The sequence below is a fragment of the Ruegeria sp. AD11(2025) genome (genome assembly GCF_056542405.1).
In genome coordinates, this window is the sequence record NZ_JBQFZU010000032.1 from 1 (window position 1) to 44,913 (window position 44,913).

35 protein-coding genes and 4 pseudogenes are annotated in these 44,913 nt (G+C 56.0%); 22 read left to right on the forward strand and 17 right to left on the reverse strand.

Translation table 11 applies throughout. The annotated features are described in order from the left end of the window. From ACR1XY_RS20845 to ACR1XY_RS20870, 6 genes and pseudogenes are all read left to right on the forward strand, one after another. Positions 1 to 604 (forward strand): annotated as a pseudogene (locus ACR1XY_RS20845) (integrase core domain-containing protein); the annotation flags it as partial. A gap of 536 nt (positions 605 to 1,140) precedes the next feature. Next, positions 1,141 to 1,668, forward strand: a complete 528-nt coding sequence (locus ACR1XY_RS20850; protein ID WP_480596065.1) for a hypothetical protein — start codon at positions 1,141 to 1,143, stop codon at positions 1,666 to 1,668. After that, on the forward strand, positions 1,638 to 2,759 hold the full coding sequence (locus ACR1XY_RS20855; protein ID WP_480596068.1) for an aminoglycoside phosphotransferase family protein: 1,122 nt from the start codon (positions 1,638 to 1,640) through the stop codon (positions 2,757 to 2,759). The genes ACR1XY_RS20850 and ACR1XY_RS20855 overlap by 31 nt, the downstream gene beginning before the upstream one ends. A gap of 416 nt (positions 2,760 to 3,175) precedes the next feature. Further along, positions 3,176 to 5,104, forward strand: a complete 1,929-nt coding sequence (locus ACR1XY_RS20860) for a lanthionine synthetase LanC family protein (protein ID WP_480596071.1) — start codon at positions 3,176 to 3,178, stop codon at positions 5,102 to 5,104. 524 nt (positions 5,105 to 5,628) lie between these two features. Then, a pseudogene (locus ACR1XY_RS20865) lies at positions 5,629 to 6,094 on the forward strand (IS5 family transposase); the annotation flags it as partial. Between the two features lie 19 nt (positions 6,095 to 6,113). Next, positions 6,114 to 6,323 carry a hypothetical protein gene (locus ACR1XY_RS20870; protein ID WP_480596075.1) on the forward strand — a complete coding sequence of 70 codons (210 nt, stop codon included), beginning with the start codon at positions 6,114 to 6,116 and terminating at the stop codon, positions 6,321 to 6,323. An 87-nt stretch (positions 6,324 to 6,410) separates the two neighbouring features. Here the strand turns inward: ACR1XY_RS20870 and ACR1XY_RS20875 are convergent, their stop codons facing one another. The 6 genes from ACR1XY_RS20875 to ACR1XY_RS20900 form a co-directional block, all read right to left on the reverse strand. Then, on the reverse strand, positions 6,411 to 8,831 hold the full coding sequence (locus ACR1XY_RS20875; RefSeq protein ID WP_480596079.1) for a GcvT family protein: 2,421 nt from the start codon (positions 8,829 to 8,831) through the stop codon (positions 6,411 to 6,413). Positions 8,832 to 8,996: 165 nt separating this feature from the next. Further along, positions 8,997 to 9,236 (reverse strand): hypothetical protein, encoded by a 240-nt coding sequence (locus tag ACR1XY_RS20880; RefSeq protein WP_480596082.1) that lies wholly within the window; start codon positions 9,234 to 9,236, stop codon positions 8,997 to 8,999. Continuing rightward, entirely contained in the window at positions 9,218 to 9,364 is a 147-nt protein-coding gene (locus ACR1XY_RS20885; protein ID WP_480596149.1) for a hypothetical protein, read from the reverse strand. The genes ACR1XY_RS20880 and ACR1XY_RS20885 overlap by 19 nt, the downstream gene beginning before the upstream one ends. Continuing rightward, positions 9,306 to 10,463 (reverse strand): aldehyde dehydrogenase family protein, encoded by a 1,158-nt coding sequence (locus ACR1XY_RS20890; protein WP_480596087.1) that lies wholly within the window; start codon positions 10,461 to 10,463, stop codon positions 9,306 to 9,308. Before ACR1XY_RS20890 ends, ACR1XY_RS20885 begins: the two co-directional genes overlap by 59 nt. Beyond that, complete coding sequence (locus ACR1XY_RS20895) at positions 10,460 to 11,617, reverse strand: aromatic ring-hydroxylating oxygenase subunit alpha (RefSeq protein WP_480596090.1); 1,158 nt, start codon at positions 11,615 to 11,617, stop codon at positions 10,460 to 10,462. Before ACR1XY_RS20895 ends, ACR1XY_RS20890 begins: the two co-directional genes overlap by 4 nt. Positions 11,618 to 11,719: 102 nt before the next feature. After that, positions 11,720 to 12,625: a LysR substrate-binding domain-containing protein gene (locus ACR1XY_RS20900; protein WP_480596094.1), complete on the reverse strand. Its 906-nt coding sequence runs from the start codon at positions 12,623 to 12,625 to the stop codon at positions 11,720 to 11,722. Positions 12,626 to 12,812: 187 nt separating this feature from the next. Here ACR1XY_RS20900 and ACR1XY_RS20905 point away from each other — a divergent pair, with 187 nt between their 5' ends. Next, positions 12,813 to 13,757, forward strand: coding sequence for a PDR/VanB family oxidoreductase (locus ACR1XY_RS20905; protein ID WP_480596096.1), 945 nt, complete (start codon positions 12,813 to 12,815; stop codon positions 13,755 to 13,757). Between the two features lie 48 nt (positions 13,758 to 13,805). After that, positions 13,806 to 14,493, forward strand: a pseudogene (locus ACR1XY_RS20910) (IS6 family transposase). 122 nt (positions 14,494 to 14,615) lie between these two features. Here ACR1XY_RS20910 and ACR1XY_RS20915 read toward each other — a convergent pair. Genes ACR1XY_RS20915 through ACR1XY_RS20925 form a run of 3 tightly spaced genes read right to left on the reverse strand, consistent with a single transcriptional unit; the run spans position 14,616 to position 19,301 of the window. Continuing rightward, positions 14,616 to 17,720 carry an efflux RND transporter permease subunit gene (locus ACR1XY_RS20915; protein WP_480596098.1) on the reverse strand — a complete coding sequence of 1,035 codons (3,105 nt, stop codon included), beginning with the start codon at positions 17,718 to 17,720 and terminating at the stop codon, positions 14,616 to 14,618. A 56-nt stretch (positions 17,721 to 17,776) separates the two neighbouring features. Further along, positions 17,777 to 18,910, reverse strand: a complete 1,134-nt coding sequence (locus ACR1XY_RS20920) for an efflux RND transporter periplasmic adaptor subunit (RefSeq protein WP_480596100.1) — start codon at positions 18,908 to 18,910, stop codon at positions 17,777 to 17,779. Further along, a complete protein-coding gene (locus tag ACR1XY_RS20925) occupies positions 18,819 to 19,301 on the reverse strand; it encodes a calcium-binding protein (protein WP_480596102.1) in 483 nt (160 codons plus the stop codon). The genes ACR1XY_RS20920 and ACR1XY_RS20925 overlap by 92 nt, the downstream gene beginning before the upstream one ends. Before the next feature lie 364 nt (positions 19,302 to 19,665). On the opposite strand from ACR1XY_RS20925, the pseudogene ACR1XY_RS20930 reads away from it, so the two are divergent. Further along, a pseudogene (locus tag ACR1XY_RS20930) lies at positions 19,666 to 20,134 on the forward strand (DDE-type integrase/transposase/recombinase); the annotation flags it as partial. 106 nt (positions 20,135 to 20,240) lie between these two features. Here the strand turns inward: ACR1XY_RS20930 and ACR1XY_RS20935 are convergent. Then, the gene (locus tag ACR1XY_RS20935; RefSeq protein WP_480596105.1) at positions 20,241 to 20,810 is read right to left on the reverse strand and encodes a DJ-1/PfpI family protein; all 570 of its coding nucleotides are present in this window, start codon (positions 20,808 to 20,810) and stop codon (positions 20,241 to 20,243) included. 211 nt (positions 20,811 to 21,021) lie between these two features. On the opposite strand from ACR1XY_RS20935, the gene ACR1XY_RS20940 reads away from it, so the two are divergent. The 3 genes from ACR1XY_RS20940 (at position 21,022) to ACR1XY_RS20950 (ending at position 23,843) form a co-directional block, all read left to right on the forward strand. Continuing rightward, the gene (locus ACR1XY_RS20940; RefSeq protein WP_480596107.1) at positions 21,022 to 21,384 is read left to right on the forward strand and encodes an antibiotic biosynthesis monooxygenase; all 363 of its coding nucleotides are present in this window, start codon (positions 21,022 to 21,024) and stop codon (positions 21,382 to 21,384) included. A gap of 308 nt (positions 21,385 to 21,692) precedes the next feature. After that, positions 21,693 to 22,223: a gluconate 2-dehydrogenase subunit 3 family protein gene (locus tag ACR1XY_RS20945; RefSeq protein WP_480596108.1), complete on the forward strand. Its 531-nt coding sequence runs from the start codon at positions 21,693 to 21,695 to the stop codon at positions 22,221 to 22,223. 42 nt (positions 22,224 to 22,265) lie between these two features. Next, complete coding sequence (locus tag ACR1XY_RS20950) at positions 22,266 to 23,843, forward strand: GMC oxidoreductase (protein WP_480596110.1); 1,578 nt, start codon at positions 22,266 to 22,268, stop codon at positions 23,841 to 23,843. 585 nt (positions 23,844 to 24,428) lie between these two features. Here the strand turns inward: ACR1XY_RS20950 and ACR1XY_RS20955 are convergent. Then, a complete protein-coding gene (locus tag ACR1XY_RS20955; RefSeq protein ID WP_480596112.1) occupies positions 24,429 to 25,067 on the reverse strand; it encodes a TetR family transcriptional regulator C-terminal domain-containing protein in 639 nt (212 codons plus the stop codon). Positions 25,068 to 25,256: 189 nt separating this feature from the next. Here ACR1XY_RS20955 and ACR1XY_RS20960 point away from each other — a divergent pair, with 189 nt between their 5' ends. From ACR1XY_RS20960 to ACR1XY_RS20990, 7 genes are all read left to right on the forward strand, one after another. Then, positions 25,257 to 26,120, forward strand: coding sequence for an ABC transporter permease (locus tag ACR1XY_RS20960; RefSeq protein ID WP_480596115.1), 864 nt, complete (start codon positions 25,257 to 25,259; stop codon positions 26,118 to 26,120). After that, positions 26,117 to 26,911, forward strand: a complete 795-nt coding sequence (locus ACR1XY_RS20965) for an ABC transporter permease (RefSeq protein ID WP_480596117.1) — start codon at positions 26,117 to 26,119, stop codon at positions 26,909 to 26,911. The genes ACR1XY_RS20960 and ACR1XY_RS20965 overlap by 4 nt, the downstream gene beginning before the upstream one ends. A gap of 20 nt (positions 26,912 to 26,931) precedes the next feature. Next, a complete protein-coding gene (locus ACR1XY_RS20970) occupies positions 26,932 to 28,047 on the forward strand; it encodes an ABC transporter ATP-binding protein (RefSeq protein ID WP_480596119.1) in 1,116 nt (371 codons plus the stop codon). After that, positions 28,044 to 29,099: an extracellular solute-binding protein gene (locus ACR1XY_RS20975; RefSeq protein WP_480596121.1), complete on the forward strand. Its 1,056-nt coding sequence runs from the start codon at positions 28,044 to 28,046 to the stop codon at positions 29,097 to 29,099. The genes ACR1XY_RS20970 and ACR1XY_RS20975 overlap by 4 nt, the downstream gene beginning before the upstream one ends. Before the next feature lie 93 nt (positions 29,100 to 29,192). Next, entirely contained in the window at positions 29,193 to 31,259 is a 2,067-nt protein-coding gene (locus tag ACR1XY_RS20980; RefSeq protein WP_480596123.1) for an oxidoreductase, read from the forward strand. 8 nt (positions 31,260 to 31,267) lie between these two features. Then, positions 31,268 to 32,467, forward strand: a complete 1,200-nt coding sequence (locus ACR1XY_RS20985; protein WP_480596125.1) for an aromatic ring-hydroxylating oxygenase subunit alpha — start codon at positions 31,268 to 31,270, stop codon at positions 32,465 to 32,467. 26 nt (positions 32,468 to 32,493) lie between these two features. Further along, positions 32,494 to 34,062, forward strand: coding sequence for a trimethylamine methyltransferase family protein (locus ACR1XY_RS20990; protein WP_480596128.1), 1,569 nt, complete (start codon positions 32,494 to 32,496; stop codon positions 34,060 to 34,062). A gap of 62 nt (positions 34,063 to 34,124) precedes the next feature. Here the strand turns inward: ACR1XY_RS20990 and ACR1XY_RS20995 are convergent, their stop codons facing one another. After that, positions 34,125 to 34,331, reverse strand: a complete 207-nt coding sequence (locus ACR1XY_RS20995) for a hypothetical protein (protein ID WP_480596130.1) — start codon at positions 34,329 to 34,331, stop codon at positions 34,125 to 34,127. Between the two features lie 491 nt (positions 34,332 to 34,822). Between ACR1XY_RS20995 and ACR1XY_RS21000 the strand changes: the two genes are divergently transcribed. Further along, positions 34,823 to 35,323 carry a TetR family transcriptional regulator C-terminal domain-containing protein gene (locus tag ACR1XY_RS21000; RefSeq protein ID WP_480596133.1) on the forward strand — a complete coding sequence of 167 codons (501 nt, stop codon included), beginning with the start codon at positions 34,823 to 34,825 and terminating at the stop codon, positions 35,321 to 35,323. Between the two features lie 204 nt (positions 35,324 to 35,527). Here ACR1XY_RS21000 and ACR1XY_RS21005 read toward each other — a convergent pair whose 3' ends face one another. From ACR1XY_RS21005 to ACR1XY_RS21020, 4 genes are all read right to left on the reverse strand, one after another. After that, positions 35,528 to 35,842 (reverse strand): carboxymuconolactone decarboxylase family protein, encoded by a 315-nt coding sequence (locus ACR1XY_RS21005; protein WP_480596135.1) that lies wholly within the window; start codon positions 35,840 to 35,842, stop codon positions 35,528 to 35,530. Between the two features lie 18 nt (positions 35,843 to 35,860). Continuing rightward, complete coding sequence (locus ACR1XY_RS21010; RefSeq protein ID WP_480596137.1) at positions 35,861 to 36,295, reverse strand: pseudoazurin; 435 nt, start codon at positions 36,293 to 36,295, stop codon at positions 35,861 to 35,863. 30 nt (positions 36,296 to 36,325) lie between these two features. Next, a complete protein-coding gene (gene moaA / locus ACR1XY_RS21015; protein ID WP_480596139.1) occupies positions 36,326 to 37,435 on the reverse strand; it encodes a GTP 3',8-cyclase MoaA in 1,110 nt (369 codons plus the stop codon). A gap of 81 nt (positions 37,436 to 37,516) precedes the next feature. Continuing rightward, positions 37,517 to 40,186, reverse strand: coding sequence for a molybdopterin-dependent oxidoreductase (locus ACR1XY_RS21020; protein ID WP_480596141.1), 2,670 nt, complete (start codon positions 40,184 to 40,186; stop codon positions 37,517 to 37,519). A 114-nt stretch (positions 40,187 to 40,300) separates the two neighbouring features. Here ACR1XY_RS21020 and ACR1XY_RS21025 point away from each other — a divergent pair, with 114 nt between their 5' ends. Further along, positions 40,301 to 41,005: a response regulator gene (locus ACR1XY_RS21025; protein ID WP_480596143.1), complete on the forward strand. Its 705-nt coding sequence runs from the start codon at positions 40,301 to 40,303 to the stop codon at positions 41,003 to 41,005. Here ACR1XY_RS21025 and ACR1XY_RS21030 read toward each other — a convergent pair. Continuing rightward, positions 40,978 to 43,758: an ATP-binding protein gene (locus ACR1XY_RS21030; RefSeq protein WP_480596145.1), complete on the reverse strand. Its 2,781-nt coding sequence runs from the start codon at positions 43,756 to 43,758 to the stop codon at positions 40,978 to 40,980. The genes ACR1XY_RS21025 and ACR1XY_RS21030 overlap by 28 nt on opposite strands. Between ACR1XY_RS21030 and torT the strand changes: the two genes are divergently transcribed. Then, complete coding sequence (torT, locus tag ACR1XY_RS21035; protein WP_480596147.1) at positions 43,736 to 44,737, forward strand: TMAO reductase system periplasmic protein TorT; 1,002 nt, start codon at positions 43,736 to 43,738, stop codon at positions 44,735 to 44,737. The genes ACR1XY_RS21030 and torT overlap by 23 nt on opposite strands. The last annotated feature ends 176 nt before the right edge of the window (positions 44,738 to 44,913 follow it).

The window sequence follows — 44,913 nt, forward strand, 5'->3', positions numbered from 1 at the left end:
CTGCGCTGCCGAGAGGGGCTGAAAGTGCAATGAAACAACCGAGGAAAGGTCGGCGTTCGCAGGCTCACCTAAATGACGGATCGTGTATCCGGCTTCGTCCAGGGCATCGCAACCATGTCTGAAGCTACGATTTCGTCCATTGCCGAACCAATGAAGGCAAAGCCTTCCATCCCCTGAACATCCTTGATGAACACAGTCGGGAATGCTTGGCGATCAGGGCGAAACAGAAGCTGAACTCAACCGACGTGATCGACGTCCTGACAGACCTGTTCATACTTCGCGGCGCACCCAGTTTATCCGATCTGACAATGGGCCGGAATTTGTCGCCCAGGCTGTCCCAGACTGGATCGCCGCCGTTGGCGCCAAGACAACTTACGTTGAACCTGGAAGCCCGTGGGAGAACGGATACGGCGAAAGCGTCAATGGCAGCTTCAGGGACGAGCTGCTCAACGGTGAGGTCTTCCACAGCCCAAGCGAGGCTCAAATCCTGATCGAACAATGTAGGAGACTCTAAAATACAAAACGCCCACAAAGTTTACTGGGTTATCGCCCACCAGCCGCCGAAACCATCACACCGATGGATCACAGGCCAACCATGCACTAACTTCCAACTTGGACCAGTCAGATGAGGCCGCTCACTCTGATCACTGTAGTGTGGCCCGTCAATCCGCCATTCGCTGCGACAGCAAAATAGGAGGCTGGACAATCTCACAGATCGCGCACAGAAATGGACCAACGCGGCTTAGATCTCAACGGAAGAACCCGGCAAACAACTTCCGTTGGGTATGACGAAGGCGATGTCTCGTTGCTTGAAATCCTGCTGTGGATCAGCCCTTCTCACTAGAGTTTTTGTTACGAGCCTCGAACCAAATCGGTTCCAACAATACCGGATAGCCTCATGGATTTCTTCGGCGACGCGGTAATCTGATTTGAGATCGATGTCCCTGGACGGTGTTCTCTATCGGCGCGTTTCCGCCGGGCGTCGGCGCTATGAAGCCGTTGTGACCTGATTTGTGCTATGATTAATGGATCCCCGTCGAGTTTCAGTGAAGGGGATCGTGATTTGATTTTCTGGAGAACCTTAGGCTTAGGTTTTCACTTTTCTAAGTATTTGAACTGGAGACGCGAAGGAAAATTGTTATGGCTGCCCCAAAAAAAATTGACGTGGACGAAATCACAAAACTCGTCATTTCTGATCCAGAGAATGTGCCTGGAACGCGAATGGTTGCAGGCTGGCTAGGAAAGGGAATAAAGGGTCGGAACTGGAGGTTGTATCAGGATCCAACTTTTACCTCTTACCTTGAAATCAACGAAGATGACATAATTCTAAGCAAAAAGATCGACGAGCGTATCGCGCCTCTTGGCGGGAGTATCCTCTGGGTGAAGAGCGAGGCCAAACTGCCGCACACTCGGCTCACTCCGTCCCAAGCGCAGACCGGCTTTCTCAGCGGTCAGATTTCTCGTGATCATATGGGACGAGTGGCGTCGAGCTTCACCATCGGAGGAGATGGTGGCACGGCCATCCATCCCACAATCATAATAACCATTCTTACGATTACTATAACAAATACGATTATTGTGATCGTTTCGACGGCTACCGACAATGCATGCCCGAATCCAAACAATAGCCAAGGCCTGTGCCCAACGAACTTGTCGGCCTGCTGCTAGTGCTATCTCCGGAATGCGTGATCCCTTACCTTCTCGAAAGAGGGATTTTGACAAATGAGCAGATCGTCCATGACGATCTGGCAGTGTTGGACATATCACGACGCAACTCGAATTTCGCCCTTTCTCTCGGAACCGGGCGGGGCTTTTTCCTGAAGCAGGGCAAGCGAATGGATAGGTTCAGTACAGTCATGGCCGAGGCGCGCTTCTACGACTGGCTTGGCGCAGGCGGCGGCAAAACCCGAGTTTCTGATAAGGTGCCCAATTGCCATTTCTACGATGAGTTCAACGATATTCTGGTATTGGAATTCTTCGAAGATGCAGAATCACTCGCCGCATTTCAAACTTCCAGGCGCCGTCGTTTCCCACTCTGGATCGCACGGTTTGTCGCGTCAGTTCTGGCGGACCTGCATGCATCTACTGTGCCGGAAAGTGATCGAACGGATCCGCCTTGGGTGTTTTCTCTGACACAGCCGCGGCTGGATATGTACTCGCAAATTTGCTCCGCAAACCTCGAGCTTCTTACTATCCTGCAACAATACGATGTTTTTGCGGACAGCTTTCGCGAAATGTTGTCGTCATGGCGCGCAGATAGCCCGATCCACGGCGATCTGAAATGGGACAACTTCATAGTCCTGAAGAATGAGTCTGGCTCAGCCCATCAGCTAAGAATGATCGACTGGGAGACGTTCCAGGCCGGCGATCCCTTTTGGGATGTCGCATCTATAGTTGCCGAGCACCTGCGTTTTTGGCTCAACTCCATTCCGGTTGCCGGAGAGGCGCCAACAGAAGAACTGCTTGCCAGCGCGCGTTTTCCACTGGAGGCGCTGCAGCCATCCATGTCAGCCTTTTGTGCGGCGTATTTGCACCGAAGTCGCCGCTGGATCGTCGATGCTTCGGCAGCGCGGATAAAAATCGTACGCTATGCAGCAGCAATCCTGGTTCAGTTCGCCTACGAGCAGCTCCAAGGTCAGTCGCAAATCAGTTCGAACATCATTTGCTTTCTGCAGCTTTCGCAAAACATGCTCGAACGTCCGGAGGAAGCAGCCGTCCACATCCTAAATCTGCAAGTTGACCAAAGTGTAGTCGCATGAGCCTTCATCGACAGCAGCTCAACGACTTGCTTGCGGCGCTTCGGATCAACGCGAACTACAGGTACAGTTGGTTCGGGCGTCGATCTCCTGGTTTACCCAAGCACCTCCGAGAGACAGTGGGGGCGGACACTCTCAGATCGTTTTTGGTCAGTTCGGTCCAGCACCGCCTCTACTCAGATTTCTATATACGTGGTCATGCAGCGCCAACATCGACAAGGCATGGCGGCAGCTTGGACGTTGGATTGACCGAATTCGTAAAGAGTCTGTCGCAGGCCAATCAAGGAATCGGCTGCTGGCGAGGGGGGTGGCAAACAGAGCGCCAAACAGATGACCTAAGTCTTGTCAGGCGAAATGGGCTGTCGATATGGGCGCCAGCATCGTCATGCAGGTCGAATGGCGACAGCGAAGAGACCCGAGTGTTGTTCCCGAAAGAGTATTTCGGCATTTCGCCGGGGTTCTACTTGGCTTCAGGTGATCTTGAACCGAGGGAGGGCACTAAATTGCTGCGTTGCTACTGGAATGTTGCGCAGTCGGGTGCCGCTGCTCTGATGGCTGGCGTAACTGGTATACTCAATGATGCCGGTATCGCGTTCCAGTTAAAGGTTGCAAACAACGCAGAAGGGTATGACCGATGCGATAGTGCCGTTCTGTATCTTGAGAGTGCAACAGCTGCGGATGCAATCGACCGTCTGACTTCGGTTTACTTGGATTTGATGCCACATCTTTACGGGCCGGTACCCGCAATGACATTAGCCATCGGTCGAGGCGTATCGCTGGCAGAGGATCCCGGTGGAGGCGAGAGTTTCGGCCTTCACCGTTGCAAGTTGATAGCCGAAGCATTGGTGACCGCACATGAGGCCGGTATCACGAGCAAGTCCGGCCGTTTGGACAAGATCGTTTCGCGGTTCGACGATGCTGGATTGAGGCTTAGCAACCCCTATTTGGGCGCTGATTCACCGGGTGTGCCGAACCCCGGTTGGCTGGTCGAGTCGAGCCCACTCACTCGGTCTCGTACCAATGGAGCCCGATCGCCGGGCTGTGCCGACTGGATGCTGTTGGCCGAGCGCGTTTCCGCAATGCTCACTGCAACCAAGCATTGCCACGGGGAACGCTGTACTTGGACAGGATACGAAGCTGCCAACTCATCGATGCATGGTAGTGATGGAAAGGGTCGGGTACTGCGCACCCTTGGACCCAATCTCTATTCAGGGACCTCGGGCATAGCGTGGTTTCTATCGGAGTTTGCCGCACTTTCTGGGGATAAATTGGCCGCTGATACAGCGCGCGCGGCTTCGCACCAGACGCTTGCCCGGATCAATTCCATAGAGGGAACTGAACGTCTTGGCCTGTTTTCGGGGTTTGCCGGGATCATATTGGCCTGTCTGCGCATCGGCACCTTGCTTGAGGAACAGCACCTGCGCAAGCACGCAGTCCAACTGGCGGAAGAACTTGCACACATTCCCGTCGAAGGCGGCGAAGCTGATGTGATGTCCGGCGTCGCGGGAACGATTATAGGTTTGTTGTCCGTTGCAGCGCTGGGTTCCCGTCCAACTCTGCTGGCAGGCGCGACCAATTTTGGTCGGCACTTGATCTCACAGGCGCAGGCCGGCCGCGATGGACTGTTCTGGACATCGAAGGCCGACCCGGAGGAGTTACCACTGACCGGCCTGTCGCACGGTTCCTCCGGAATAGCTCTGGCGCTTTTAAGAGTGTTCGCAGCGACGGGAATCGATGAATTTAGAAAGGCAGGCATCGACGCGCTCCGTTTTGAGCAAGCCCACTTTGACCGGGCTAAGCTCAACTGGCCGGATTATCGGGGGATTTCCCGTCGTCGTTCGCCAACGGGTGTTCCCCACGCCTTTTCGTGTTTTTGGTGCCACGGAGCACCCGGAATTGCGCTCGCTCGTGTCGAGGCGCAGGAGATAACGGGCAATGCCATCTACGGCAAGCACGCTGCTGCGGCGTTTGAAACGATCCGCGTTTCAGTCTTGGAAATGCTTGCGCGAGGAACGCAGGCGGATACTTCATTGTGTCATGGCATTTGCGGTAACGTTGATATCTTGATGTCGCTGTCAGCAAGATTGGGAATAGTACTGCCGGAGAGTGACGACATCTTGCGTCGTACTCATCTAGTCTTGTCAAAGCACTTGGACGCTGCGGAGAAAGGGAAGCCTACTAACGGCATTACCTCTATGGGTCCTGGATTAATGCTAGGATTGACCGGAATCGGCGTTTTTGCGCTTCGTCGAATGACGCACACCGTGCCTGATATTTTGGGCCTCGGCCGATTCAATACCAAGCATCCGATATTTGTGGTCGGCCCTGAGCTGCCTTTGGCTGAGTGAGCAGGCGCTGCGATGCAACTTCCCCGGACCGGCACATTCAGTGCGCTTGAAAAAAACCGAGAATGTTGATCTCACGGTTGTCGCACAAAGCGTATTTGTGCAATTGCAGATATTTCTGACGCAGCATTCTTTTGCATCGTTTCTACGCCAAATCATACCGTCACGCCCTTCAGCCTTTGGAGTGACTGCACACGCGAAACGGCTTCCTGAGAGGCAAGGCACCACCTTCTCCCAATTAGGATTTGACAAGCAGGCAATATCAAACAGTTTCTAGTCGATGAACATTTTTGGCCGAATGTGTCAAAGAGATTGGGTTAGAGAAACCCAATGATTAGTCCAAGTTTTGAAATTTTACTATTTTCGAAGTTAATATGCTCTTCTTAAAACCCCGTGCCGTACTCCTCTTTCTGAAACCTACCATCCATCATTAGCCGCTAAAAAATGGAAACTAGGATGTGGACCCATTAAAATGGTTGCCGTGATCTCGACTGCGTGAGTCACGCCCTGAATTTCAGGGGTGTGCACTGAGCCATCTATTCTGTCTGACTGACGAACAAATGTGGCGTCTTCAGCCTTACTTTCCGAAGAGCCATGCAAGCCAAGGGTTAACGACCAGCGTGCTTTGAGCGGGATTATCTTCATAAACCGCAATGGGTTGCGGTGTCCGAAGCACCTCGCGAATATGGACCGCCAAAGACGCTGTACAACCGATGGAAGCGGTGGAGCAACATGGGTGTGTTCGCTCGGATCATGGAAGGATTGGCTGCTGAAGATACGGATCACAAGACGATCATGATCGACGCAACATACCTCAAAGTGCACCGCACTGCCTCAAGTCTGCGGTCGAAAAAGGTGATGCGTGGCAGTCTGATCGGTAGGACCAAGGGTGGAATGAACGCAAAGCTTCACGCCATTACCGACAGCGTTGGCCGCCCAATTCGGTTCTTCATCTCCGCCGGCCAAGTTGGCGATTGTGCTGGGGCCAGGGCATCAGAAACGGCTATCCGCTGTGCTCGATCGGATGCTGGCCTTTGAAGTGGTCACGGACCGCAAGATCACAAAGCCAGACCCGCAGAGCAACGCTGCCATTTTCGCGGCCACGCGTGAAAGCGCGATCATCCTATCGAAATCGGATGCCTGTCAATGCCGCTTGCGTATGGTGCGACGGATGCGCCTGTCGACGGAAGATGTCGATAGCGTGGTAGACGAGCTGGATTAGGCGTTCAATCGCGCCTCAGAAAAAGGCTCTACGTACTAATAAAACGCGCCAGCCGATCCGGCTGGTGCGTTCTTCATTAGGATTGGGTTAGCCCCGCAGCACTTTACCCGCTGCATCAAAGGGCGGCTCGTGCAGGATAACCGCCTTGTGTGGGCGCCCGAGTACCATGACCACAACCTCATCTCCTGGCTGAGCATTTTTGACGAACCCCAAGGCCAGCGACATGCCGACAGTATAGCCATATGTGCCAGAGGTCACACGCCCTATGCCTTCGCCGTCCTTGAAGATTGGCTCGCCACCGGTTGCATCGGCGTTGGAGGCGGTCACGCCGGCCTCGTCCAGACGCAAAAGAACCAATTGTTCACGCGCCAAGTTTTCCAGAACCTTCTGCGCGGCGTCTTTATTCAGAAAATCCTTGTCGAACTTGCACAAACGGTCCAAGCCGACTTCGTGTGGCCAGTATTCCGGACTGTATTCGCGGCTCCACGAACCATAGCCCTTTTCCACGCGCATAGACATCAGCGCGCGGCTGCCGACGGGGCCCGCTCCGAACTCTTTGCCCGCCTCGATCAGCGCATCATACAGGCGCGCCTGGTTTTCGGTCGGGCAGTGCAGTTCCCACCCCAGATCGCCGGTGAAGGACACGCGCAGCGCCAGAACCTCAACACCCGCCAGTTCGATCATGGCCGAGCGCATGAACGGGAAATCCTCGGTTGCCAGCGATGCGTCGGTCAGCTGTTGCAGGATTTTGCGCGATTTGGGACCGGCGACGTTGAACCCGCACATGGCTTCGGTCATGCTTTCGAAAGTTGTGCCTTCGGGCAGAGGAACCTGTTTGAAGAACCGCTTGTGATAGCGTTCGGCCATGCCCGAGCCGATGATCCAGAACTCATCCTCGGCCAAGCGGGTGACGGTGAAGTCACCTGCGATACCACCACGTTTCGAGATCAGCGGGGTCAAGCAGGAACGACCCACCGCCCTGGGCATGTTGTTGGCGAAGACGGCGTTCAGCCAGTCTGCGGCACCCGGGCCCTTGCAGCTATATTTGGCAAAGTTCGAGATATCGATGATGCCGGCGCGGTCGCGCAGCATCCTGCATTCCTCGCCCACAGGTCCCCACCAGTTCTGACGGGTAAAGCCGTTGGTGTCCACAATGCCGGGATTGTCTGCAAACCACAGCGGATGTTCCCAGCCGACGTTCTGCCCAAAGACGGCACCCATCGCTTTTTGGGTCTCGTAGATCGGGCGCACACGGGCCGGACGGCCTGCGCTGCGCTCTTCGTTCGGAAAATGGATGGCAAAGCGGTGTGCGTATTGATCCTGTACTTTGGCCTTGGTGAATTCTTTTGTGGCCCAGCGGTCAAACCGCGCCATGTCCCAGGCGAACATGTCGTATTCGGTTTCGCCCTCGATGATCCACTGCGCTGCCATCAGACCCATGCCACCGGACTGTGAGAAGCCTGGGATGATGCCGTTACAGCAGAAATAGCCGTCAACTTCAGGGACCGGTCCCATCAGAACATTGGAATCTGGTGACCAAATCATCGGGCCGTTGATAACTCGCTTGATCCCGGCCTTTCCCACAGTGGGTAGGCGCTCGATGGCATTCATCATATTTTTTTCGATGCGCTCCAGATCGTCGGGGAACAGGTCATGGGCAAAGTCCAGCGGCGTTCCGTCCTCGGCCCAAAACTTCATGTCCTTCTCATAAGCACCGACCAGCAGGCCGTTGCCTTCCTGACGCAGATAGTATTCACCATCGCGATCCGAGACCGAGGGCAGGCGGGTGCCGTGGGCCTGAACGTCCGACATCGCTTCGGTCACGAAGTACTGGTGCTCGGTCGGCTGCAGCGGCAGATCGATCCCGGCAAGTTTCGCAACTTCACGGCCCCACAGGCCAGCAGCGTTCACCACCCACGGTGTTTTGATGTCGCCTTTGGGGGTTTTGACGATCCAGAGGCCGTCGTCCTGCTGTTCGGTTGCGGTGACAGGGGTAAAGCGGTGAATTTCGGCACCACGCTGGCGCGCGCCGACGGCATAGGCGTTGGTCACGCCCGACGGGTCGACATTGCCGCCATCGGGTTCGAACATCACGCAACGAATGCCATCGTAATTGACCAGTGGGTTCAGGCGCTGCGCCTCTTCGATGCTGATCTCATAGAAGTTCATGCCATAAAGCTTGGCCTTGGCCGCCTGCAGCTTCAGCTGATGCTCACGCTCTTCGGTCTGGGCCAGGTACAGTGAGCCGGGCTGGAACACGCCGCAGCTTTGACCTGTCTCTTCCTCCAGCGCCTTATACAGGTTCATCGTATAATGCTGGATACGGCTGATATTGGTGCTGTCATGCAGCCCGTGGATGTTCGCCGCCGCGTGCCAGGTTGAGCCTGAGGTCAACTCATCCCGTTCAAGCAGAACCACATCCGACCACCCCAACTTGGTCAAGTGATATAGAATTGAGCACCCGATTACACCGCCACCGATGACCACGGCCTGAGCTTCTGTTCGCATTTTGTTATCTCGCGCGTTTTGTGTCGTGGGTTTCTTTCACGATCCGGGCGTCATCGGCAATGTCCACAAAATTCAAGGTGGGGTGAGGTTGGTTAAACTCATGGATCGGGGAAATCAAAACGAAAGCAATTCGTCAGAGTGCGGGTGCACGACGCTGCGACCTTCTCAAAACTCCAGACGATGCGCACGACCGCGTGCAACGAGTTTTTGATTCAATTCATCCGCCTCGGGAGCGCCGTATTCAAGCGCAAAGACGAAGGCATGGGTCAGGTAGAAACAGGCCGCATCGTGGTCCTGCCGCAGCTCAGCTTGATTTGCCGCTTCTTGGTACAGGTGGATCAGCGCGGGCACATCATAGTCCGCATGTGCCCGCAGCAATTGTATATCTAGCTCGTCCAGATCCATGGTCTGCCTTTCAGTGAAATCGCAATGTTTTTGGTGCGGACGTAGTTATAAAGTGCCTCAAGCCCTTTTTCACGCCCGAAGCCCGAATTGCCCACACCCCCGAACCGGGTCGAGATGCCAACTGCGATACAATCTTTGACAAAGACCTGACTGGCCCGCAGCTTGCTTGCCACCCGACAGATTGCGGGCAAAAATGCCTGCGACCAGCCCGTACCCGGTGCCGTTGGCCGTGGTGAAAGCCTCGGCCTCGGTCTCGATGGGGGTAAAGCAGCTGACGGGGCCAGGATCTCTTCTTGCACCACTCCGCTGGAGGGGTCGACTTCGGCTAGATTGATTGGAGCCATGATGTAGCCGTTGCGATTCAGACGCGCGCCACCCGCTGCGAAGCGGACACCGACCTGACGGACGGTGGATGCTATTTCCGACGCTTAAGCCATTGACCAGGTCTGCGGCGCGCTCGATCGACACGTCATAGATAGAGCGATGCGCCATCCCCCGGGCCATGGCCGAGCAGACCAGACCGGCATTATAATAGATACCGCTTTGCAGGCTAGAAATCAGCGTGCCCAAATTAGCTTCGTCCAGGGCGACAGCGGTGGATTTGCCACCCAGCTCCATCAGTGACGGGATCACGTTATTGGCCGCCGACCGCTGGATGTGCTGACCCGTGGAATCCACGGCGGTAGAACGACCTGATCTACCTGGGAACTCGCCACCAGCTTTTTGTCCAGTTCCCAGCGGATGCCATTTAGGTCCGACACAGTGCCTGCGGGCACCTCTGCACGCTCCAGTGCCACGCTCGGCGTGGCCAGACCGATCGGATTCAGTTCCGGCAATTTTGGTGATGGTCGAATTGCCCGCCGCCTTTGATAGTGCCGACGACCGGCCCGCAATGGACACCGGGAAGCTCCACGGCACGATCTGTGCCGACACCCCGTAGGGTTCGAAAAATGTATTGTCGGTATAGTTTGGACCCAAGGGGATCGATTTGCCTTCGATCTTTTCGGTCACGCCGCCGTAGTATTCGAAGTACTGTGTTGCTACGGAGAATTCATACCGCGCTGCTTCCAGCGTTGGGGCCAGGGTGTCCTCGCTCGCCTGCGCGAAACCCGCCACATGATCCTGATTGCCGGAATATTCAATTGCAATGGCAGCGTCCTTTTCGCATTCAACACACGATCCGGCCAGATAGTTTCTGGCCAGGCCGTCGTTCAGAAAGCCGCTCATGCTCCGGCGCGGCCTTTTTCGACCTGAGTCGCCACCCAGTGGTGGAAGCAGTGGGTCGGACCGTCCATGGCAGGAGAGAAGCGGCCACCGTCGAATAGAACGCCGTGACGGCCCTTTTGCATTCCCTCAACAACGAACACGTCTTCCTGGAACACGGTGTTCCACAGCGCCGAGTTCTTGGCCCGCAGTGCCTCGTGCTGGGGCGCGTCTTCTGGTTTCTGAGCATAATAGAGCTCTATATGCTCGATGGTCTTTTCCTGTGTTACCGGCTCGAGGATAAAGGCAAAGCCGTGGTCGCGCTGAACACCCAGCATGACGTTCGGATAGACGACGATGTATTCCGCGCCTTCCCTCCACTTTTCGCTGAGACCTTGGAAATCGTTTAGTTTCTCACCATCCTGACCTTCGAACTGGCGATACACATAGGTGCCCTGACCAGAGTATTTGCCCAACTCGTTGATGTTGTAGTGATCTTCCAGACGGGAATAGCTGTTCAGACCGGGGTGAACCCACGGCAGATGGTAGCTTTCACAAAAGTTCTCAACAGCCAGTTTCCAATTCGCGTCCAGTTCCAGATGCACCGAGGCACCGGCACCGCCATGATGCATCGGTTGTTCGAACTCTTTCCAGCGCTCCATCAACTCGCCGTGAACCTCTTCGAACTCGGGCGCGTTACCGTCTACATTTACGAAAATTACGTCGCGCCAGACGTATGACCGAATGCGCATTAGGCCCAGTTCAGCAAAATCCAGATCTTCGTGGGTGTTCTGGCCGGGGCCGCCTACATGGGGCGCTGTGCGCAGCTCGCCATTAAGGCCATAGCACCAGCTGTGATAAGGGCAGCGGATTGCGCCTCGGATTTTCTGAGGCTTGTCGACCAAGATCATACCACGGTGACGGCAGGTGTTCTGGAACACGCCGATCTCACCATTGCGGTCGCGGACCATCAGGATGGGCATTCCCAGGAAGTCGACCGGTTTCGCGTCGCCTGCCTCGGGGATGTCCTTGCCAAAACCGATACCGGACCAGTTGGCAAACAAGACCGACTCCCGTTCTTCGGCAAAAACGGCGGGGTCGATATAGTGCTCGTTCGGCAGTCCCTTGGCTGTGTTTACCGGGGTTAGAACGGACGAAAGCGATGCATGCTTGTTCATCGGTCACTCCTGAGTGTGTCTGTAGCTTTGGATTTCTTCCCCATTGGCAGCGCAACAGGTCCGTCTTCAATACCAAAAAACCTAACCGATACGTGAGGCTGGCTAAACCGATCCGCCTTGAACTTCGTCTAGCAGCCAGTTCTTTAGGGCCAGTGCACCCTCGGGAAGTTGTTCATCCTCGCGCCCCACCAGATAGAAATTGTTTGGGGCCGGAATACTGAACTTCTCAAGCGCCACTAACTTTCCCGAGCTGAGCATCGGTTGAATCAGTCGCTTCCACCCCAGCGCGAGGCCAGCCCCTTTGCGCGCCACTTGCAGGGCCAGCGCGTAACTGTTGACCCGCGATTGCGCCGGTATGTTGCCGGTAAACCCAAGTTCGTGAAACCATTCCGGCCAGGTGGTCCAGGTATTGTCCCTGGTTTCCAGATGGATCAGGCGGTGCTCTGTCAGGTCGCTGAGACTGGCGCCCTTCAACTTAGCGGCCAATTCGGGGCTGCACACCGGTGTCAGGGTATCGCGATAGAGTTTTGTGTGCGGCAATGAGGAATTTGGATCCTGCCCGTAGCGGATAAAGAAATCCAGGTCGGGGCGGTCGGCAAAGGACGTGTCCTGCGCCATCTGATTCACTTTCACGTGCGGATGTTCCTGCCAGAACCGGATAACGGACGGGGATAGCCACAAAGCGGCAACTGCGGTGCTCGACCCCACGGTGGCGTGGTTTTCGGAATCACCACTGCGGACTTGTTCCAGAACCTTTGACACCTTGAGGAAAGATGTGCCCAGAACCTCATAGAGAGCCGCGCCATCTTCGGTAAGTTCAACACCTCTATGCTTGCGTATGAACAAACGCGCGCTCAGGTCGGTCTCCAGCGCCTTGATCTGATGGCTCACGGCGCCTGGGGTGACGGATAACTCGCTTGCAGCGTCCTTAAAACTCAGATGACGTGCCGCCGCTTCAAAGGCGGACAGCGTGGCAAGAGGGGGCAGGTTGTAATGGCGTCGTGACATCGGGGCTACGTTGCGTTGAAGTTTAGCTTGAGCTCGTTTCAACCGAATATGAGAAATTTTGCAATTGAAAACTATGTTTTTTTCTGCAGCTTTGGCACGGCCCGTTTTCACGCCCAGAATTACCAGGCGCCGAACACGAGTTTGGATACCTGCAGGGCATACCGACAAACACGTGATGGAAAACCAGATGAACACACAAGTCGCTCGCCTTGTCCGAAAAACTGAACTGAGCCCGGATACATCAGATTTCTGCTTCGAAATCCTTGGAGGTCGGTTCACTGGCCTTGAGCCCGGCGCCCATGTGGATGTTCACCTGAGCGATGATCTGGTGCGCCAATACTCATTATGGAGTTGGAGCCAGGACGGGCGCATGATCAACGTTGCCGTAAAACGCGAGGATGATGGTCGCGGCGGCTCGCGGGCCATGCACGACATGGAAGAGGGTACCGAGATTGCCGTAGGCGGTCCTCGCAATCATTTCCCACTGGAAAGCCATGATCGCCACGTCACTCTGATCGCTGGCGGGATCGGGGCAACCCCGCTGGTGGCAATGGCGCGCGAATTATTGAACCGGGGGCAGGATTTTCGGGTCTACTACCTTGTACGCTCTCGGGACTACGCCGCAATGGACAATCAGTTCCGCGCGCTGGGTCTGGATGAATGGTATCACCTGCATTGCGACGATACCGATGGTCCGTTCGATCTGGCGCTGGTGATGCAATCCATGCCGATGGGTGCTGATGTCTATACCTGCGGCCCCGAGCCGATGCTGAACGCCGTGTTGGAGTCTGGCACCGCCCTGCGCGGTGGTGCGATCCACTTCGAACGGTTCGCTGCCGTTTCGGATATCGATCACGCGCCCAATGACAGTTTTGAGATCGAGGTTCAGTCCACTGGGGTTGTCTACACGGTGTCACAGGACGAAACGATCCTCGAAGTACTCAAAGCCAACGGTGTCCATGTGGATTTCGGCTGCTCCGAAGGACTCTGCGGGTCGTGCATGGTCGATGTTGTTGAAGGTGAAGTGGATCATCGCGATGACATTCTGACCCCTGAGGAGCAGTCTACGAACAGCTATCTCTGCACCTGTGTATCAAGGGCAAAATCCGACCGTCTGGTATTGGCGCTGTAGCGGCATTGCCAAGTTGCTCCCTGCTGTAGACTGGACTAACCGATGCGGATGAAGAGACCGACGATCATGCCTCGCCTGAAAGGCTTTAGTTTTCGTCGCGAAATCATCGCCTATGCGGTTTGGGCGTATCACCGATTTGCACTCAGAACGGTTGGAGTCGAGGATCTGCTCGCCGAGCGCAGCGTGACCGTTAGTCGGGAAAGTGTCCGGCATTGGATCAACCGTGTTGGCCGCCGTTTCGCCGATTGCATCAGGTGCGACAGGCCTGCGGCTGCTGACAAGTGGCATCTGGACAAGGTTGTCATCTCGATGGGCGGTGAAAGATTTTGAATCTGGTGGGCGGTTGATGCCAATGGCAACGTGCTCGATATCCTGGTGCAGAGGCAATGTAATGTGAAAGCCGCCTGACGTTTTTGAAACGACTGATCGACCGGTTCGGCGATCCGTGTGTCATCGTCACCGACAAACTGCGCAGTTACGTCAAGCCGATCAAAGAACTATGTCCGGGCGCCGACCATCGGCGCACACGGGATCAAACACTCGGGCTGAAGGATCGCGCCGGCCGGCGCAAAAACGCAAAAAGCTGATGGACCGCTTCAAATCTCCGAGACATGCTCAAAGGTACCATTCCGCTCACGACCAGAGGAACACCATGTTCCGCCCCCGCCGCTATCGCCTTTCCGCCAACTCGTACCGCCACGCCGGATCGGGTGCCCACGATCTTTGGAATGGCTAACCCTCGAGTTGACCACCTGACTGCGCCGTCTACGGCACTTTTCAACCGCCGCCAAATAACTTGGCAATGCTTCCCTGACAGTCGTGGCTGATTGGCGCTGCCCAAAAAACTGGGTAGGTTTTTCATTCGGTGGCGACACGTCTGGCCACGCGGTAGATCATCACGAAGAAGACCGGCACAAAGACCACGCCCAGCACGGTGGCCGAGATAACGCCGCCCATCACACCCGATCCCATTGCCGTTCGTCCCCCGGCGCCCGCGCCCGAAGACAGGACCAACGGCAGAACACCCAGAGAGAACGCCATCGAGGTCATCAGAATGGGCCTGAACCGCTGATGCGCTGCGTCCTTGACGGCTTGCAACAAGGGTTCTCCGGCTACGACCTTGTCGCGGGCGAACTCGACGATCAGGATCGCGTTCTTACCGGTCAGACCAATCACCGTCAGCAGCGCGACCTGGAAATAAACGCCGTTTTCGAACCCACCCAGCCAGGCGCCGACCAGCGATCCGGTCACGCCGATCGGCATGGCCAGCATCACGGCAAAAGGAATGGTCCAGCTTTCGTAGAGCGCCGCAAGACACAGGAAGACGGCGGCAAGTGACAGGGCATAGAGCATCCCTGCCTGATCCCCGGACTCCCGCTCCTCCAATGACAGGCCCGTCCAAGCGATCTGGTAGCCTGGCGGCAATTGCTGCGCCAGCGCCTCGATCTCGGCCATGGCTTCACCGGTGGTGAACCCTGGCGCAGGGCTGCCCTGCAACTGAATGGCCGAAACACCATTATAGCGGTACAGACCCTGCGGACCGAATTGCCAGTTCGCGGAAGAAAAGTTGGACAGCGGCACAAGACCACCTGAATCATTGCGGACCCGCCAGGCCTCGATATCTTCGGGGACCATGCGATAGGGTGCATCCCCCTGAACATAGACGCGTTTGATCCGGCCCCGGTCCAGAAAGTCGTTCACATAGCGCCCAGCCCAGGCCACCGATAAAAGCTCGCCCACTTCCTGCGCAGAGAGGCCCATTGCACCTGCGGCGCGCCAGTCCAGATTGATGTTGAACTGGGCGGCGTCCTCAAGCCCGTTGGGACGAATCGAGGCGATTTTCTCACTTTGCCCCGCAAGGCCCATCAGTTGATTTCTCGCCTGTACCAGCTCTTCATGGCTTTGGCCGTCACGGGCCTGCAAATAAAAGTCAAAGCCGCTGACGTTACCAAGTTCGATCACCGCAGGGGGAACAATGGGGAACACAAACGCTTCCTGAATTTGCGAGAATGCTCCAAAGGCCCGACCCGCAATGGCTTGAGCGCTTCGATCAGGGGTATTTCGTTCGTCCCAATCCTTCAGGCTGATGAACGCAATACCCATGTTTTGGCCCTGCCCGGCGAAGCTGAAGCCACGCACGGTAAAGACAGAAACGACGTTTTCAGTCTCATTCTCCAAATAATACTGCTCAATTTGTTCTAGCACGCCCTCAGTCGCCTCAGCGGTAGAGCCCGTCGGCCCCTGGACCAGAGTGAAAAGGATACCCTGATCCTCTTCGGGCAAAAACCCGGTCGGCGTGCGGGCAAACAGAAATACCATGGCGGCACCGATCAGCAGATAGATAAGCCCCACACGCAGCGGACGTCGGATCGAGAATCCGACCAGTGACGAATAGCTTTCTGTCAACCGGTCGAACCCGCGGTTGAACCATCCAAACAGGCCGCGATCGCGTTTGTCATGGTCGGGTTTGCGCAAAAGCGTCGCGCACAGGGCGGGTGTCAAGGTCAGCGCAACCACAACTGACAGCATCATGGCCGAGACGATGGTGATCGAGAATTGCTGGTAAATTACCCCGGTGGAGCCACCGAAGAACGCCATCGGGATGAACACTGCCGACAGCACCAAGGCGATGCCGACCAATGCACCGGTAATCTGACCCATGGATTTCTTGGTGGCCTCGTAGGGGGAAAGTCCCTCTTCCTCCATGATCCGTTCGACGTTTTCGACCACGACGATGGCGTCATCCACCAGCAGACCGATGGCCAGAACCATTGCAAGCATGGTCAGTGTGTTGATCGTGAACCCAAAGATCGAGATGATCGCGAATGTCCCCAACAACACGACCGGCACAGCGAGGGTCGGAATAATCGTTGCGCGCAAGCTCTGCAGAAATAGGAACATGACGAGGAAGACCAGAACGATCGCCTCGATCAGCGTGTGGACGACTTCTTCAATCGAGATCTCGACAAAGGGGGTGGTGTCGTAAGGTACGACATATTCTACGCCGTCCGGGAAAAAAGCGGAGACTTCGTCCAGCTTGTGCTTCACGCGCTCGGCTGTATCGAGTGCGTTGGCACCCGAGGCTAGCCGGATCGCCATACCCGCGGTGGGCTTGCCGTTGAACCAGGCGGATGTGGTATAGCTTTCGGCTCCTATCTCCACCCGCGCCACATCACGCAGCAGAACAAGCCCGCCGTCGGTTTCTGCGCGCACCACGATCTGTTCAAAGTCTTCCGGCGTCGACAGCAGCGACTGCGCTGTGATCGTGGCGTTAAGGGCTTGCCCCTCGACCGCAGGCAAAGCGCCGAAGGACCCCGCCGAGACCTGAGCGTTTTCTTCCGAAACGGCCTGTACGATATCCGTGGGCGTCAGCTCAAATGCGGCCAGTTGTTCTGGGTTCAGCCAGATCCGCATCGCATATTGCGCGCCAAAGACCTGAACGTTGCCGACACCCTCCAGGCGGCTGAATTCATCGACCATGTTCGATACCATGTAGTCTGACAAATCCACAGCATCGAGGCGATCGTCGGTCGAAACAAGCGCCGCCACCAGAAGGAACCCGCCCGAGGATTTTTCGACGACAACACCCTGACGTTGAACGATTTCCGGCAGCAGCGGCGTCGCCTGACTCAGCTTGTTCTGAACCTGCACCTGCGCAATGTCCGGGTCGGTTCCGGTTTCAAAGGTCAGCGTCACCGTGGAAGACCCGGTCGATGTAGAAGACGAGCTGATGTATCGTAGCCCGTCGAGCCCGGTCATCTGTTCCTCGATCACCTGAGTTACGGTATTGTTTACGGTCTGGGCCGAGGCGCCGGAGTAGGAGGCGCTAACCTCGACTGTGGGTGGCGCGATTTGCGGATATTGTGCCACCGGCAAGTTGAAGACAGCCAAAGTGCCGATGCCCATCAGCAGGATGGAAATGACCCATGCAAATACAGGTCGGTCGATAAAGAAACGTGCCATGGGGAACTTTCACATCTGGTTGCGGGAGGCTGAGCGCTGCAGTCCATCAGCGCGGTTCAGGACTCCGGTTCCTCGGTTGGCGCAACCGTCGCGCCGACCCCTATCTTTTGCAGCCCCGCAACGATCAGGCGGTCGCCGGCTTCAAGTCCGTCCGTCACGATCCATTTGTTGCCCTCGGTGCCCCGGACCGTAAGGATCCGTTCGATGACGGTGTTGTTGTCGTCTACCACCATCGCCGTCGGCTGACCGCGCCGGTTGCGCGCGACGCCCTGCTGCGGTGCAAGCACTGCGCCCCGCAAAACTTCGACCGGCAGATGCGCGGTGACATACATGCCCGGCAGGACAATCTGGTTGGGGTTCGGGAATTCAATCCGAAGTACCGAAACACCAGTCTGCGGGTCCACTTGCGGCTCTGCCGCAAGGACCGTACCGGTCTGATCAAAGGTCGATCCATCCGCCAACGACACCGTCACCGTCGGGTCAATCATCTGCAACGCTGCCGTCTGCGATGCAACGGCCCGATTGAAACGCAACACATCCTGAGTGGAAACGGCAACGTCCACATAGACACGATCGATCTGCCGGATCACGGCCAGCGGTTCAGCCTGTTGTGCGGTCACCAGCGCGCCTTGCGTGGCCAGCGCACGGCCTACGCGGCCTGAAAGGGGCGCGCGGATCGTTGTGTGTTGCAGGTCGATCTTTGCGGTTTGCAGCTGCGCCTGTGCCACCAGCAACGCGGCCTTGGCCGCGTCGCGCTCTGCCACGGCACTGTCAACCGCCTGTTGGCTGGCCACGTTGCGCAGCAACAACTCGGCCACGCGCTTTTCTTCCTTTTCAGCAGCGGTCAACCGAGCCTCGGCCTGAGCAACGCTTGCGGTGGCCTGCTGGACCTGTGCGTCATAGACGTCGTCGTCGATGCGATACATCGCATCACCTTCCTGAACGGTACTGCCTTCCTGAAACAGACGCTCGACAACGATCCCGGACACCTGTGGCCTGACCTCTGCCACACCCAACGCGGCAACGCGGCCCGGCAATTCCGAAAACAGGGTCACGTCCTGTGCTTCCAGCGTTATAACGGTCACCGGCACAGGATTGTTAGATTGCGCAGTGGCCAATGATGCCAAACCGGAAAGCAATGCAGTCAATGACATAAGCAGGAAGGCTCGGGTTCTGAGCATTTTTCGCATCTCCGTTCGGTGTTGTTATCCAAAAAAATGGTCGTGATATGAGCGGCGTCTGGGGCTGTGCCGCGTGTAGGCAATTGTTCCAGCTAGGCGGCACAGATTGGAAATCCATCAGGTGGAATTCTGCAACGCACTTCCTTCCCATAAATTCCTTACTGAGAAAGGCAATAAACTTTTTATCCTCGGCTCGTCCACTTCCCGCCTTCACATGCCACTGTGCATATTCGAACACGTTGTCGCTTCGCCCGCCGGAAGACCTATTTTTCCCGGCGCCATCTGCAATCAAGTCCTTTCCGCTCCCACCTTTCAACAGGTCGTTGCCGCTGCCGCCCGATATCCGACCATCGCCCCGGTCGCCTTTGACAAAATCGTTGCCCTCGCGGCCCGGGATCATGCCCTTGTCGCGCGTGCCGGTCAGGGCATCCGAGCCAAAGGTACCGATCTCGCCGTTGCCGTTTAGAACGCCCAGTTACCCAAGCAGGAAATTGGCATAGTCGAACCCGTTATTGGGCTGACGTCCGGTGAAGATTTCCGGGTTCAGCAATGGGTTGAAGCCAAGGCCTGTTGCCCCGGTCACCAACCCTGTCAGTCCGACGCCATCCGTGCAGTTGTTCCCTGATTAGACGACTCCGTCGGTTTGGAATTTGCTTACTAATCTCTCCTCCAGTTTCCGCAGGGGGTTACTGTCGAAGCCAAGCGGATGACCTGGTTGGCATTGCCAAGTTGTTTCCCGCCGTGGACCGGACTAACCGATGTGGATGAAGAGATCGACGACCATGCCTCGCCTGAAAGGCTTCCGCTTTCGTCGCGAAATCATGGCCTGTACGGTTTGGGCGTATCACCGGTATGCAGTCAGCACGGCTGACGTTGAGGATCTGTTCGCTTGGCGTGGCGTGACCGTCAGTCGGGAAAGTGTACGGCATTGGATCAAACTTATTGGTCGCCAGTCGTTTTCTCAAACAACTGACCGATCGGTTCGGCGAACCGCGTGTCATCGTCACCGACAATCTGCGTAGCTACGTCAAGCCAATCAGAGAACTATGTCCGGGCGCCGACCACCGGGCGCACACGGGGTTGAACAATCGGGCTGAAGGATCGCACCGGCCGGCGAAAAAACCCAAAAAGCTGATGGGTCGCTTCAAATCTCCGGGACATGCCCAAAGGTACCTTTCCGCTCACGACCAAGGGAACATCATGTTCCGGCCCCCCCGCTTTCGCCTGTCTGCCGTCGCTCTCGCCGCAGTTGTCATTTTTTGGCTATGAAACAAGAACGAGTCCTGACCCTAGGCCTCGTTGAGGCCGCTATCGATACTATTGTTGCGACTGCGTGCATTCAATTGTGCTCAGCCGTAATCAATTCGATAAACTGAGAAACGGTTTCTTGTGGAACACCGGCTGCTTCAAAGATCGCGGCAGCAAAACTCACAGGCGCTGTTCCAGAAGCGGTAATAAGTCGATCTGCTGAGACCGCCGAAGCACTTTGAACGTAGTGCGATACGCCATCATATCCCTCGGCATTCTTGACTAAAAACTCGGTATCGTTTGAAGTATGCGGCTTCTCGTTCAGCAATCCAGATCTGGCCAGGGCTAGGGTGCCACCACAAATCCCCCCTATTGGAACGCCTTTTTCATTTTGAGCCACAAGCATGTCCGAAATGTCCGGCGCGGTATCAGAATCCCACACGGTGCCACCAATAACTGCCACTACATCCGGTTGCCAATCGACCAGATCGCTCAATCCTTTGGAGACAACAACTGTCAATCCGCCCATCGAGATCAATTGCCCTGGAGTAGGAGAGAAGTACATCACATTGAGCCCATAAAATGAACCGCCGATACCACCTATCAAGGCGTACTCCCAGTCAGCGAACTCGTCTGTAAGTATCAGCGCAACTTTCACCATTTTGCTGTGCCCCTTAGAATCGCAGGAAGGAACGTATAGGGAACACTATGGACATGCAACGTAGCTGAGTCATCAAACATCCACATCCTTCGGTCCTGTGACCTAAGCAATCTTACCGGGTCAGCCTTCAAGCAGTTTTGTTTTTGAAGGCAGGTCGGACTCCGCCTATTCTGACGACGGATGATTTAAACTGGTTTTTGGAGGAAGTATTATGTCCGTTCCACAGATTGTTACCGTCGTTGGCTGTTTTTCCGTATCCGCAGCGAATGCGGAGGCATTTCGAAAAAACTGTGCGGAAATGATAGAACTGCGCAGTCAGGAACCTGGCCATGTGGCGTCGGCCTACAGTTTTGGCAAGGATGGGACGGCCGCTTCACGCGAAGATTACGAGAGCGCTGACGCAGTGATCCGCCATATGGAATTGGGCACACACATCTTTGAAAGGACACAAGCCTTGGTCGAGATAACCGGGGTAGAGTTGCATGGTCCTAGGGCTGAGCTTGAAAAACTGCGCGATTTGTTCAGCGAGATGTCTCCGAGATTCTATGAGACCGAGTTTGGGTTTCGGCGGTAGACGGGTTTGACTGTTTGATTGATGCCAAGGCCGTAATGCTTAGCCCATCATCGTGAGGGCCGTGTTTTCAGGCCCAAAGAAGACGTGGACGCCTGCTCCCTTTTTGTGGGTGCGACCCTTTGATCCTGCACCTGTGTTAGGGGAAACCAATCCGATGCTGCTTGAGTTGCTGGTTCACGGCAGTCCAGTTTTTTCAGTTTCAACACCGGCAAAGCTTTGGAATTTGACAAAAACCGCACGACTGCGACAATGGAAAGCCCCACTTGCGATAGGCGGGAACGGATCAAATGATGGGAAGACGCCGTTTTTTGACTCGTATTCTTCCAACCACATTCGGGACAAGCATCTGGATGCGCAGCCTGTCCAAAAATGCGGAGGCAAAAACCGTCGAACGTGAGAACAACAAAGTACTAACGGTAAAGGAAATGGAGATTCTGGCTGCCTGGTGTTCAACTATCGTGCCGGGTGCAGGAGACGCCGGGGTGGCAAAGTTTGTCGATCAAAGCCTTGCAGGAGATCGGGCTTCGTCGCTACTGCTCTTGCGGTACCTCAATGCCAGCGACATGGCGGGGTTTTACCGTCTGGGTCTCGCCGGAATCGAGCAGGAATGTACCCACCGGTTTAACCTGCCATTTGTCCAAATAACCAAGAGTCAGAAGATGGAATTGGTTGAGGCGGCCGTAACCTCGGATATGCAGATCTGGACCGACCCGGATCCGAATTTCTTCTATTTCATTTCACGAAGTGACGCGGTGGATGTGGTTTATGGCACGCAGGCGGGGTTTTCGGATCTGAACATCCCCTATCTGGCGCATATTCAGCCACCGCGACCCTGGTAACGAATTGACCGCATATGTGCTAAACCAAAACGCGGGGAACCAATGGCGAAAGCGGCACATGACAAAGTTGAAGTCGTAATTGTCGGTTCTGGCATCGCTGGCAGCACGATGGCAGCCGAATTGGGTGAGGCGGGGTTTGATGTACTGGTGCTTGAGGCCGGACCAGAGCGCTATCTGTCTGAAATGGTCAGCTCGCAAATCTGGTCGCGGAGGCTCAGATGGGCCGGGCCGGAAGTTCTGGAAACAGGTGACCTTGTGGGGGCGGCGAATTTTGCCATGGGTTGGGGGACCGGTGGCGCGGGCCTGCATTGGTACGCGAATTGGTACCGGCTGCATCCGGACGACTTTCACGTCAAATCTATGTACGGACGAAGTCTGGACTGGCCCATAGGATATGATGATCTGAAACCATGGTATGACCATGCGCAGTCCTATTTCGGGGTATCAGGAGACGACGATCCGCATGCGCCATCAGCGGCGCCTTATCCCATGCCGGCCATTTCCTTATCCAAACAGTCGCAGGCAATCAAACCAGGTTTTGATGCAGAAGGTTTGAGGCTGACGACAAACACTTTGGCGGTGAATTCCGTCCCGTATGCCGGGAGAGCGGGTTGCCTGCTTGACGGCTGGTGCGATGCTGGGTGTCCGATTGGAGCATTGGCGAACCCATTGGTGTTGCAATGGCCACGGGCGCGAGAGGCTGGGGTTAAACTGCGCCACAATGCCTACGTGGCACGGGTTGAAACAGACCCTTCAGGATCGAAGGCAACCGGTGTTGTATATCTTGATGAGCAGGGCCGTGAAAACCTGCAACCCGCCGACATTGTCATCTCGGCCTGTCATACAATCTGGAATGCACGGCTGCTGCTGTTGTCTTCCAGTGACAAGCATCCCGATGGGCTTGGCAATGGAAGCAAGACACTGGGGCGATATTTCATGTCCCACGCCCTCACGACCATCCACGGGCTGTTTAACCAGGAAACAGAACCGCATTTGGGTGTATCTGGCGCCAATTCACTCTGCTTGGAAGGCTATGACGACAAACAACCAGCACAAGATGCCTTCGGTAGCCGCGCTTGGCTGGTAGGACAGGCGGCAAAACCAAACGATCTGTTGGGGACTGCTCTGGCAAAACCGGAATTGTTTGGCGCGGCTCTGGATGCATATTTGCGTCAGGCCAGTTTGCACTACGGAAACATGGCCGTGCTTTGCGAGGAGGATGGCATTCCGGAAAACTGCATCAAACTCGACGCATCAAAACATGATCGTTATGGATTGCCGCAAGCGCAAGTGAGTAATTCGCTTCCGCGGGCGAATGCGTCCAGATCAGAGCTAGCCAAAGAGGAGGGCCTGCGCATTTTCAAGGCCGCAGGGGCCCGTGACGCCTGGGCAGGGCCGCGAAACCCAATGCACATGATGGGTGGTACAATCATGGGCGATGACTCGTCAGCGTCGGTAACGAACTCCTTCGGACAGGCGCATGAAGTCGATAATCTGTTTGTCGCTGGCGCAAGCCTGTTTCCCACACCCGGCGCGGTCAACCCTACCGCTACTCTGGCCGCATTGGTGTTCCGCACAGCAGATTACATTCGCACCCATCGATCAGAACTGCTGCCCTAAAGGGAGCTGCGAGGGGGCGACCGCCCCTGCCTTCGGAGGTGTCGGGCAGTGATTGAAACCAGCGGTTTAGCACACTGTCTGGTGACCAGAACGCTGTCGAGCTTACGGTTGTCGCGCAAACTATTGGAGCGGCCAGAGGCAGGGATATGCTGGACACACTTATCCCAAGTTTTCAGCGAATTGACGAAACCCAGAGGTTTACGGCAAATCGAGTTGGCCCTTGCGGATCATTCTGGCGACTTCGATCAGCACTAATCTCTTCCAAGTCACGATAAGGCACAGTGTACCGCAAAAAGAAGTATTCAGCGTACCAAACCGCTTCCTTGAGGAAGTGGCAGCCCTTCAATGAGGCCATTCGGAAACCTGTTCGCGATGGATTTGAAGGTAGCAACTACCGAACACACATTCTCGTCAATCAAAGCCAAATGTTTGCGACACATCCGGTTTTTTTCGCGCAACGCGGGTAGGGGCTTTGCAATACGAAAAAATTTGGGGTTGTGAAAATGTTGCGTCGCGAATTCATAGAGAGGACAGCGAGGGCGTCAACACCTTCAGAACCTCACTGGCGAACTATCGCAAATTTCATCAACAAAGCAGTGCGCCGCTGAGGTCGAAGTGTTTGGGAAACATTGCACGTAAAAACCGAAAAACAATTCTCATTGCCTCGTTGCGATCAAAGGAATCCGGGTGGAGTAGATAATCGGTCCACATACCTTCTAGCATTGCTAGTGTGCCGTGCGTGGCGTCCCGTGCAACCTGATTGGGGTGTTCATTTCCGGCTTCTTTCGCAATTCGCAAGAATGCGTTGAAGATCAGGTTCCGAAGTTTTGCATCGCGTGTATCTGAAAAGGCCGCAATCGCCGCTCTGTTTCTGGCTTCACCTCGAAATGCGTACCAGATTGAAACATTCTTCTTGTTGAGGATGGCTTCACTCAAATCACCCCGAACAATCATCTCAATATGTTCTTGACCAGTTTGCCCGGTCGTTTCCAACATGGCATGGATGCCATCGTAGTATTGCTCGGACGAGTAGCGGGCCGCCTCGTCCACCAGATTGTCCTTGCCGCCGAAATGAAGGTGAATCATCCCGCGGGACAAGTCGGCACGTTGAATGATCTCGCTGACTGACGTCTCAGAAATTCCCTTTTCTGCAACCGAGTCGAGGACTGCCTCGATTAGAGACAGGCGGTTTCGTTCTCGTATCTGTTGGCGTCTTCCAGTCATTTGATCAGGCGGTTCAGTTTGTTTTCAAGCTCTTGCGGTGCCTTCTAGCGGCGTTTGTGGAATTGGCCAGCCCCGTTGTGGAATTATCAGTTGACACAGCTAGCCCGAAAATTCCAGAATTAAATGGACGATTGTCCATTTTGTGATGGGAATCGTCTCGCCATTGAAAGCAATGTTCAGCAGGGAAGCATGGCCGGAGTCATTAGAAGTGAAGCGGGCAAAGGCCTGGCATTGAGCGCCCCTGCGACGCTCTATGTTGGCCTGCTTGTGGCCGTGCCTCTTTGCATTCTTGTCGCCTACAGCTTTTGGACTCAGACCTATGTCGAGATTGACCGCACGCCGACATGGGCGAATTACCAAGAGGCGTTCACCGATCCCTTGGTCCGACACCTGATGATCCGTTCAGTTGCAATTGCCGGGGCGGTGACATTGGTAACGGTCTGTCTGGCCTATCCGATTGCCTACTTCATCGCATTTCGGACGCAAAAAAAGACCCTCTGGCTATTGCTGATCACTATTCCCTTTTGGAGCAGCTACCTGCTGCGTGTGTTCAGCTGGAAGCTGATCCTTGGATTCAATGGGGTGATGAACTCCGCTTTGATCTCATTGGGGCTGATACAGGAGCCGCTGACTTTCCTGCTCTACAACGAGTTCGCCGTTGTTCTCACGCTTGCGCATGCCTGGGCGCCATTTGCGATATTGCCGATTTATGTGTCGCTGCAGAAAATCGACCGCAGCCTGTTAGAGGCCGCAACCGACCTTGGATGTAGCAAGTTGGAGAGATTTGTCCGCGTGACTTTGCCCCTGACTGTGCCGGGGATCATCGCCGCCTGTCTGATCATTTTCATCCCAACCGTTGGCGACTACGTCACTCCGGCATTGGTCGGTGGGTCACAGGGCAAAATGGTGGCCAATCTAATCCAGGTGCAGTTTGGCGCCGCCAATAATTGGCCATTGGGTGCAACCCTGTCTCTGCTTGCTATGCTTTCGGTCGGTTGCGTCGCAATCCTGTTCGTGCTGGTTGTCACCGCACTGGGGCGGAGGATCAGATGACCAAAGCTATTCGTATCCCCTGGTTGCTTGTCTATGCAGTCGCCTACCTTGTGTTTCTTTATCTGCCAGTGCTGCTGTTGCCGCTGTTTTCCTTCAATGACGGAACCATCGTGGCTTTCCCGCTTAAGGGTTTTACGTTGAAATGGTACGCGCAATTGGGTCAGCAGGATACGTTGCTTCAGGCGATGGTGAACTCGCTGATCGTCGGCAGTGTGACCGCCCTGATGGCGACGTCTCTGGGTCTGTTCGCCGCGCGCGCCTATGTTCGGTACCGTTTCAAGGGGCGGGAGTTTTCCGAAGGCTTGGTCATGCTCCCGCTGGTGGTACCCGGCATCATTGTCGCTAGTTCGATGCTGGTACTGTTTATTAGCGTCGGGCTGAAACCTTCGCTGACAACCGTGATCCTTGGGCATGTGTTCGTGGCCTTGCCCTTCGCGGTATCGATCATGAAGTCCGCCTTTGACGATTTCGACCAATCGTTGGAGGAGGCCGCCTTTGACCTCGGCGAAAGCGTTGTGGGAACATTTAGGCGTGTCACTCTGCCAATCGTTGCACCGGGCATTGTCGCGAGCCTTTTGGTCACGTTCACCGTGTCCTTCGACGAGTTCGTTCTAGCCTTCTTCCTGTCCGGAAACAGCCCGACACTGCCGGTCTATATCTGGAGTCAGATCCGCTTCCCGGCAAAACTCCCCAACACACTGGCACTTGGCTCGTTACTTTTGCTTTCGTCCGTTCTGCTGCTGCTGATTGCCGAATACTTCCGCCGCCGTTCCACCCAATCTTCTGATTGAAGCCAAAGGAAACAAACAAGATGAGCGAACAGAACATCATCGAGATTCAGGGCGTGGAAAAACGTTTTGGAACCTTTGTGGCTGTATCCGATCTGAACCTCACCTTGAAAGAGGGTGAGTTCTTTTCGCTGCTCGGACCTTCGGGCTGCGGAAAGACAACCGCTTTGCGCATCATCGCGGGATTTCAGGATCACGAAGAGGGCGAGATCCGGATAGATGGTCGGACGATGGGTGAGGTGCCTGCCAACAAGCGGCCTACGAACATGGTGTTCCAAAGCTATGCGATCTTTCCGCACCTGAATGTGGGTGACAATGTCGGGTTCGGCTTGCGAAAGACAAAGCTCACGCGAAGTGAAATCAAGGAACGCGTTGCCGAGGCGCTTGAGATGGTTGAGCTCGGAGGCTTGCAGGATCGCAAGGCCAATGAGTTGTCGGGCGGACAACGGCAACGTGTGGCGCTCGCCCGTGCGCTGGTCATGCGGCCCAAAGTGTTGCTGCTGGATGAACCATTGTCCGCGCTGGACAAAAACCTGCGCGAAGCGATGCAATTGGAAATGCGCCGCTTGCAACAAAAGCTTGGAATTACGTTCGTAATGGTCACGCATGACCAGTACGAAGCGATGACCATGTCCGACCGGATAGGAGTCATGTTCGCTGGGCAGCTCAAGCAGGTCGACAAGCCCGAGGTTTTGTATTCCCAGCCGTGCAACCGGGAAGTGGCCTCTTTCATCGGTGGAATGAACTTCCTGGATGCCGAGGTAACGGCTGAAAGCTCTGAATCGCTGGAGGTTAACGTTCAGGGATTTGGGCAGATGACAATCGGGGTGAACCCAAACGTTCAGGTGCATGACAAAGACCTGCTGGTCGGCGTTCGGCCCGAGCAATTGGAAATCAGTGCAAAAAGGCCAGATGGATACGACGCTCTTGTTCAGGGCGAGGTGTCGGACGTCGCCTTCTATGGTGAGAGCGTCCACTATTATGTGCGTGTCGATGGTCTAAAGGACAGCATCGCCGTTGCAGTGCCGAACTACTTTCACACGGTCGATCACAGCCGCGGCGACACTGTTTGGCTTGGTGTTCAAAGCGCCTCGGTAATTGATCTAGGCAAACGTGACTCTTTGGGAGGAGACAAATGAATAAAGCAGCATCACTTGCGGCAGCAGTAGTTGCCACCTTTGCCGCCGGACAAGCGCAAGCCAACGCGGCAGATTTGACCGTTTTTGACTGGTCTGGATATGAAGATCAGGGCTTTTACGGCGATTACGTCGAAAAGTACGGCGGCGCGCCGAGCTATACCTATTTCGGCAGCGTGGAGGAGGCGTTCACCAAGCTTCAATCCGGGTTTGAGGCAGATCTGGCCCATCCCTGTACGGACGCCCTGAGAAAATGGGTTGCGGCGGACATGCTTAAGCCCATTGATACCAGCAAGCTGGAGAACTGGGACAAACTGATGCCCAAGATCAAAGAGGTCGATGGCATCACGATCGATGGACAGACCTATATGGTGCCTTTCGAATGGGGCAATACCGGCCTGATCTATCGCACCGATATGGTTTCGGCGGACGATGTTTCGCTGCAATTGCTTGCAGATCCTGCGTATCAGGGCAAAGTTGCGGTTCCGGATGCGGCATCCAGTGCTTTTGCCATGGCCGCGCTGGCGACCGGTGCCTCAAGCTATACTGATATGAGCGACGAGGAATTCCAGAAAGCGGCGGATTACCTGCGCGCAATTCACCCGAATGTTCGCTTTTACTGGTCTGACGCAGGTCAGCTCGATCAGGCGATTGCCAGCGGTGAGGTGACGCTGGGCTGGGGCTGGAACCAATCGGAGCTAAACCTGATCTGGAACGAAACTCCGGCAGTTATGATGCGGGATGTGGACAAGGGCATCGCCACCTGGGTCTGCGGTTATGTGCATCTGAAGTCCGCCAAACAATCGGATGAGCAGGTCTATGACATGCTCAACGCGCTCAGCTCTGCCGCAAGCGGTAAGTACATCATCGAAAGCTGGGGGTACGCCCATGCCAACGAGGACGCTTTCGCACAGGCCGACCCGGCTCTGATCGATACCTACGGGTTCTCGGACGTGGACAGCTTCTTTGAGGGCAGCTTGTTCTTCGATGCGGTCAACCCGGAACTGGAAGCAAAGATGTTGAAAGAGTTTGAGCGCATCAAGGCGGGTTTTTAGAGCCACCTAACAACACAGTCGGGATTGGTGGGACCTAAGCAAACCTGCCAATCCTACGGAACCAATTCCAATTTTTCTGGAGGAAGCGCGGCAATGTCAGGCGCTGACGGATATTCTGTTCTCTTTGAGCCGGTTCAGATCGGGCCCGTGACGGCCCGCAACCGTTTCTATCAAGTGCCCCATTGCAACGGCATGGGGCATCTTCGACCGCAGGCCGAGGCGGCCATGCGGGCGATGAAGGCCGAGGGTGGTTGGGCCGTTGTGTCCAACCAAGAGACCGAAATTCACCCTACTTCAGATTTGTCCCCATATGCGGAAAACCGACTATGGGACGAACGGGATATTCCAGCGCTGTGCCTGATGACCGAAGCTGTCCATGCCAAGGGTTCGCTTGCGGCCATAGAACTAGCGCATAACGGTCACCATGCGCAGAACCACCTGAGCCGTGCGCCCTTGCTGGGCCCGTCAGAACTTGCCCTGCAAACCGCGTATCCCAAACAGGCTCGGGCAATGGACAAGGCGGACATCCGAGAGTTTCGCAAGTGGCACCGCGCGGCGGCACGACGTTCGCGCGAGGCGGGCTTTGACATCGTGTATGTTTATGCCGGGCATCACATGACGTTGCCGCACCATTTTCTGTTGCCACAGTTCAATGACCGGGCGGATGAATATGGCGGTTCTCTGGAGAACCGCGCGCGACTTACGCGAGAGCTTCTGGAAGAAACCAGAGAAGAGGTTGGGGACGATTGCGCCATCGCTCTCCGGTTCGCAGTGGATGAAATGCTCGGGTCTGACGGGATGCAGGCGCAGGAGGAAGGTCGAGCCGTCGTCGAACTGTTGGCAGAGCTTCCCGACCTTTGGGACGTGAACGTTGCGGATTGGAGCAATGACTCTGCGACGACCCGCTTTGAACCCCGCGACGGTTTTCAAACCTCATATATCGAGTTCGTCAAACAGGTTACTTCCAAGCCAGTGGTCGGTGTCGGTCGCCTTACGTCTCCGGATTTGATGGTGTCTCTGGTCAAGAAGGGCATCCTTGATTTTATCGGCGCGGCGCGACCATCCATTGCTGATCCGTTTCTTCCGAACAAAATCAAGGAAGGTCGCATCGAAGAAATCCGTGAGTGTATCGGCTGCAATATCTGTGTTTCATCGGATTCTCTGGGCGTCCCTATCCGGTGCACGCAAAACCCTACGATGGGCGAAGAGTGGCGGAGGAAATGGCACCCTGAGATCATTGAGCGCCGGGCGAAAGAGGAAGCTGCGCTTGTTGTCGGCAGCGGTCCGGCCGGGCTTGAATGCGCCATGCAGTTGGCGCGCCGGGGCTATGAAGTCACCCTGGCTGAAGCCAGGCAAGAACTGGGCGGCCGCGTCTTGCAGGAATCCAGCCTGTCCGGGCTGTCCGCCTGGAAACGTGTGACAGATCACAGGATTTATGACCTTCAGCAACGCGGGAATGTTCAGCTGTTCACCGATAGCCTTTTGTCGGCAAGCGATGTCGTCGAACTGGGTATACCGAACGTCTTTTTGGCCACCGGTGCATTATGGCGACGCGATGGTCGCGGGAAATCTGCATTTCACGGCGTCTCAATAGACCCAGGCTCTCAAGTTTTCACTCCCGACGACATCATGTCCGACGCAGTGCCGGGGGGCGGCCCAATCATTGTCTACGATGATGATCAAGCCTATCTCGGTGGAGTTTTGGCGGATCACTTGGCTCAGGCCGGACGAGAGGTCGTCTTTGTAACGCCGGCCTCAATGGTCTCACCGTTTACCGAATTGACGTTGGAGCAGGCCAAAGTGCAACGCAGTCTGCTGGAAAAAGGTGTGCAGCTTGCATTGTCCCAGACCTTGGCCAGCATCGCGCCCGGAACGGTGAAATTGCTTTGCGCTTACACGGGGCGAGAACAATCCATTGATTGCGGCTCGGTCCTTTTGGTGACGCAGCGCGCAAGAGAGACCACCCTGTATGATGAGCTTCTGGGCTTGGCCGACAGCCCTCTTAGTAAACTGGAATTGATCGGAGATGCCGCAAACCCCGGTTTAATAGCTGACGCCGTATACTCGGGTCACATGGCCGCTCGGAATTTCGAACGCGACGCAGGCGATATCGACCGCGACTTTTTCCGTCGGGAAATTGTCTCCCTTGAATCTATGTGAGGTGCGCTATGCCAAAAGATGACTTGCAAGTAATGCGCGATTTGATGGAAGCACAGCGGGAAGGGTTCGCTTTGCCGCGTCACTTCTATACGTCTCAGGCGGTTTACGAAAACGATATCAGCACGTTCTGGAACCGCAACTGGATCTGGGTCGGCCATGTCAGTCAAGTCGCTGAACCCGGTGATTATTTCCTCTTCGACTACGGGCCCGAGTCCATAATCATTGTTCGGGATCGCGCAGGCAAGGTGCGTGCGCATCTGAACGTTTGCCGCCACCGGGGATCGCGGGTTTGCATTGAACAGAAAGGCAAGGCGCGCAACTTCATATGCCCGTATCACGCGTGGACATTTGACCTCAACGGCAAGCTGAGAAACGGACGAGCTATGGGGACAGATTTTGACCCGGGCCAATATGGGTTGTTCCCGGTTCAGGTGAAGATTTTCCAAGGCCTGGTCTTTGTCTGTGCGGCTGAAAATGCTCCACCGCTGGACGCTGCATTGGAAAGACTGGCCCCACTTTCAAAGCCGTTTGACTTTGAAAACCTGAAGGTCGCCCATGAGGCCTCATATCCGGTTCCGGCGAACTGGAAACTGGCGCTGGAGAATTACCTGGAATGCTATCACTGTGCGCCGTCCCATCAGGACTACTCTCGTAGCCATTCCCTGAAAGACCCGGCTCAGGTTCTGGAGTTCAGCGGCGCTCTGCATGAACGAATGGAGGAAGCCGGAATTCCAACGGAGGAACTCGACCTGACCGGAGAGAATGCGGGCGCGCCGGGCGCAGATGTCTATTGGCGGCGCTACCCGCTGTTCCCTGGCTATTTGACAGGCAGTAAGGATGGCGCGCCTTTGGCGCCGCCTCTGGGTGAACTGAGAACCCATGACGGCGGTGCCACCGACTTGGGTGTCGGAACACTGAACTACTTCCTGGTCTATGCTGATCACGTGGTCGGGTATCGGTTTGTACCGCGTTCCTTGCAAGAAACGGATATTCAGATCGTCTGGTATGTTCGCGGAGACGCGGAAGTGGGTCGCGACTATGACAAGGAGGCCCTGACATGGCTCTGGCATGTCACGTCGCTCGATGACGAACGGATCATCCGTCACAATCAGGAAGGCGTGAATTCACACCATTTCGTCCCGGGGCCGCTATCCGAGATGGAATGGAGCATTCCCGGTTTCTATCGCAACTACTTCAGCATGATCTGAGACGCGCATAATTCGGAGAAAAAAACATGACAGAACTAACGCAGCGCAGATCAAGACGGCGTGGGGGCGGGCGTGAGGCGCGCGCAGCAGTACGATCCAGTAACGCCCCTTCGCAGGCGATTTGGCCGGGTATTCCCGGTGGGCGATACAAGCCCCTGTCAGACGCGGACATGGCGCGCATTCACGAGGCCGCGCTTACTATTCTGGAACGCACAGGGGTAGGGGATCCCACGCAGGAAGTTCTTGATCTCGTATTGCCCAAGGGGGCGACTTTGAACGAGCATGGCAGGCTGTGCTTTCCTCGGGCCTTGATGGAAGACCTTTTGGCCAAGGCCGCTAGTGAGTTTTATGTCCATGCGCGCGGATCGCGGGCTGGCAAGGATGATATGCACTGCACCAAGGATAAGGTGTATTACGCAAACTCCGGTACCGCTGTGACCACGTTTGACGCGGAAACGCGCAGTTACCGGCCATCAACACTCAAGGACATTTACGACTTCACCCGCTTGGTAGACCGGCTAGACAACATTCACATGACCGGTGACACGGTTTTGGCGACGGATGTGCCACAGGACTACGAGCATGACATGAGCATGCTCTATGCCATTCTGGCGGGTAGCGAGAAGCCTTCTTGCCTGACATTCCGTACACGCGAGCATATTCAGGACGCCATCCATTTGTTCGACCTGGCATCGGGAGGGGAAGGCAAGTTCCTTGAAAAACCCTCGGTCATTTTTGGTGGGTGCCCAATCGTTTCACCGCTCAGATTCGGGCGCGAGAATCTGGAAATCCTGATTGATACAGCGAAAATGGGGCTGGTATGCGACCTGGCTGTTCCGCCGCAAGCCGGGGCGACGTCGCCTGCGCCGCTTGCCGGGACCTTGGCGCAAGCCGTCGCCGAGACCCTGTCATGTGTGGCAATTGCCAACTTGATCAACCCTGGCACTCCGGTAGTCTTTGCGGCTTGGCCCTTCATCACTGACCTGCGCACCGGTTCGTTTACAGGCGGCAGCGGTGAACAGGCGTTGATCTCGGCCGCAGCCATTCAGATGGGCAATTTCTATAACCTGCCGACCAGCGTTGGATGTGGTATGACGGATTCCAAGATACCCGATGCGCAATACGGTCTGGAAAAGGCGCTGACCTTCGCGTTGGCGGCCCATGCCGGTGCCAACAGGCTGTGTGAATTCGGCGGTATGCTTGGCAGTCTGATGGGGTGCAGTTTTGAGTCCATGGTTATCGACAATGAGGCCGCGGGAATGATCTCGCGAACACTGCGTGGGATCGAGGTGAGCGACGACACGCTCTCAGTCGACGTCATCCATGAATGCGCAATTGATCCCGGTCACTTTCTCGGCAACCCGCAGACCTTGCAATATATGGAGACCGAATATGTCTATCCGACGCTGCTAGACCGGGAACTGACCGATACCTGGGAGAAAGCAGGTCGTCAGGATATGTTTGAGCGGAGTCGGTCGGTTGTGGACGATATCCTGTCCAATCACTACCCAAACTACTTTGGTAGCAAAGCCGATAAAGAGGTGCGGTCCAAGTTCCCGATTAAACTGCCGCCTGAGGCGATGCGAGCGGGTTGAGCGCTGCGACTGGGAAGAAGGCATCGCATTTACAAGAGTGTGATGCCTTTCCGCTGCAAAACCTAAATCCTCAAAGCACCCTGTCGCGTCAGATCTTCGGTCGCCAGCTGTATGCCTTTTTCAAGGATGTCGAACATCTGGTTCAACTCGTCTTCTGTGATGATCAGTGGTGGGGAAAACACGCACATATTGATGATAGGGCGCAGGATCAGGCCGTTCTCTTGGCAATGCCGGTCAATCAATGCACCTACTGATTTATCAAAGTCCAACAGGTTTTCTGCTTTTGCGTCAGCAACACATTCAACGCAGCCCACCGGCCCCATACCATGCCGTCCTCTGTCATGACGTGAACACCAAGACCTCTTTCGGTAAAAGTTTGTTCATTCAGACCGAGATGCGACATTCCCTCCCACGGGTGCAGGAAGTGCTTGTTGTCCCAGTCGCGTACGGATTGAAAGTTGGAATTGAAAAGGGTCATGCGTCACCTTATTGTAACGTGTATCACAAAATGAACAAACATTCATTCAATGCCAATCCTTGATCTTTTGATCCGCTAGATGCGACAAGACCAAAAGCGGCACCCCAGCGAAGGACAAGTGAGATTACTCTCGAGTCAGATAGCCCAACCAATGCCCGAGATCTGAGCAAGTTGCAGAACCGAAAGCAGCTGATCCAGGCGGCTGCAGACGCTATTCACGAATAAGGAATTCGCGGATCGACCTCGGCTAGGATCCAGGAATTATCCGGATTGTCTCGGGGAATGGTAAACCTTCATTTTGGTTCTAAGGAGAAGCTGCTGCTCGCTGTGGCAGAAGAATTGTCAGAGCGCTACGCGGGGCAGTGGAGGGCAATAGCAGACGATCAAAAGTTGGACGCGGCCCAAAAGCTGATTTCTATCATAAAGGCGGACTTCGATCCCTTCGTTCTTAATCCACGGGATGTTTCGATCTGGTTTTCGTTTCGGGCAGAAGCGCTCTCGAATCCACACATCTTTCCTTTGATCGACTCGCGAGACAAAGGTTTTCGAGCCGTGATCCTGGAACTATTTGAGGAAGTAAACAGCGAAGGTGAGTACAAAGACATCGACGGCAAACTTGCCGCAGACGCATTGATTGCACTGTTGGAAAGGCTCTGGACCGATTACCACTTGCACTCAGAGATTTTCAAACCCGAGGAGGCTTTTAAGATCTGTCTGTTTGTACTGCAGTCAGTGTTTCCAAAGCACTTAAACACTCAGCAGTCCATGCGTGAATGTGACTAAAAGGTTAGGCTCGAAGCGGGTACATTGCGCCTCTCCGACCAACGGGCGCGCCGCGTGAGGTCTCAACAAATGAGCCAGAGCATCTTCAACGCTGTCGGCTCAATCGTCCGCTTCAATAAATGATGTGTATGCTGCCTAACGACGAGATCGGTTTCTCAAGGATACGTGCGACGCCTCTCTGGTCAGGCGCCGCATGTGATAGGTTTAATTATCGGTCACGTCCGAAATCCACGTTCCCGCTGCAACAGCTCGTGGAAGCCCAAGCGGGCCAATCGCCAAAAGCGCGACCTGCCGCAAGTCTTCAGCAGGAATTCCTTCGGCTAGCCCTCGGCGGCTATGTGAATGTACGGCACCTTCTGACGCGGCGCCAATCGCGAGTGCCAGTTTGACAAGCCGGCGTTCGCGTTCCGTGAGGTTCCCGGCCTGTGCGGTCGCTGATCCAAGTGCGGCATATGCATCCCAGATGTTGGGGTGTTTTGCAGCAAGCGCCCCTGCGGCGCCGGGCAGATCTTTGGTCATTTCAATCTCTCCTTTTCGTTAGCTCATGCCTTCGGAAATGATTTCTTCAAATGCGTTCTTGGCTTTCTTTGGCATTTTGGCATCGAGGAACCCTTCCTGCATATCAGAAGCGCCGACCTCAATGACCATTACCATACCCATCCCGAGATGCGGTTTGCATTTAACCCCGATCATGCCATCGGCAGTCAGTTCAACCTCAACTTCTTCATTGATCTTGCCTACGAAAGGCTCTTGCCCTTCGGGAACCATACCTTCGACGGTTTCGGCATTGTGACCTTTGTCCGCTGCGCGGAAGACCACGATATCACCGGCCTGAGCAGAGACAAATCGCGGTTCAAACACCATTGTTCCAGCTTCGCCTCGGTTCAGCATCTGGACCTCTATGGTTTCGGCAAGGACCGAAACCGGGGCAAGAGCCAGCAGGGTGGCTGTGGTTAGAGATTTGAGTTTCATCTTACGTTTCCTTGTGAGGTTTCAAGAGGTTCATCCGCCAAGTGCGGACATATGGCGCGCCACGGCGGGCTGTGACATTTGGGAAAGGTCGAAGCGGTGGCGCTCGGGCTTCATCAGTAACGCGCTTCGAATGGCGTACGATGCCTCGTCCTCGGATCGGCGCAGGGGCGCGCGCAGGTCAACCGAACCCTCGTCACCCATGCAGGTATAAAGGCGTCCGGTGCAACTGACCCGCACCCGATTGCAGAGCGCACAGAAGTTGCAGGACATCGGGGAAATCAACCCAAGCTGGCCACTTGTCTCTGCGACCTGCACATAGCGCGCCGGACCGCCAGAGTTGCGGTTTATTGGGGTCAGCGTCCATCGGCGCGCCAGGTCCGATTGCAGATCACGCAGGGAGAGCACGCTGTCATTTCGGTCCAGACCAGTATCGCCCAGCGGCATTTCCTCGATCAGCGTCAAGCCCATGCCGCGCCCATGGGCAAAGCGGATCAAATCGTCGACTTCGTCTTCGAACGCGCCACGGCTGGCAACCGCGTTCAACTTGACCCGTAGGCCCGCGTCCTGCGCGGCATCCAGCCCGGCCAGAACCATGCGAATATCACCAAGTCGGGTCAGGCCGCGGTATCGATCCGGGCTCAGCGTGTCGAGCGAGACGTTGACTCGCTTTACCCCGCAAGCCGCCAAACCATCTGCATGGCACGCCAGCAATGTGCCGTTGGTGGTGAGTGTCAGTTCATCCAGCGCGCCGGACCGCAGATGCCGCGACACATCCTGAAACAAATCCATCACATCGCGGCGCACCAGAGGTTCGCCACCGGTAATGCGCAGCTTGCGCACACCACACCGAATGAAAATGTCGCTGAGGCGGGCCAGTTCTTCGAGGCTCAATAGTTCGCGCTTGGGAAGAAATGACATCTTCTCGGCCATGCAATAGGTGCAGCGCAGGTCGCAGCGGTCGGTGACCGACAGGCGCAGATAGGTGACGGTTCGGCCAAAACCATCGACCAGCGGAGTTAGCGTTTCTCGCGCTTTTCTTTTGGATGTCGAAGATGCGCCAATGCGCGCAGTTTTAAGGGGGCTCAGGCCAAAAGGGTCGGCATTCTCACCGCAACCACTGCTGTTTGTGTTGTCCAGCATCGGACCCTCCTGCATGTGATGGGGATTTTTTAAAGTTTTGCGTGGCCGGGCGTTGCCCCGGCCACGCTGGTCTTCGGTGCCTTAGTTGGCGTCGGCCGCGTTCATCATCAGGTATTCCATGACGAGTTCACGTTCGCTGTCATCAAGGCCGGCCCGTTCGAACATGGACGGCACGATGCCTTTCCACTGTTGTTGCGTGTAGTGGGTCACTTCCCGTGGGGCGTGACAGACAGTACACCGCTGGAAGAACATCTTCTCGCCCGGAGTCATGTCGGCGTAGAGGGATGCCGTCAATGCTTCGAGCCGCTCCAGGCCAAGCTTATCATCGTCAATCGCGGCAAGCTCCATGTCTTCGATGATCGCAGGTTTGTCGTAGGCCATGTTCGGACCTTCGGGGTCTTCGCATTTGCGCATTTCGATGAGGACGGTGTTGGCCGTGGTTGCTTCGCTAAGACCTGAGGCGCGCTGCGTCGAAGTCAGGAAGTTCACCAGACCGGAGTTACAGCGCCCCTTGCTGTCAAGTGACGGCCAGCACCCTTCGTAGATCGAAACGACGCCCGGCATGATCTCGTCGCTGACGACGGCCCCGGCGATAACGGTGCCTCGGTCGTTGTAAAGCTCGACCAGATCGCCATCGGCGATGCCGCGTTTTGCGGCGTCATCGGCATTGATCCGAACCGGTTCGCGACCCTGTACCTTGTAGATACCCCGCAGCGTTTCCGATTGGTCCATCTGGCTGTGCAGGCGGTACCATGGATGGGGCGACACGACGTGCAACTGGCCTTCCTTGGCGTTGCCGAGGTATTCGTGTTTCTCCATCCACATGGGCATACCGGGGCAGTCCTCGATCTCCATATTCGCGATGTTTTCGCAGAACATTTCGATCTTGCCCGATGCGGTGTGCAGCGGGTTTGCGTCCGGGTCCGAGTAGAAATCGCCGTGGCGCACCCACTTCCGGGCCTCGGTAGGTACCGGCATCCGGGCATAACCCTTTTCCCAGAACTCTTCGAACGGGGTTTCCTTGGCCGCGCCCGAAGCCTCATAGGCCAGTTTGATGTGATACATCTTGTCTTCGCTGTCTGTGAACTGCGCCCACAGACCCAGTTTGTCGGCCAGACCTTCGAAGATTTCATAGTCGGGCAGGCTTTCGCCAACCGGTTCGATCACCTTCTTCATCGCGTAGACGCGGTCGTTCGAATAGGTGCCGCCCGAGGTGATGTCATCCTGTTCCAGTGTCGAGGCTGCAGGCAGGACGATATCAGCCCAGCGGGTCGCAGCTGTCCACCACACATCGACAGAGACGATGGTCTCGACCTTCTCAAGCGCGCGGATCAGCCGGTTGGTATCCTGCTGGTGCGACATGAAGTTGTTGCCGGCATTGAAGATCATCTTGATGTCGGGATAGGTGTTGGTCTGCCCGTTATAGAAGAAATCCACGCCCGGGCTTTCCAACGCCTCGGTAATGCGCGAGGCCGGGACGATCTTCTTGACGAAGTTTCTGCCCTGGCTCATGCCGACCGGTGTGGCGTTGCCACCCTGAGGCATACCGCCGTTACCATAGTGCCACGAGAACCCAACGCCCTCGCCCGGTTTACCAATCTTTCCAAGCAAGGCCGCAAAGTTGATCAGCGACCAATAGGCCATCTCGCCATGTTGGGCGCGCTGGATGGCCCAGGAACCGGCGATGCTGGTTTTCGACGATGCGATGAGTTCAGCGAGATCCTTGATCTCCTGCTCGTCAATGCCGGTGATAGCCGAGGCCCAGGCGGGCGTTTTTGGTGTGCCGTCGGTTTCACCTTTCACATAGGCAATCCACTTGTCGCTGCCGACTGTGTATTTGTCCAAATAGGCCTGGTCTTCCAAACCGTTTTCCAGCGCGTGATGGGCCATCGACAGGAACAGGGCGGTATCGGTGTTCGGTATGATCCGTTTCCACTCTGCGTTCAGATAGTCGTCGCTGGCGGTGCGCTGCGGGTTGATCGAGATGAACTTGACGCCCGCATCGCGGATTTCTTCCCAATGGGCATACATGCCGTGGTCGGCCACGCGGTACTCGATCCGGTTGTTCTTGATCGGGTCACAGCCGACAAGCACGAACAGTTCGGTATTGTCGCGGATGGTTTCCCAGGCGGATTGCGCGGAATAGACTTCCATGTCGCCGATGATATGCGGCAGACATACCTGACCGGCACCAGCCGACCAGTCGCCTGCCGTGTTCGTGCAGCCGCCCATCAGGTTGATCAGACGTCCCTGCAAAACATTCGGGCGGAACACGCCGGCATTCGACCAGCCGCCATAGGATGAGCTGAAGATCGCTTCGTTTCCGTGGTTGGTGGCAGTATCCAGCAGCGCCTTGGCGGTCAGGCTCCAGGCGGTGTCCCAATCGACGCGGACATATTCTTCCTTGCCGCGCAATTCGGGCTTGATGTCGCCACTTTCCCAACCTTCCAGATAGGATTTACGCACCATCGGGTAGTTGATCCGGCTCTTGTCATAGGTCCGGTCCATGACGCCGTAGGCCAGCATCTCGGTGGGACGGGCATCAAGCTCCATGATTTTGTTGATGCCGATAAGCTTGCCATCGCGGACCACGGCCTCAAATGGGCCGAAATGGGTCGCGTGGAACGTGCGCCCCCCGAAGGAGTTGGGGTCTAGCGCTGCAAGTGCAGTGGAATTCATCAGGGCGGTTGCGCCGAATGTGGCGATGCCCCCTTGCAAAAAGGCGCGGCGGGTTGGCGTTGAGAAAGACATATCGGGCCTCCTGTGACTGGCTTCTGGGCGCACATTATTCTTTGGGCGAAGCTGTCACTTTGACTGCGCACAACTGCGGTTGTCCGAATATGTAAAGAAATGTAAAAGCAGCCTATGGCGCAGCATATCCTAATCGTCGAAGACGACCGCACGACCCGGTTGCGGCTTGCCGCTTATCTGCAAGAGCAGGGGCATCGCGTCAGCATGGCCGAAGATGCGGACGAGATGGAAAGCATCATCGAATACGATCCGCCGGATCTGTTGCTGGTCGATATCAACATGGACGGAAAGGATGGCCTGACGATCACCCGTGAACAGCGGGCAAAATCACGGGTCGGTATCATCCTGCTGACAGCCCGCGATGATCAGGTCGACAAGATCGTCGGATTGGAAATGGGTGCCGACGACTATGTAACCAAACCATTCGACAAACGTGAATTGGCGGCGCGCGTGAAGAATCTGCTGGCTCGGATTGCGGATATCGGGCAGGCACCCGAGGGCCCACCGCCGGTCGAATTGTTTGGCGTTTGGTGTTTTGATCGGATTCGGCACCGGTTGGTCTCGGTCGCAAGAACAGAAACACTTACACCTCAGGAATTCGCGATTATGAAGGCACTGGCAGATCACCCTGGGCAAACGCTCAGCCGCGCGCGGCTTTCAGAACTGATCGGCCGCAGCTCCAACCGCGCCAATGACAGGATGATCGACGTGGTGGTTGGACGGCTGCGCAAGAAGCTGGAAAAAGACCCGGCCAACCCCGAATGGATTTTGACCCAACATGGTAAGGGTTATCACTTCGTTGATCCGACTTCGACCTGAAGCCCCGCCTCTGTAGCCGCCACTTCAAGGGTTGATGCCGCGGTCTTGGCACTGGCGCAGACCCGGTCCAACAGGGCCTCGCTGGAATCACTGTCTTGGGCCTCCAACTCGGCAAGCAGCGTACAAAGGGTCTCAAGCCGGAAATTCGCAGCGGCACCTTTCAACCGGTGTGCGGCTTTGCGTTGCTGGTCGGCCCGTGTGGACTTGATCGTCGCCACAGCCTCGGGCAATGCGCGCAGAAACTCGGATACGATCAGCGCTGTCGTTTCATGGCCGAGATCTGAAATATCGCTTCGAAGACTGTCCAAAACCGCCGTTTCCTGCTGGAGCGTTTCGGTCGCGCTGACAGGCGAAAGAACTTCTGTCAAAGCCCTGGGCGAGATCGGCTTGGCCAGAATGCGCGCAACGCCCAGCCGGGCGCGGTTCTGTTCCGTGTCATCAATCAAATGCGCCGTCAGCGCGACCAGCTTCGGCGCGTGTTCCCCGGCGCCAATCCCTGCGGCTACCTCCTCGCCTCGCATGTCCGGCAAATCAAGATCGATCAGGACGAGATCGAAGCGATTGTCGCGGCAGCACTTCAATCCGGCCATTCCGGTTTCAGCCTCTTGCACCCGACATCCCAGCCGCTCCAGATAGCCCCGTGCCACCATGCGGTTCACGGCATGATCGTCGATCACCAGGACATTGCGGTTGAGATCGGCCTCGGACAGTTGGGTTTCGTCTTCGGCCACACAGTCGGCATCGCCGGGCATCAACGGAACGGTCAGGGTAAACCGGGTGCCGACGCCAGGTTCACTTTCGACGCTCAGCACCCCGCCGAGCGCTTCGGTCAGATTGCGCGAGATGGCAAGACCGAGACCAAGCCCCTCTATTCCTGCGCGTTTTACGGTTGCTGTCCGCGTATAGGCATCAAAGGCCTGAGCGATAGCCTCGCGCGTCATGCCTATTCCGGTGTCGGTCACCGTGAAACTGACAACGGGCTGTCCTGTGTCCTCCGCCACCGCGTGGTCCACGGTAAGCGTGACAGTCCCGCGCTTGGTGTATTTGACCGCGTTCGAGATCAGGTTTCCCAGTATCTGTCGGATTTTCACAACGTCGCCGAACAGCACCGGGGGCGCGGGTTCTGTGAGTTCGACAACGGTCTGCAGCCCCGTCTTTGCGGCCAGCGACTGCAGCTGGTGACCAAGCTGGCCAACAAGATCGCGCAGGTGAAAATGCACGGGGTTCGTGCGATTACCGCTGTCTTCGCTGCTCGCATAGTCCAGAATGTCATTTGTGATCTCCAGCAATTCGCGGGCCGAGCGGTGCGCCGTTCGCACCCGATCTTGCCGGTCCTTGTCTGTCACTTCGGCCTCCAGCAGCCCCAACATCCCGATAATCCCGTTCAGCGGGGTGCGGATTTCATGACTCATCCGGGCCAGAAACTCGGTTTTGCTTCGGTTTGCGGCCTCGGCCTCGGTGCGCGCCGCGTCCGAGGCCTGCATCTCGGCAACGACATCGCCGGTACGCGCGATCACCGTCTCTTCCAGATGTTCGCGCAGCTCGGCTGCTTCGCTTGCGCGGCGACGCAGGATGTTGAGCGCTTTTTCCATACGCCCGATCTCATCATGGCCGCTGATCTGCATCGGCGCGCCATATTCACCTTCCGCCACGGCCACAATGCGTCGGGCCAGCTCTCCCAGACGCGCGACCAGGTGCTGTCGGGCGTAAAGCCACAGGACCGAACCGGTGATCACCGCTGCAGCGACCACCACAAGCAACGCGATGTTCATTACCGACGACTGCCGTTCTGCTGCCGCGATCTGGGCGACCCCCTGGGCCTGCACGGCATCGCGAGCCTGTCGGGCTTGCGACGACAGGCTCGCGATCATGGATTGCAGGCGTTGACTGTCGTCAGCAATCGCCATCTGCAAGGCGATCCTGTCCTGCTGCCGGTCAACCAACCCACCTTGCGCGATGGTATCCTGCAGCTGTTGCAGCGCAGCCTGTGCCACGTCCCTTGCCGTAGGTGTCGGCAGGTAGCGGATGCGACGATCGGCCAGCGTCAGACGATCCGATAGCTCGGTGCGGAGATCGGCCAGCGCATCTGGCGTGGCAATCACCTGCACCTGCTGCAGCTTCAGCCGGATCGTATCAACCACATTTGCGAGCTCTGTCAACCGTTCGAAGGCAAAGAAATGGCGATCCGCAAGTTCGTCCAGCGCCGGGCGCGGATCGCCGTCAGACTCGGTATAAATCCCTACGATGCCAGCTGTTATCCTTAGTCGCGCCAGATCGGTCTCGTCGCTGATGATTGATTCCAATTGGCCCGCCAGCTGGATGATCTCGTTTGTTTGTTCCGCGATGTGGATGGCAAGCTGCAACTCCTCTTGTCCGTTTTTGGCCATTTGCGCGACAATCTCGCTGGCGCGGGATTCCGGCCCTGTTTGGGCCGTGGTCGGGCTCATGCCCAACAAGACCTGAACCCCACGTTCGATGCTTTCGACGGTCTGGCCAAGCGCAACTGAAATTCGATCAAGATCATCGCTGGTATCCGCTTGCGTGAATGCGGTTGCAAGCGTGCCAACAACTTCGGCAGAGGCGCCGATCCGGCTGGCCAGCTCTATTGCGGGCAGGTTGGTTTCGATTAGATCGTTCTGCGTGCGAATCAGATATCGGTTGACGGCAATCGCGACGATACCCACCATAATGGCAAGCGCCCCCATTGCTGAAAGGATCTGGATCAGCCGCGTGTCAAATCTCGTCCGTCGCATTGTCAGACACTACGGGGCCATCTGGGTTGGTTCAATCTTGGCGACCGGACTATGTGTCGCGTTCTGGTCTGCTGCCGCGGCGGGTCCGCGTACGCTGGTGTGCGTGCTTGTTCCCCATTTCAAGGATGAATACTGGCTAAGCGTCGGCTATGGGCTGGAACAGCAAGCAGAGCGGTTGGGGTTGGACCTTCGATTCTATGAGGCGGGCGGCTACCGCGCCCGTTCTCGGCAGATCGAGCAGATTGAAACCTGCATTGACCAGGGCGTCGATGCAATACTCATCGGCGCAGTAACATCTGATCATGCGGATCTGATCGCATCGATAGAACAGGCAGCGCTGAGGACCCCTGTTTTTGGCCTGGTCAACGAGCTTCATGCAGATACCCTGAGTGGGCGCATCGGAGTTGACTGGCAAGATATGGGACAAGCCGTTGGGCATCACTTGACCAAGCTGCATCCCGACGGATCGCCGCCCAAAACCGCAATCTTTATTTCAGGTCCGGCAGAAGCCGGTTGGACGGGCCCACTGGAGGCGGGGCTGCGCAATGGCCTGAGCGGCAGCGAGGTGACCATCCTCGAGGTCTTTGGTGCCGACACGGGCCTTAGTCAGCAACTGGCTCAGGTCGAAACGGCCTTGGAACGCTATCCCGATGCGGATTACCTGATTGGTAGTGCACCAGCAATTGAGGCGGCAATTGGTGTACTTGTGAACTCAGATGATCCTGATCCGCCGCAGCTGATCTCTACCTATATCAGCCATACGGTCATGCGTGGCTTGATGAATGGAAGGGTCATAGCAGCTCCATTTGACGATCCGGCCATGCAGGGTGACATGGCACTCAATCAGGTTGTGTCCGTTCTGGCATTTGAAAAACCGGTCGGGCTGACTGGGCCTGACATAATCCTGTTGACCCGGTCAGATCCGACGTTGGTCGATATCCAGATATCTCCGGCAGAGTACTTTCCAAGCATTCAGTAAGTCAGCGGAAAGCAGACCGTCATACCTCAGTGAGCAGGACCGACGATACTAGTGGTCCTTTTGGGCATCGAATCCACGTTTCTTACAACAAGGCTTTTCATTTGTGGTTCTCAAAAACCATTACTACCAAAGTTCGGTTCTGCTGGCCTTTGTCTTTCAGCGCGACACGGTATGTG

Coding starts and splice junctions, on each gene's coding strand:
- ACR1XY_RS21025 (WP_480596143.1), top strand. CDS start 40,301: ATGGCGCAGCATATCCTAATCGTCGAAGACGACCGCACGACCCGGTTG.
- ACR1XY_RS20955 (WP_480596112.1), bottom strand. CDS start 25,067: ATGACTGGAAGACGCCAACAGATACGAGAACGAAACCGCCTGTCTCTA.
- ACR1XY_RS20890 (WP_480596087.1), bottom strand. CDS start 10,463: ATGAGCGGCTTTCTGAACGACGGCCTGGCCAGAAACTATCTGGCCGGA.
- ACR1XY_RS20920 (WP_480596100.1), bottom strand. CDS start 18,910: ATGCGAAAAATGCTCAGAACCCGAGCCTTCCTGCTTATGTCATTGACT.
- ACR1XY_RS20935 (WP_480596105.1), bottom strand. CDS start 20,810: ATGGTGAAAGTTGCGCTGATACTTACAGACGAGTTCGCTGACTGGGAG.
- ACR1XY_RS20905 (WP_480596096.1), top strand. CDS start 12,813: ATGAACACACAAGTCGCTCGCCTTGTCCGAAAAACTGAACTGAGCCCG.
- ACR1XY_RS20985 (WP_480596125.1), top strand. CDS start 31,268: ATGCCAAAAGATGACTTGCAAGTAATGCGCGATTTGATGGAAGCACAG.
- ACR1XY_RS20970 (WP_480596119.1), top strand. CDS start 26,932: ATGAGCGAACAGAACATCATCGAGATTCAGGGCGTGGAAAAACGTTTT.
- ACR1XY_RS20915 (WP_480596098.1), bottom strand. CDS start 17,720: ATGGCACGTTTCTTTATCGACCGACCTGTATTTGCATGGGTCATTTCC.
- moaA (WP_480596139.1), bottom strand. CDS start 37,435: ATGCTGGACAACACAAACAGCAGTGGTTGCGGTGAGAATGCCGACCCT.
- ACR1XY_RS20965 (WP_480596117.1), top strand. CDS start 26,117: ATGACCAAAGCTATTCGTATCCCCTGGTTGCTTGTCTATGCAGTCGCC.
- ACR1XY_RS21005 (WP_480596135.1), bottom strand. CDS start 35,842: ATGACCAAAGATCTGCCCGGCGCCGCAGGGGCGCTTGCTGCAAAACAC.
- ACR1XY_RS20900 (WP_480596094.1), bottom strand. CDS start 12,625: ATGTCACGACGCCATTACAACCTGCCCCCTCTTGCCACGCTGTCCGCC.
- ACR1XY_RS20975 (WP_480596121.1), top strand. CDS start 28,044: ATGAATAAAGCAGCATCACTTGCGGCAGCAGTAGTTGCCACCTTTGCC.
- ACR1XY_RS20950 (WP_480596110.1), top strand. CDS start 22,266: ATGGCGAAAGCGGCACATGACAAAGTTGAAGTCGTAATTGTCGGTTCT.
- ACR1XY_RS20940 (WP_480596107.1), top strand. CDS start 21,022: ATGTCCGTTCCACAGATTGTTACCGTCGTTGGCTGTTTTTCCGTATCC.
- ACR1XY_RS20880 (WP_480596082.1), bottom strand. CDS start 9,236: ATGGATCTGGACGAGCTAGATATACAATTGCTGCGGGCACATGCGGAC.
- ACR1XY_RS20960 (WP_480596115.1), top strand. CDS start 25,257: ATGGCCGGAGTCATTAGAAGTGAAGCGGGCAAAGGCCTGGCATTGAGC.
- ACR1XY_RS20895 (WP_480596090.1), bottom strand. CDS start 11,617: ATGAACAAGCATGCATCGCTTTCGTCCGTTCTAACCCCGGTAAACACA.
- ACR1XY_RS21030 (WP_480596145.1), bottom strand. CDS start 43,758: ATGCGACGGACGAGATTTGACACGCGGCTGATCCAGATCCTTTCAGCA.
- ACR1XY_RS20990 (WP_480596128.1), top strand. CDS start 32,494: ATGACAGAACTAACGCAGCGCAGATCAAGACGGCGTGGGGGCGGGCGT.
- ACR1XY_RS21000 (WP_480596133.1), top strand. CDS start 34,823: ATGGTAAACCTTCATTTTGGTTCTAAGGAGAAGCTGCTGCTCGCTGTG.
- ACR1XY_RS20850 (WP_480596065.1), top strand. CDS start 1,141: ATGGCTGCCCCAAAAAAAATTGACGTGGACGAAATCACAAAACTCGTC.
- ACR1XY_RS20875 (WP_480596079.1), bottom strand. CDS start 8,831: ATGCGAACAGAAGCTCAGGCCGTGGTCATCGGTGGCGGTGTAATCGGG.
- ACR1XY_RS20980 (WP_480596123.1), top strand. CDS start 29,193: ATGTCAGGCGCTGACGGATATTCTGTTCTCTTTGAGCCGGTTCAGATC.
- ACR1XY_RS21010 (WP_480596137.1), bottom strand. CDS start 36,295: ATGAAACTCAAATCTCTAACCACAGCCACCCTGCTGGCTCTTGCCCCG.
- ACR1XY_RS20925 (WP_480596102.1), bottom strand. CDS start 19,301: ATGATCCCGGGCCGCGAGGGCAACGATTTTGTCAAAGGCGACCGGGGC.
- ACR1XY_RS21020 (WP_480596141.1), bottom strand. CDS start 40,186: ATGTCTTTCTCAACGCCAACCCGCCGCGCCTTTTTGCAAGGGGGCATC.